This is a genomic window from Nocardia sp. NPDC051832 (assembly GCF_040681285.1).
Lineage (GTDB): Bacteria > Actinomycetota > Actinomycetes > Mycobacteriales > Mycobacteriaceae > Nocardia.
This window is the reverse complement of the sequence record NZ_JBFAYL010000001.1, coordinates 525,210-582,880: the sequence shown is the minus strand read 5'-3', so window position 1 is coordinate 582,880 and position 57,671 is coordinate 525,210. Positions and strand designations below refer to the sequence as shown.

Annotated in this window: 20 protein-coding genes (2 of these 20 cut by a window edge); 9 read left to right on the top strand and 11 right to left on the bottom strand. The window is 69.2% G+C overall.

The annotated features are described in order from the left end of the window. A protein-coding gene (locus AB0M14_RS02290; RefSeq protein WP_364987595.1) for a YdcF family protein crosses the window boundary here: on the top strand, positions 1-427 show its 3' portion. Its footprint begins 227 nt before the window's first position; 427 of the gene's 654 nt are visible here — the last part of the coding sequence; the start codon falls outside the window, past its left edge; it ends in the stop codon at positions 425-427. 219 nt (positions 428-646) lie between these two features. On the opposite strand, the gene AB0M14_RS02285 is transcribed toward AB0M14_RS02290, so the two are convergent. The 5 genes from AB0M14_RS02285 to AB0M14_RS02265 all read right to left on the bottom strand — a co-directional run bounded on the left by AB0M14_RS02285 (position 647) and on the right by AB0M14_RS02265 (position 3,546). Continuing rightward, positions 647-1,234 (bottom strand): hypothetical protein, encoded by a 588-nt coding sequence (locus AB0M14_RS02285; protein ID WP_364987592.1) that lies wholly within the window; start codon positions 1,232-1,234, stop codon positions 647-649. A 9-nt stretch (positions 1,235-1,243) separates the two neighbouring features. Next, on the bottom strand, positions 1,244-2,182 hold the full coding sequence (locus AB0M14_RS02280) for an alpha/beta hydrolase (RefSeq protein ID WP_364987588.1): 939 nt from the start codon (positions 2,180-2,182) through the stop codon (positions 1,244-1,246). A gap of 70 nt (positions 2,183-2,252) precedes the next feature. Then, positions 2,253-2,633: a multidrug efflux SMR transporter gene (locus tag AB0M14_RS02275; protein ID WP_364987585.1), complete on the bottom strand. Its 381-nt coding sequence runs from the start codon at positions 2,631-2,633 to the stop codon at positions 2,253-2,255. Positions 2,634-2,664: 31 nt separating this feature from the next. After that, positions 2,665-2,985 carry an SMR family transporter gene (locus AB0M14_RS02270; RefSeq protein ID WP_364987582.1) on the bottom strand — a complete coding sequence of 107 codons (321 nt, stop codon included), beginning with the start codon at positions 2,983-2,985 and terminating at the stop codon, positions 2,665-2,667. An 81-nt stretch (positions 2,986-3,066) separates the two neighbouring features. Next, the gene (locus AB0M14_RS02265; RefSeq protein ID WP_364987579.1) at positions 3,067-3,546 is read right to left on the bottom strand and encodes a MarR family transcriptional regulator; all 480 of its coding nucleotides are present in this window, start codon (positions 3,544-3,546) and stop codon (positions 3,067-3,069) included. A 151-nt stretch (positions 3,547-3,697) separates the two neighbouring features. Between AB0M14_RS02265 and AB0M14_RS02260 the strand changes: the two genes are divergently transcribed. Further along, the gene (locus AB0M14_RS02260; protein WP_364987576.1) at positions 3,698-4,831 is read left to right on the top strand and encodes a hypothetical protein; all 1,134 of its coding nucleotides are present in this window, start codon (positions 3,698-3,700) and stop codon (positions 4,829-4,831) included. 4 nt (positions 4,832-4,835) lie between these two features. Here the strand turns inward: AB0M14_RS02260 and AB0M14_RS02255 are convergent, their stop codons facing one another. From AB0M14_RS02255 to AB0M14_RS02245, 3 genes are all read right to left on the bottom strand, one after another. Next, positions 4,836-5,009, bottom strand: coding sequence for a hypothetical protein (locus AB0M14_RS02255; RefSeq protein WP_364987573.1), 174 nt, complete (start codon positions 5,007-5,009; stop codon positions 4,836-4,838). A 52-nt stretch (positions 5,010-5,061) separates the two neighbouring features. Beyond that, a complete protein-coding gene (locus tag AB0M14_RS02250) occupies positions 5,062-5,247 on the bottom strand; it encodes a hypothetical protein (RefSeq protein ID WP_364987570.1) in 186 nt (61 codons plus the stop codon). Positions 5,248-5,353: 106 nt separating this feature from the next. Next, the gene (locus AB0M14_RS02245; RefSeq protein WP_364987568.1) at positions 5,354-6,496 is read right to left on the bottom strand and encodes an acyl-CoA dehydrogenase family protein; all 1,143 of its coding nucleotides are present in this window, start codon (positions 6,494-6,496) and stop codon (positions 5,354-5,356) included. A gap of 199 nt (positions 6,497-6,695) precedes the next feature. Here AB0M14_RS02245 and AB0M14_RS02240 point away from each other — a divergent pair, with 199 nt between their 5' ends. Further along, positions 6,696-8,333 carry a long-chain fatty acid--CoA ligase gene (locus tag AB0M14_RS02240; RefSeq protein ID WP_364987563.1) on the top strand — a complete coding sequence of 546 codons (1,638 nt, stop codon included), beginning with the start codon at positions 6,696-6,698 and terminating at the stop codon, positions 8,331-8,333. Between the two features lie 70 nt (positions 8,334-8,403). Here the strand turns inward: AB0M14_RS02240 and AB0M14_RS02235 are convergent, their stop codons facing one another. Further along, the gene (locus tag AB0M14_RS02235; RefSeq protein WP_364987561.1) at positions 8,404-8,796 is read right to left on the bottom strand and encodes an SCO5389 family protein; all 393 of its coding nucleotides are present in this window, start codon (positions 8,794-8,796) and stop codon (positions 8,404-8,406) included. 84 nt (positions 8,797-8,880) lie between these two features. After that, positions 8,881-9,909 carry a nitronate monooxygenase gene (locus AB0M14_RS02230; RefSeq protein WP_364987557.1) on the bottom strand — a complete coding sequence of 343 codons (1,029 nt, stop codon included), beginning with the start codon at positions 9,907-9,909 and terminating at the stop codon, positions 8,881-8,883. Positions 9,910-10,152: 243 nt separating this feature from the next. On the opposite strand from AB0M14_RS02230, the gene AB0M14_RS02225 reads away from it, so the two are divergent. The 5 genes from AB0M14_RS02225 (at position 10,153) to AB0M14_RS02205 (ending at position 42,360) form a co-directional block, all read left to right on the top strand. Then, positions 10,153-10,977 carry a M23 family metallopeptidase gene (locus AB0M14_RS02225; protein WP_364987553.1) on the top strand — a complete coding sequence of 275 codons (825 nt, stop codon included), beginning with the start codon at positions 10,153-10,155 and terminating at the stop codon, positions 10,975-10,977. Between the two features lie 62 nt (positions 10,978-11,039). Further along, positions 11,040-12,023 carry a LuxR C-terminal-related transcriptional regulator gene (locus tag AB0M14_RS02220; RefSeq protein ID WP_364987550.1) on the top strand — a complete coding sequence of 328 codons (984 nt, stop codon included), beginning with the start codon at positions 11,040-11,042 and terminating at the stop codon, positions 12,021-12,023. A 198-nt stretch (positions 12,024-12,221) separates the two neighbouring features. After that, positions 12,222-19,520 (top strand): amino acid adenylation domain-containing protein, encoded by a 7,299-nt coding sequence (locus AB0M14_RS02215; protein ID WP_364987547.1) that lies wholly within the window; start codon positions 12,222-12,224, stop codon positions 19,518-19,520. A 242-nt stretch (positions 19,521-19,762) separates the two neighbouring features. Next, positions 19,763-41,767, top strand: coding sequence for a non-ribosomal peptide synthase/polyketide synthase (locus tag AB0M14_RS02210; protein WP_364987544.1), 22,005 nt, complete (start codon positions 19,763-19,765; stop codon positions 41,765-41,767). 95 nt (positions 41,768-41,862) lie between these two features. Beyond that, positions 41,863-42,360 carry a hypothetical protein gene (locus AB0M14_RS02205; protein WP_364987541.1) on the top strand — a complete coding sequence of 166 codons (498 nt, stop codon included), beginning with the start codon at positions 41,863-41,865 and terminating at the stop codon, positions 42,358-42,360. Between the two features lie 4 nt (positions 42,361-42,364). Here AB0M14_RS02205 and AB0M14_RS02200 read toward each other — a convergent pair whose 3' ends face one another. Further along, the gene (locus AB0M14_RS02200) at positions 42,365-43,003 is read right to left on the bottom strand and encodes a hypothetical protein (RefSeq protein WP_364987538.1); all 639 of its coding nucleotides are present in this window, start codon (positions 43,001-43,003) and stop codon (positions 42,365-42,367) included. 283 nt (positions 43,004-43,286) lie between these two features. Between AB0M14_RS02200 and AB0M14_RS02195 the strand changes: the two genes are divergently transcribed. After that, positions 43,287-57,671, top strand: the 5' portion of a protein-coding gene (locus AB0M14_RS02195; RefSeq protein ID WP_364987533.1) for an amino acid adenylation domain-containing protein. The gene runs 2,388 nt beyond the window's last position; only the first 14,385 of its 16,773 coding nucleotides appear in the window; the start codon lies at positions 43,287-43,289; the stop codon falls past the right edge of the window.

Below are 57,671 nucleotides of genomic sequence, written 5' to 3'. Positions count from 1 at the left end.
CGAAGCCGTGCACTTCCGCGAACGCGCCATCGAACTCGGGGTGCCAGAAGGTGTGATCCTGGTGGAACCGCGTGCCACCAATACCGGAGAGAACATCGACTTCACGCGCGCCCTGCTCCGGGACCGGGCCGTGCGATCGGTTCTTCTCATCTCACGCCCATACCAGGAGCGTCGAAGCTACGCCATCTGTCGCAAGCGGTGGCCGGCGGTTGAAGTCATCTGCGGCTCGCGATCGCTGACGTTGGACGACTACCTTCTGAGCATTGGCGACGTCAACCGGGTGATCAACATGCTTGTCGGTGACACGCAACGGATTTGGGTCTATGCGCAGAAGGGCTGGGCAATCGAACAGGATGTTCCCGCCGAGGTGCGCAAGGCATATTCCAAGTTGGTTGACGCTGGATTCACTAGCCGCGTTGTCTCCTGAGCTGGGTCGCGGTCAGCTAGGTCAGGCTCCGAGTACTGCGGTACCCTTGACAGTTCACGCCAATGTCGCCAACGATCCCCGCAATGGCCCTACCAAGCAAACGGATCAAGACTGCTTGTTTCGCAGGTTCAAATCTTGCCGGGGGCACCTCGTTTTTGCAGTTCACCTGGGTTGTGCGCTGCACAGTTCCACCGTGCCCGGCGCACGGAGGTTCTGTGATCAGTCGTGTGTGACGAGGATCCATTCGTTCGCTTCGGCGGCCTGGCGGTACAGGCGCGCATAGTCGTTGAGAAGGCTCAGGAAGAGAGCGCGGTCGCGTGGTGGTTTGTAGACATGGGCGGCCTGCATTGCCTCGATGTCGAAGAGGGCTGGGGCATCGTCGAGGATGTTCTCCACGTATTCGGCTACTGCTGCTGCTGTGTTCGGTCGGACCAGACGCAATGGAATGCCCACCGAGGAAACGGCTTTGCAAGGAAATTCTTCGGCGCCGAACACGCAGATCTCGGCCAAACCGTGCGGGTTTCTGTCGGTTTGCGCTCGGCGGTTCGGTGCCAGCATCCAGTAGGCGGCGTCCCACGCACGCGTGGACAAGGCTCGGTTCAGGAGGGCGGGGTGGGTGTTCACCAGGTCGCGTGCGATCGGAACGAGTTCGAGCCATAGTGGATCGTCGTGGTACGGGCCTTTTGTGATGTCGTCGGTGGCCATCGTTCGGAAGAAGCCCAGGGCCTCGGCTGTCTCGCGGTCGTTCATCGCGCGCTTGATCAATGGGTCGTAGGGAAGGGCCCGGTAGCTGGCGTCGATGGCCATCCGGCGAGCTTATCGACCAGCGGCGAGCGGTTCGGGTTTCGGGCTCAGGTGACCTTCGAGCCAGGTGTTGATGTCGTCGAGTGCGGCTTGTGCCATCGGGGTGGGGTGGCCGGTGAATCCGTGCGGCGCGTCTGGGTAGACGCGGAGTTCGATGTCGGTATTGGCGGCTGATAGGCGGGCGGCCATGGCGAGGTTGTCCTGTAGCAGGATGTCGGCTTCGCCGATGACCATGAGGATCGGGGGGAGGTTGGAGGGTTCGGCGTAGAGCGGGGAGAGGTCTGGGTTCGTGCGGTCCGGTGCGGTTCCGGCGTAGGCCTCGAGGAAGTATTCGTCGGCGATCAGGCGGCCGGCCGGTGTTTGTGCGCTCAGGTCATAGGTTCCGAATTGCAGTACGGCGCAGTTGAATGCGGTGGTCCCTCGGTTGCGCAGGCGCAGCAGCGTCGTCATCGCCAGGGTGGCGCCCGCCGAGAATCCGCCAACGGCGAGGTTCGCGGTGCCGAAACGAGGGCGGGCGTGCTCGGCGAGCCAGAGTGCGGCGGTCTCGCAATCGTCCGGAGCGGCGGGCCACGGATGTTCGGGGGCGAGTCGGTAGTCCACGCTGACGACCGCGATGCCGAGGGTGTCGGCGAGTTGGCGGTTGCGGACGTCGCCGGCGGCGGCCGAGCCCAGGTAGAAACCACCGCCGTGGATGTCCAAGAACACGCCCTTGGCTGCCCGGGCCGCGGGAGTGTGGATGCGCAGTGGAACGCTGCGTCCGGCGGCTTCGGCGAGTACTTCGACGGCCGGCGGCTGCGCCGGGACCGGCTTGGCGAGACTCGCTCTGGTTTCGCGAAGTTCCGCGAAACTGCTCGGACTTGTTCCGGCGGCACGCTTTTCATAGAACACGCGGGTCTCGTCGACAAGGAACCGGAGGCGAGGGTCGATCAGTGTGTCGAGTCCGAGACGCATGGGTACCCACCGTACATCGAAGAAGAAGCACCGCCGCGGAGTGAATTGCGCGGCGGTGCTTCGGGTTTGGTCAGGCCGGGTCGGGAGTGTCGGCGAGCTTGAGCCAGATGACGCCGCCGATGATTACCGCGAGCCAGAAGGTTTTGGCGAGGGTGAGGGTTTCGTCGAAGAAGACCGGGCCGAGGAGGGCGGCGCCTACCGCGCCGATGCCCGCCCAGACGGCGTAGCCGATGCCGACGTCGATCTTCTTGAGGGCGACGCTGAGGAAGTACAGGGTGAAGAGGAAGAAGACGAGAGCGACGGCGGACCAGAGGGGGTTGCTGAAGCCTTCGCTGCCGTTCACGCTCAGGGCATAGCCGATCTCGAAGCCGCCGGCTGCCAGTAGGGCCAGCCAGGAGGCGGTCTTGGGCTCGACGGTCGTGGGCACCAGGGGCTGTGTCGCGGTGGTCATGAGAGCTGTCCTTTTCGAAAGTGGTTGGGTGCTAGACGGTTCCGGCGAGGTTCAGGCCCACTACGCCGACGATGACGATGCTGATGCCCAGCAGTTTTTGCCAGGTCAGGCGCTGGGAGAGGAAGAGGGCGCCGAGGACGACGATGGTGACTCCGGCCAGGGCGGTCCACAGGGCGTAGCCGACGCCGACGTCGAAGGTCAGCAGGGCGAGGCTGAGGAAGAAGGTGGCGATCGCACCGCTGACGAGGGTGCCGATCGTCCAGCGGAGGTTGGTGAAGCCTTGGGCCTTGCCCGCGGCGATGCCGACGGCGACCTCGAAGAGAACCGCGATGCCCAGGTAGAGCCAGTTCATGATGATGTTTCCTCTCGATAGTAAATGCATGTACATGCAGATATATGGCCATGAAAGAACGGCGTTGTGCCGCCTTGTGATTCAGGGTGTGAGCAATGCCTGGATCGCCAGTAGGGCGGATCCGAGCTGCCTGGTGTCGGTTCCCGGGAAGTGTGTCGTGGCGTCGGTCAGGAGTTCGGTGATCCGATCCTCGTACGGGGTTCGCGCGCTGCGCACCAGTTCTTCGCCTTCGTCGGTGATGACCGCGTAGACGCCGCGTTTGTCGTCCGCGCAAAGATCGCGGCGCACATATCCTTTCGCCTCGAGCCGGCTCACCAGGCGCGTCGCCGAGCTTTGATTCAGTCCGACGCGCTGTGCGAGATCATTGACGCGCAGTTCCTTGTCGGAGGTCTGGCTCACGAAACTCAGCGCGCGGAACTCGGTCAGCCCGACGCGATACGTATCCGCAAGCCACCGATCGAGATTCGCGTCCACGGCCGAGGCGAACGCGGCCACCTTCGACCATGCGCCGCTGGCGTCACCCCGGGGTGCCCGCTTCGAATCAGTTGATTGCATGTACATGCATGTACCGTAGCAGACCCGCGGCACCGACATCGCTGCCGGTGTCGCAGATCACCCCTCGGGCTCACAGAATCACTTGGCCACCGGCCGTGACCGGATAATCTGGACAACTTTGGACGGGATTGGTCACAATGCGACCAGGGAGGTCCATATGGCCGATCCACTGGACGAATTGCGCACGCTCAAAACGCAACTGCGCGAACTTCGTTGGACCACACAGGCCGATTCCCTCAAGACGCTGGCGCGGGAATCCGCCCGCAGGCCCGGCGCGCGGGGCGGCATCAGCAAAGCCACCATCGGCAACGTCATCAATCCGGATAACTCGACGATGCCGCGGTGGGAGACCTACGAGATATTCATCGACACCTGCCTGCACCTCGTCGATCGGGCCGGCGCCGAGCCGCCGCCCGGCGGCGGGGATCGCCAGGTCTGGCGGCTGCGGTATATCCAGGTCCGAGATGCGCTGGGCGACAACGGCGAACCGCTGGATGAGGAGGCATCCGCGCCGCCGGTCGAGCCCGCTGTGGCTGAGCCGGATTCGGCCCGCGACCCACCGGGCCGGCGGCGGCGCTCGCCGGTATGGCTCACTGCCGCCGCGATTCTGGCGATGGGTGCCCTCGTCGTCTGGCAAGTAGCCGACAAAGATGGGCCCGCACCCGACGCACCGGCACCGGTATCGCCCTTGTCGTTCTGCGCGGAGTTGGGCGGCAAGAGGATCCTGGAAGACAGTTTCACCGACGCGACGAGCGGCTGGCCGGACCGCACGGGCCAATCCGAATACGTCGCCGGCTCATATCATTTGACCGCGGCGGCCGGTATTCAGATGGTCCACGCCAGCGCCCCTGTTCCGGTATTGGCGGATTCGTGCACCGAGGCTGTGGTGCGCATGGAATCCGGATTCGGGGGAGTCGCGCTGTGGTGCCGGGCCGAACCGGGTGACTTCGCACGCCGCTACTTCTTCGCCGTCAGCAGTACCGGGCACTGGAGCATCGCGATGGGGCAACCTCTGGAATCCCGAGTCGCCGTGCTCGCCTCCCGGGACAGCTTGCCCGGCCTGAACCTGGCACAGCCGACCCGGATCGGCGCGTCTTGCCGCAGCGCGGCCAACGGCGTCGATCTGGTGGTCAGCGTGAACGGGGAGGGCCTGCGGTACGTGGATCCCGATTCGCGCCTGACCACCGGGTCTGTCGGCGTGGTCGGGTGGTCGTGGCTGCTGGACCCAGGCGCCACCTCCAGCGCCGTGGTCGAGGAGATCGCAATCTGGGAGCTACCGGCCCTGAACTGAGGATTCAGGAGTAGTCACGAAAGGTCATGACAAAGCCGACCAGCGCGATGACCAGCAACGCCAGGTAGGCGAGGACGCGCAGCCAGGTGGTAGGCAGATCCCGCGCGAACAGGCCGCTGATCATGGCGAACAGCAGCATCAGGACGCCGTAGAGCACCGTGCGCTTGCGAGCTTCCATACCGCCTGTCTACCCCTCGGCGCGCGGGCGCGCATCGAGGGGTTCGCTCAGGTCAGTCGCTTTTCTGCGCCGATGCGACGCCGCCGGCCAGCGCGAGCAGGACGCCCGCGACGCCGAGACCGATGCCGAAGACGGGCTGCATGTCGTCGGCCCACGACAGGATGATGAACTCCATGTTCATCTGCTCCAGGATGAGCGAGCCGAAGCCCAGAATGGCAAGCCAGATACCGATTTGCACCACGTGATTCCCCAATGCCCCGCCGCGCGCCTGATGCGCGCGGTTCCAGTCCAGGACAATAGATCTCACGGTTTGCGGTGTCCACGCGAATTCCGCGGTCGGCGAACTACTTTCCGGCGAGGCCCCGGGCGATGACGAGGCGCTGGATCTGGTTGGTGCCTTCAAAGATCTGCATCACCTTGGCTTCGCGCATGTAGCGCTCGACGGGGAAGTCCTGGGTGTAGCCGTAACCGCCGAAGACCTGCACCGCGTCGGTGGTGACTTTCATGGCGGCGTCGGTGGCGATGAGCTTCGCGACGCTGGCCTGGCGGGAGTAGGGGAGACCGGCGTCGCGGCGGCGGGCGGCGTCCAAATATGTCGCGCGAGCGGAATCCACCGCGGCGGCCATGTCGGCGAGGACGAAGCCGAGTCCCTGGTGGTCGATGATGTGGCGGCCGAAGGCTTCGCGTTCCTTGGCGTAGGCGACGGCGTCGTCGAGCGCGCGCTGGGCCAGACCCGTTGCCACGGCGGCGATTCCGAGCCGCCCGGAGTCCAGGGCGCTGAACGCGATGGACAGGCCCTGGCCCTCGTCGCCGATCAGGCGTTCGGTGGGGAGCAGCGCGTCGTCGTACGCGGCGGTGGTGGTGGGGATGCCGCGCAGGCCCATCTTCTCCTCGGGCTTGCCGAAACTGAGACCGGCGGTGTCCTTGGGCACGAGGAAGCACGAGATGCCGCGCGAGCCCTCACCGGTGCGGGCGAACAGGGTGTAGAAGTCGGCGCGGCCGCCGTTGGTGATCCAGGCCTTGGAGCCGGTAATGCGGTAGCCGTCTTCGGTTTTCGTGGCGCGGCAGCGCAGGGCGGCGGCGTCGGAGCCGGCGTGCGGCTCGGAAAGGCTGTAGGCGCCGACGGTTTCGCCGGACAGCATGTCGTGCAGCCATTGCTGCTTCTGCTCGTCGGTGCCGAAGGTGAACAGCGGGTGGCAGGAGAGACTGTGCACGCTCACCGCCACCGCGACGGCGGCCCACCGGCTCGCCAGCTCCTCCAGAACTTGCAGATAAACCTCGTAGGGCTGACCGCCGCCGCCGAATTCCTCCGGGTACGGCAGGCTCAGCAGCCCCGCCGCGCCGAGCGCCGGAAACACCCCCTCGGGGAAGGTTCCGGTCTTCTCGCAGTCGACCACCCGCGGTTCCAGCACCTTGTCGGCGATGTCGCGGGTCAGGTCGATGAGGTCGCGCGCCTCTTGGGTGGGCAACATCCGATCAACTGACATGCCCCTGTTCTACCCGATCGGGTCCGGCGGCCGACCCGGCGGCGGGTGATATTCGGCCGCTATGACCAGCGGATACGTATTTGATGCTCCCCAGTTTCAGATTCCGGGCCGCTGAGATTCCGGCTTGACTAGTTTTGGGTAGCATCGCCGCATGTGATGTGGCTCTCGTTGGTCACAGGCAGGAAAAGAGGAGTACCCGATGTTCAGCACCATGCAGGACGAGCAGCTGTCGCTGGCCACACTGCTGAAATACGCGTCCACCTTCCAAGGCGACAGCACGGTGTCGACCTGGACCGGGACCGGCGTACGCACCATGACCTATCGCGAGGTGGGGGCCGACGCGGCCCGCTTGGCGAATGCGTTGCGCGGCATGGGGATCGGCGAGGGTGATCGGGTCGGCACCTTCATGTGGAACAACAACGAGCACCTGGTCGCCTATATCGGCGTGCCGGCGATGGGCGCGGTCCTGCACGCGCTCAATATCCGGCTGTTCCCGGAGCAGCTGGTCTATGTGGCCAACCACGCCGAGGATCAGGTCGTCATCGTGGACGGCACCCTGCTGCCGATGTTCGCCCAGTACCTGCCGAACCTGAAGACCGTCCGCCACGTCATCGTTGCCAACGGCGATGCCGCCGCGTTGCAGGCGCCCGAGGGCGTGCAGGTGCACTCCTACACCGAACTGCTTGCCGCGCAGCTGGATTCCTTCGAGTTCCCGGTGATCGACGAGCGTTCGGCCGCCGCCATGTGTTACACCTCGGGCACCACCGGCGACCCGAAGGGCGTCGTCTACTCGCACCGCTCCAACTGGCTGCACGCGATGCAGGTCTGCCAGCCCAGCAGCATGGGCTTCAGCGGGGCCGACAACGTGCTCGCGATCGTCCCGATGTTCCACGCCAATGCCTGGGGCCTGCCGTACGCGGCGCTGATGTCGGGCGCGAACGTCCTCATGCCGGACCGGTTCCTGCAGCCCGGACCGCTGCTGGAGATGATGGCCGCCGAGCGGCCCACCTTCGCCGCCGCGGTCCCGACCATCTGGGGCGGCGTGCTGGCCCAGCTCGCGGCCGCCCCGCAGGACATCGCGCATCTGCGCACCGTCGTGGTCGGCGGCTCGGCCGTCCCGCCGGCGATGATGCACGCCTTCGAGGAGCAGCACGGTGTGAAGGTCCTGCACGCCTGGGGCATGACGGAGACCTCGCCGCTCGGCTCGGTCTCGCACCCGCCGTTCGGCGTGAGCGGCGACGAGGAGTGGGCCTACCGCTACACCCAGGGCCGATTCCCCGCCACCGTCCAGGCCCGCCTGGTCGCCGACGACGGCAGCGTGGTCGCCAACGACGGAGAAGCGCTGGGCGAGTTGGAGGTTCGCGGTCCCTGGATCACCGGTTCCTACTACTCCCCGGACGGCGCGCAAGTCGACCCGGACAAGTTCGACGACGGCTGGCTACGCACCGGCGACGTCGGCAAGATCACCCCGAACGGCTACCTCACGCTGGTGGACCGCTCCAAGGACGTGATCAAGTCCGGCGGCGAGTGGATCTCCTCGGTCGACCTGGAGAACGCCGTCATGGGACACCCGGCGGTCGCCGAATCGGCCGTCATCGGCGTCCCGGACGAGAAGTGGGACGAACGCCCGCTCGTCGCCATCGTGCTCAAGGAAGGCGCGACGGCCAAGCCGGAGGAACTGCGCGACTTCCTCGCCGACAAGTTCGCGAAATGGCAGCTCCCGGAACGCTGGACTTTCATCGCCGAGGTGCCGAAGACCAGCGTCGGCAAGTTCGACAAGAAGCGGCTGCGCGCCCAGTACGCCGACGGCGAGTTGCAGGTGACCAAGCTGTCCTGATCGGACCACGGGTTCACACGAACCGGCCCGCCCGGCGGATTACGCCGGGCGGGCCGATTCGGTTGTGCGCTCAGCAGTTACGCAGTTCCGGGCTCTGATTGAGGAGCTGGGCCCGGGTGCTGATGAAGGTGCTGTAGGTGTCGCCGCCTACGGCCGCGAGCGGGAAAGCCGCTACGCGGTGGCAGTTCTGGAAGGCCAGCTTCACGTTGAAGTGGCGTTCCAGCCCGCCGCGGATGGCATCGGAGGCCATGGCGCGCAGCAGCTGGCCGCGGCTCACCTCATCCGGGGGCGGGATGAGATTGTCGGCGTATTCGGCTGTGCCGGAATGGAGGTCGGCGGCCACACGGCTGACTACTTCGTAGGCGTAGGGCAGTGAGGTCCGGACGCATTCGACGAAGTCGGCGTCGTCGATCTCGCCGCGTTCGGCGCGCTCGAGCAAGGCGGTGGGAACATCGAGGGACATGGGCGCTCTCCTCCGGGGGTGGGGTGGATGGCGGTTGCGATGCCCCTGAAGTCTATTCGAAAGTGGTTGTCAACAGCCCTGGATTCAGCGCGAAAGTGCCTTGGTCAGAGCGATTTTCGCTTCTTCGGCAAGTTTGCCCACCAGTTCGCCGGCCGGTAACTCGGGTGCCAGCGCGTGGGTCTGCCCGGCCCACAGGTTCACCTCGTCGGAGTTCCCGGCGCTGCGCGCGGCGGCTCGCAATGGTGCGGTCGCGTAATGGATCTCAGGGTACGCGGCGGGAGCGTCGGTGTGGTCCAGCATGAATCGGTTGCGGATGCCGCGGGCGCGACGCCCGGTGAATGCTCGGGTGAGCATGGTCGGGATATCGGAACCCAGTGCGCCCTTATGTATCGAATTGGTACCGGCTTCCGGGCAGCGCAGAAAGACCGTGCCCAACTGCGCGGCCCGCGCCCCGGCGGCCAGAACCCCCGCGAGACCGGCCCCGGTTGTGATACCGCCGGTCGCCACCAGCGGCAGATCGACAGCGGCGGTGAGCAACTGAAGCAGTGCCAGCAGTCCGAGCGGATCGGTGACGTCCTCGGCGACCCGGTCGACGAAGGTGGCGCGGTGCCCGCCGGCTTCGGCCCCTTGCGCGACAAGCACATCCGCGCCCGCGGCGGCCGCTGTCGACGCCTCGGCCACCGAGGTGACCGTCACCCACACCTCCGAGCCCGCCGCGTGCAGCCGGGCGACCTCGTCCGCGCCGAAGCAGCCGAAGGTGCAGGTGACTACCGAAACCGGCGCGGCGACAAGCAGATCGATCTTGGCGTCCCACGCGTCGCTGTCGTACTTCGGCGCGCCGACCTCGTGCCCGGCCGCCAGCGCCGCGACGTAGTCCGAGAATTCGGGCGGGGGAGTCGGTGCGCCGGGCGCGAAGAGATTCACCCCGAACGGCCGGTCGGTGAGCTGCCGGGTCCGCTCGATCCGGGCGGCGGTCTCCTCGACGCCGAGATACCCGGCGGCGAGCAGTCCGAGCCCGCCCGCCTCGGTCACCGCCGCGGTCAGCTCCGGCGTGGAAGGTCCGCCCGCCATGGGCGCGAGCACGATCGGCGTCTGTAACTCGTCGAGGATCACGGGACCCAGTTTGGCACTGCCGAGGTCACGGATAACGGTCGACTGTTACCGAGTTCTGGTCCCTTGACCTGCCCGCCACCTGCGTAAACATAAGAGAAGGTTGCGGAATGGTCACGACGGGGTAGAGTTCCCGTCACAACGGAAGCCGAAACGTTACAAATTTCGGAACCGGTTCCCCTGTAGGTCGGACGCTAGGACGAAGCTTTGTCGCAGCACCGGGTTGGCCCCAGTTCCATCACCGTCATGAGCCTTCTGGGCAACGAGGTTTCGGTATCGGAGCGCCCGACGCGGCATCGCGCCGAGTCGCCCTCGACCGAACGCGTCAAGCGCGTCGCCACCTTCGCGGTCGCCGCGGGCGCCCTGGTCGGCACCGCCACGCAGGTCGCGCCGGCGCTGGCCGCGCCGCTGTCGCCGCACCACGACACCGACGAAAAGGCCGCCGAGCCCATCACTTTCAAGGGCGCCGGCGAAATCTCGTCCACCCAGGCCAAGTTCGCCTCCCCGGTCGCCGATGTCGCGCCCGAGCCGGCCCCGGTCGCGGCTCAGGTCGCCGCCCCGGTCGCGCAGCCGTTCGGCATCCAGAACCTGCCGCCGGAGCTCGCGGGCCCGCTGGCCCAGGTCGAAGAGGTCCTCAAGGGCGTGACCCAGCAGGTGGCGCCCGCCACCGCGGTGCGCCCGGTCGCCGGCCAGATCAGCTCCGGCTACGGCGCCCGCTGGGGCACCATGCACTACGGCGTCGACTTCGCCGACCAGCTCGGCGCTCCGATCCACTCGGTCAGCAACGGCACCGTCATCGAGGCGGGCCCGGCTTCGGGCTTCGGCCTCTGGGTCCGGGTGCTGCAGGACGACGGCACCACCGCCGTCTACGGCCACGTCAACGACATGTTCGTGCACGAGGGCCAGCGCGTGAAGGCGGGCGACGTGATCGCCTCCGTCGGCAACCGCGGCCAGTCCACCGGCCCGCACCTGCACCTCGAGATCTGGGACCAGGGTGGCGCGAAAATCGATCCCCTGCCGTATCTGGCCGCCAAGGGCGTCCCGATGCAGTGGGGCCCGTCCAAGCACTGATCTTCGTTGCCCAGCTTGACATCTCACCTACATAACGGCAGGGCGCTGGTTAGGCTCCTGTCGTGACCGAGCTGGGCGATATCTTCGAACCGGGATCTCCACACGGGCGTACCTACGCCGTGCTGGTGCATCATCCGCGCTCCGGACTGACCGATATCGCCCGCTATCTGGACGTTTCGGAGGAGTCCGCGGCCGCCTCGCTGAAGGTGCTGTGCGAACTCCAGGCGGCGGTCCAGCTCGCCAACGGCGACGGCGTGCCGCTCTGGGACGCGCACGCGCCGGAATCGCTGTCGGAATCCGAGGCGCGGCGCCGCCAGCACGAGATCAGCCAGATGCACGCCGCCGCGGCGCGACTGAGCGAGACATTCCGTTCGGTGCGGCGCTCGCCGCGCAGCAACGGCGCCATCGTGCCGGTCTTCGAGCGCGTGGAGATGCTGGCCGACTTCGAGGAAATCCAGTCCGCCGCACGCACTTCGGTGAAGCTCATCGAACGCGGCCCCTACCTCAGCGATACCGAGCGCGAGCAGCGCCAGTTCCAGCTGAAGCGGACGCGGCTCAGCGAAGGCATCCGCTATCAGACGCTGTACCAGGACACCATCTATCAGGACGCGGAGCGACTACGCCACGCGCTGGCCACCAATGCCAGTGGGGCGCAGGCGCGCACCTTGCCGGAACCGCCGTTCAAGATGATCGTCGTCGACGACGAACGCGGCATCCTGGTCCTGCACGCCGACGAACGCAGACCGGACCCGATGGGGATCAGAGTCTCCGGGTCGCCCGCGCTGCGCCTGATGATCAAGACCTTCGACGTGCTGTGGTCGCTGGCCGCGCCGATCTCGGTGAATCCCTCCGCCGAAGAACTCGACGAACGCGACAAGGCCATCCTGACGCTCATGGGGCTGGGCGCCACCGACGACACCATCGCCCGCCGGCTCGGCATGTCCCGCCGCACCGTAGTACGCCGGACCGCGCGGCTGCTGGAGCGGCTGGGCGCCAGCACCCGGTTCCAGGCCGGGGTCCAGGCCACCCGGCGCGGCTGGCTATGAGAATTCTCCTCGTCACACAGCTGCAACATATGGCGGTCGCCGACCGATGTGCCGGAGGGCGACTGATCATTTTCGGTCGCCTTTTGCGGCCCGGGGAGCCCGATATGATTGCCCGGGGCTGAACAGGCACTGGCCGAGCGGCCTTGGAGAATGAACGGCCGTGCGGCCGAGCTAGACGCGAGAGGTGATTGCACCCGAATGGATACTGCCCGTCGTTCCGGCCGTGGTACCCGTCGCCGCAGGTCGGGCAGCCCTACCTTCGGTCAACTGCTGACCGCGGCCGTGGAGTCCGCGTCCGACGCGGTGGCCGTGCGGGCCGGGGCCGAGGAGTTCACCTATCGCCAGCTGGACGCGGATTCCTCACGGCTGGCCCGGGAACTGATCGAACGCGGTATCGGCCCCGGTGACGTGGTCGCCATCGGCATCGCGCGCGGCATCGAGTCGGTGCTCGCGGTGTGGGCCATCGCCAAGGCCGGCGCGGCGTACGTGCCGGTCGACCCGGCCTACCCGGCCGAGCGGATCGCGCACATCGTGGGCGACTCCGGCGCCACGATCGGCCTGACCACCTCCCAGCACCGGCGCAAGCTCGGTTCCGGCATCTACTGGATCGAACTGAACGACCCGGTGGTGGCGCAGCGGGTCCTGGACCGCCCGGAGCACCCGATTTCCTACGCCGACCGGGTCCGCCCGCTCGACGAGCGGCATCCGGCCTACGTCATCTACACCTCGGGTTCCACCGGCAAACCGAAGGGCGTCGTCGTCACGCACACCGGCCTGGCCGGGCTGGTCGCCGCCGAGGCCGAGCACTACCAGGTCACCGGCGATTCCCGGGTCCTGCACGTGTGCTCGCCGAACTTCGACGTCTCGGTGCTGGAAATGCTGCTTGCGTTCTCCACGGGCGCGACGCTGGTGGTCTCGCCGCCGACGGTGTTCGGCGGTTTCGAGCTGGCTGAGCTGCTCCGCCGGGAACAGGTCACGCACATGCTGATCACCCCGGGCGCGCTGGAGTCGGTGGATCCCGCCGACCTGCCCGACCTGCGGGTCGTGGTGGTCGCGGGCGACAAGTTCGGTCCCGAGCTGGTGGGCCGCTGGGCCACCGGGGACCGCGAGTTCTACAACGGGTACGGCCCGACCGAGGCCACCATCCTGGCGACGAGCACGCCGCCGATGCGCGGCGACGAGCCGGTCACCATCGGCAGCTCGATCCCGGGCGTGGGCGCGTTCGTGCTGGACGCCCGGCTGCGGCCGGTGCCCGCCGGGGTCATCGGGGAGCTATATCTCTCGGGCCCCGCGCTGGCGCAGGGCTACCTGGGGCGGCCCGGCCTGACCGCGGAGCGATTCGTAGCGAGCCCGTTCGGCTCGGACGCGGAGCTGCCCGGCGCCCGGCTGTACCGCACCGGTGACCTGGTGCGCCGCGCCGACAGCGGCATCATCGAATATCTGGGCCGGGTCGACTTCCAGATCAAGGTGCGCGGTTTCCGCGTGGAACTCGGCGAGATCGACAACGCGCTGGAGGCGCACCCCGCCATCGATTACGCGGCGACCCTGGGCAAGACGCTGCCCTCGGGACAGACCGCGCTGGTTTCCTACGTCCTGCCGCACACCGAGGTCGACACCGCCGAGCTGGCCGCCTATCTCGCGGAATCGCTGCCCGCGCACATGATTCCGGCCTCGATCATGGTGCTCGACGAGATTCCGTTGAACCCGGTCGGCAAGCTGGACCGCGCGGCGCTGCCCGAGCCGGTGTTCGCGACGCGTGAATTCCGTGCTCCCGCAAGCCCGGCCGAGCAGGTCGTCGCGGACGTCTTTGCGGCACTGCTCTTACCCGCCACACCCGTCGAGCAGTCCGAGGGCCCGCGCGTCGGCGCGGACGACGACTTCTTCGCCCTCGGCGGCAACTCGCTGCTGGCCGCGCAGGCCGCCGCCCGGATCGGCGCCGCGCTGGACGTGCGCGTGCCGGTGCAGCTGCTGTTCGAGGCGTCGACGGTGACGGCGCTGGCCGAGCGGGTGCTGCGGCAGGCGGCGACGCCCGCGGGCCGGGCGCTGCACGCGGTGCCGCGGCCCGAGCTGGTGCCGTTGTCCTACGCCCAGCAGCGCATGTGGTTCCTGAACCGCTTCGATCCGGCCAGCGCGGTCAACAACATCCCGGTCGCGGTCCGGTTGTCCGGGCGACTGGATGTGGTGGCCCTGCAGTCGGCGGTGCGGGATCTGGTGCAGCGGCACGAAGTGCTGCGCACGGTCTACCCGGAGGTGGACGGCGCGGGCGTGCAGTCGGTGCTGCCGATGACCGATCCGCTTGCGGTGCCGCCGCTTCCGACGCTGGACTCCACCCCCGAGCAGGTGGCGGAATTCGTCACCCGGGTCGCGATGACCAAGTTCGACGTGACCGCCAAGCCGCCGATCCGGGTGCAGCTGTTGCGGTTACGCGACGACGAGCACGTGCTGGTGTGCGTCATCCACCACATCGCCGGCGACGGTTTCTCGATGGGCCCGCTGACCCGGGACCTGATGACCGCCTACGTGGAGCGCGTCCGCGGCGGCCGCCCGGAATGGCCCGCGCTGGAGGTCCAGTACGCCGACTTCGCCCTCTGGCAGCGCGAAACCCTCGGCGCCGAGGACGATCCGGAATCGCTGCTGTCGCAGCAGATCGCGTACTGGCAGGGCCGGCTGGCGGCGCTGCCCGAGCAGCTGAACCTGCCCGCCGACCGGCCGCGCCCGCCCGCCGCCTCGAATCGCGGCGCCACCTTCCGCTCCACCGTGGACGCCGACCTGCACGCGGCCCTGCACCAGGTTGCCCAGCAACACAATTCGACGCTGTTCATGGTCGCGCACACCGCGCTCGCGGTGCTGCTGTCGCGCCTGTCGGGCACCCGCGACATCGTCATCGGCACGCCGGTGGCGGGCCGCGGTGAAGCCGCGCTCGACGACCTGATCGGCATGTTCGTCAATACGCTGGTTTTGCGCACCGAGATCGCGCCGGGCGTCAGCTTCCAGGAGCTGATCGGCCAGATCCGGCAGACCGATATCGAGGCCTTCGGTCACGCCGATGTGCCGTTCGAGCGCCTGGTGGAACTGCTGGATCCGGTGCGGTCCAACGCCCGGCATCCGCTGTTCCAGGTGCTGCTGGTGCTGCAGAACATGGAGCGGACCCAGCTGGAACTGCCCGAGCTGAGCGTGGCCGGCGCGGAGCTGAACGTGCCGCTGGCGAAGTTCGACCTACAGCTGGAACTGGTCGAGCAGCTCGCCGAAGACGGCACGCCGCAGGGCATTTCGATGGCCTTCAGCTACGCCACCGATCTGTTCGACGAGCCGACCGTCGAGGACTTCGCGGACCGTTTCCGCCGGATCCTCGCGGCGCTCACCACCGACGCCGATGCCGTGGTCGGCGATGTCGACCTGCTCGCGCCCGGCGAACGCGAACTGGTGCTGCGGGAGTGGAACACCCCGGGCGCGCAGGTGCCCGAGGTCACCCTGGTGGATCTCCTCGCGGCCCAGGCCCGCCGGCGTCCGGACGCGATCGCCGTCCGGTTCGGCGACACCGCGCTGACCTTCGGTGAGTTGCAGCGCCGGGCGAACCGGGTGGCGCGGGCGCTGATCGCGCGCGGCGCCGGACCGGAAAGCCTGGTCGCCGTGGCCCTGCCGCGTACCGAGGAACTGCCCATCGGTCTGCTCGCGGTGCTGATGACAGGTGCGGGTTACCTGCCGATCGATACCACCTATCCGGCGCAGCGCCTGGAGTTCATGCTCGCCGACGCCGCGCCCGCCTGCGTCCTCACCGCCGCCGATGTGGTGGGTGCTGTGCCCTCGGGTGACCTGCCCGTCGTGCTGCTGGAGCAGACCGGCGAACTGCCGGACGCCCCGATCACCGACCGGGACCGGCTCGCCCCGCTGCGCCCGGACAACCTGGCCTACGTCATCTACACCTCCGGATCGACCGGCGTGCCCAAGGGCGTCGGCGTCGCGCATCGCAACGTGGTCGAGCTGTTCGCCAACACCCAGCTGCTGTTCGACTTCGACGAAACCGATGTCTGGACGCTGTTTCACTCCTACGCCTTCGACTTCTCGGTGTGGGAACTGTGGTGCGCGCTGGCCAACGGCGGGACCGTCGTGGTGGTCGACTACCTGACCTCGCGGTCGCCGGAACTGTTCCGCGAGTTGCTGATCCGGGAACAGGTCACCGTGCTGAACCAGACGCCGTCGGCGTTCTACCAGCTGGCCGAAGCCGATCGCACCGCGCACTACAACGACGCCGCCAAGCTGTCGCTGCGCTACGTCGTCTTCGGCGGCGAGGCGCTGGATCTGCGTCAGCTCGAGCGCTGGTACGAGCGGCACGCGGTGGACGCGCCGTGGCTGGTGAACATGTACGGCATCACCGAGACCACGGTGCACGTGTCGTTCCTGGAACTGAACGAGCAGATGGTCGGCGACGCGGCGAGCGTCATCGGCCGGGCGCTGCCGGGCCTGGACGCCTACGTCATCGACGAGCGCCTGCACCCGGCGCCGGTCGGGGTCGCGGGGGAGATCAACGTCGCGGGCAAGCAGCTCTCGCGCGGCTACCTCGGCCGTCCCGGGCTGACCGCGACCCGCTTCGTCGCGAATCCCTACGGGGAGCCCGGTTCCCGGATGTACCGCACCGGAGACGTCGGCCGGTGGGTCGGCTTCGGTGGGCGGGCGAACCTGGAGTACGCGGGCCGCAGCGACCAGCAGGTGCAATTGCGCGGCTTCCGGATCGAACTCGGCGAGATCGAGTCGGCGCTGCTGCGCTGCCCGGGCGTGCGCCAGGCCGTGGTGCTGGTCGTCGCCGACGAGCACGCGGGCGAACGGCTCATCGGATATGCGGTGCCGGACACCGATGCTCAGCTCGACCCCATCGAATTGCGCACCGGGGCCGCCGAATTCCTGACCGCCTACATGGTGCCGGACGCGATCGTGGTGCTGAACGCGCTGCCGCTCACCCCGAACGGGAAGCTGGACCGCAAGGCCCTGCCCGCACCGGAATTCGTGAGCGCGGCCGCCTTCCGGGCGCCGTCCTCGCCGATCGAACTGGCCGTGGCGGAGGTCTTCACCGGTTTGCTCAACGGTGCGGAGGTCGGGCTGGACGACGACTTCTTCGCGCTGGGCGGCAACTCGTTGCTGGCGACCCGCGCGGTGGCCCGGATCAACGAGGCCCTGGACGCGAATCTCGCGGTCCGCGAACTGTTCGAGGCCTCGACCGTCGCGGCGCTCGCCGCCCGCGTCACCGTCGGCACCGGCGACCCGGCCCGGCCGCCGCTGGCCCGGGGCGAGCGGCCCGCCCGGATTCCGCTGTCGCTGGTGCAGCAGCGGATGTGGGTGCTCAACCAGCTCGACCAGGCCTCCCCGGCCTACAACATCCCGCTCGCGATCCGGCTCACCGGCGTGCTCGACGTGTCCGCGCTGCGCTACGCGGTCGCCGATGTGCTGGAGCGGCACGAGGCGCTGCGCACCCGCTACCCGGTCACCGGGCCGGGCGGGCTGCCGTATCAGGAGATCCTCTCCGTCGCCGAGGCGCTGCCGGGCGGGCTGGACGTGGCGACCACCACGAACCCGATCGCGCACATCACCGACATGATGTCGCGCGGGTTCGACGTCACCTCGGCGGTGCCGCTGCGCGCGGTGCTGCTGAACTCCGCCGACAATCCCGAGGAGCACCTGCTCGTCGTGGTGGTGCACCACATTTCGGCCGACGGCGTCTCGATGGCGCCGCTGGCCCGCGATCTGGCGACCGCCTACGTCTCCCGCGTCGAGGGCCGTTCCCCGGCCTGGGTGCCGCTGGAGGTGCAGTACGCCGACTTCGCGCTCTGGCAGCACGCCGCGATCGGCGCCGAGGACGACGAGACCTCGGTGGCGGCGAAGCAGCTTGCGTACTGGCGCAAGCGCCTGACCGGGCTGAACGGGGAGCTGGCGCTGCCGCTGGATCGCCCGCGTCCGGCGGTGCCGTCCATGCGCGGCGCGGCGACCGGGATCAGTGTGCCCGCCGCGGTGCACGAGGATCTGGTCCGCATTGCGCGCGAGCACAATTCGACGCTGTTCATGGTCGTGCACGCGGCGCTCGCGGTGCTGCTGGCGCGGATGTCGGGCAGCTCCGACATCGCCATCGGCACCGCCATCGCGGGCCGCGGCGAGCGGGCGCTCGACGACCTCGTCGGCATGTTCGTCAACACCTTGGCGCTGCGCACCACCGTCGACAGCAGCGCCAGTTTCGCCGATCTCGTCGAGCAGGCCCGCGAGACCGACCTGTCGGCTTTCGGCAACGCCGACGTGCCGTTCGAGCGGGTGGTCGAGGAAGTGGCCGCCGGTCGCACCGCGCACAATCCGCTGTTCCAGGTGGTGCTGTCGTTCGAGAGCACCGACGCGCCGACCCTGGAACTGCCCGGCCTGACCATCGCCGGGCTGGACGCCGGCGCCATCTCGGCCAAGTTCGATCTGCAGGTGATCGTCGATCCGCGCAGCTCGGGTGAGCTGAACGTGGTATTCAGCTACGCCACCGACATTTTCGACGAGTCGACCGCCCGGGCGTTCGCCCGGCGCTTCGAGCGGATCCTGGCCGCGGTGGCCGCCGATCCGCAGACCGTCGTCGGCGACATCGATATCCTGGACGCCGCGGAGCGCGACCGCGCGCAGGCCGGGCAGACCGCCCAGGCCGAGCCCGTGGAGAACACCAGCACCGCCGGCGCCGCGCTGACGCAGTCGCTGACGGCCGCGGTGGAGGACGACCCGGAGGGCCCCGCGCTGGTGTGGGGCGAACAGGCCGTCAGCTACCAGGAGCTGGACGCGCGCTCGTCGCAGCTGGCGCGGGTGCTGATCGATCGCGGCTGTGGCCCGGGCACGGGTGTCGCCGTGCGCCTGGACCGTGGCGTGGACGCGGTGGTGGCGAGCTGGGCCGTGCTCAAAGCCGGTGCGGCCCTGGTGGGTTCGGATCTGCCGGGCGGGCTGGAGGTCAAGGTCGGCCTCGGTTCGGGCCGCGAGGACCTGGACTGGCTGGCCCTGGACGACGCGGCCGTGCGCGCCGAGATCGCCAGGCAGTCGCCGCGCCCGGTCACCTACGCGAACCGGTTGCGCACCCTGCGCGGCAGCGATCCGGCGCTGATCGACGGCGCCGGCACGCTGACCTATGACGAGCTGGCGGCCGCGGCCGATCGGTTCACCAGCCGGGCCGAGCTGACCTTCGAATCCCGCACCTACGGCACCGGACGCCCGGGTTCGGCGGCCGGTCTGCTCGAAGTCGTGGCCGCGGGGTCGAACGGTGCGTCGGTCGTGGTCGCCGCCGGCGGCGATCTGACCGGAGTGCTCGCCGACGAATGGGTGACGCACGCGCTCACCGACCAGGCCGGTTTGGGCGGGGTCGACTTCGGCGAGCTGGAAGATTTGCGCACTGTGGTGCTGATCGACAGCGCCGGGCCCGCGGGCGCGGACTCGGTCGAAATAATTCCGCTGGCGGATTTGCTGGGTACCGGGGTGTGGAGCCGGATCGGCTGAGCTCAATGCCGGGTAAATGCTCACCTCGCGAGATACCGCTCGGTGCGTACGGCAAGGCAGAATGGCATCCGCTTCGCGCGCGGTATTGCGGTGGCAGTGAACGACAGTGGCTGGTGCGCCGGCGCTGAAAGAAACTGATGAGGAGTGGAGTTGATGGTGCAGGGCTGGCCGACGGGGACGGCGGCGGGCAGTGCCCGCGGGGCGGGTAGGCCCAGCCCAGTGGCCGGCGGGGGCGTGCGCTGATGTCGCGTCCGACCCGCACCCGGCCCGCCCGTCCGCAGCGCTCCCGAGTCAAAACCCTGCCGCAGCTGCTGGCCGCCGCCGTGGAGGCGAACCCGGCGGGGATCGCTGTGGTGTTCGCCGACGCGCAGACGTCGCTGGCGCAGTTGAGCTATGCCGAGCTAGACGAGCGCTCGACCCGGCTGGCCCGACTGCTCATCGCGCGCGGTATCGGGCCGGAGGATCTGGTCGCGGTGGGTGTGCCGCGGTCGATCGATTCGGTGGTCGCGGTGTGGGCGGTGGCCAAGACCGGTGCGGGTTTCGTGCCGGTGGATCCGAACTACCCGGCTGACCGGGTCGCGCACATGGTGTCGGATTCCGGTGCGGTGCTGGGCCTTACGGTCGAGTCCGTCGCCGAGGAATTACCGGGCGAGGTCGAGTGGGTCGTCCTCGACGACCCGGCGTTCCTGGTCCGGCTGGCGGAATACTCGCCGGAGCCGGTGACCTATGCCGATCGGGTGCGGATGGTGCGGGCCGAGCATCCGGCGTATGTCATCTACACCTCGGGGTCGACGGGTCTGCCCAAGGGCGTGGTGGTCACGCAGGCCGGTTTGTCGAGTTTCTGTGATGAGCAGCGGGACCGGTACCGGGTCGGCAACGATTCGCGGACATTGCATTTCGCGTCGCCGTCCTTCGACGCGTCGGTGCTGGAGTTGCTGCTGGCGGTCGGCGGCGCGGCGACGATGGTGGTGGTCGCGCCGAGTGTGTACGGCGGCGCGGAGCTGGCCGAGTTGCTGCGGCGCGAGCGGGTGACCCATGCCTTCATCACCCCGGCGGCGCTGGCGTCGGTGGATCCGGCCGGGCTGGACGAGTTCCGGGTGGTGGTGGCCGGTGGTGAGGCGTGCCCGCCGGAGCTGGTGCGGCGCTGGGGTCCGGGGCGGGAGTTCTTCAACGGGTACGGCCCGACCGAGACCACGATCATGGTCAACATCAGTTCGCCGATGGCACCGGGCGCGCCGGTGACGATCGGCGGGCCGATCCGGGCGATCACCGAATACGTCCTCGACGACCGGTTGACGCCGGTGCCCAACGGCGTGGTCGGTGAGTTGTATGTGACCGGTGCGCAGTTGGCTCGTGGCTATCATCAGCGGCCGTCGCTGACCGCGTCGCGGTTCGTAGCCAATCCGTTCGATCCGCAGGGTTCGCGGTTGTATCGCACCGGCGATTTGGTGCGCTGGACCGCTGATCACGAGCTGGAGTACCTGGGCCGCAACGACTTCCAGGTGAAGATCCGCGGTTTCCGGATCGAGCTCGGTGAGATCGACGCGGTGCTGGCCGGGCACGAGTCTGTCGATTTCGCGGTAACGGTCGGTCATGACCTGGACACGGGCGCGACGATTCTGGTGTCGTATGTGCATGCCGCGCCGGGTGCGGTCGCCGAGGCCGAGGTGCTGACCGAGCACGCCCAGGCGAGTCTGCCCGCGCACATGGTGCCGACCACCATCATGGTGCTCGACGAGATCCCGCTGACCCCGGTGGGCAAGCTGGACCGGGCCGCGTTGCCCGCGCCGGAGTTGCGGGTCAAGGAATTCCGGGCGCCGCAGACGTCGCTGGAGGAGATGGTCGCGGGTGTTTTCACCGAGCTGCTGGATCCACCGAACGCGATCGGCGCGGACGATGATTTCTTCGAGCTCGGCGGCAATTCGCTGATCGCCACGCAGGTGATCGCCCGTCTGGGTGCGGCGCTGGACACCCAGGTGCCCGCGCGGTTGTTGTTCGAAGCGCCCACGGTCGCGGCGCTGGCGGCGCGGCTGGAGGAGTCGAAGGGGTCGGGACGGCGGCTGGCGCTGACGGCGATGCCGCGCCCGGAGCGGATCCCGCTTTCGCCTGCCCAGCAACGGTATTGGTTCCTCAACCAGTTCGATCCGGCCGCGTCGGCAGTGGACAACATTCCGCTCGCGGTGCGCCTGTCCGGCGAATTGGACGTGGCCGCACTGGGTGCGGCGATCGGTGACGTCTTCATCCGGCACGAATCGCTGCGCACGGTGTACCCGGGTTCGCCCGAGGGCCCGTACCAGGTGGTGCATCCCGCGCCGAGCAAGCCGTTCACCCTGGCGCCGATCGAGGTCGATCCCGACGAGGTGGTCTCGCACATCGTCGAGCTGGCGCTGACGACTTTCGATGTGACCGTCGATGTTCCGGTGGCGGTGGCGCTGTTCCGGCTCGCGCCGGACGAGCACGTCATCGGGTTCGTGGTGCATCACGTCTCGGCCGACGGCTCGTCGATGGGCCCGCTGGCCCGCGACGTGATGGTCGCCTACACCGCGCGGGCGGCTGGAGCCGAACCGGAATGGGCGCCGCTGCCGGTGCAGTACGCCGACTACGCGCTGTGGCAGCGCGCGGTGCTCGGTTCCGAGCAGGACCCGGATTCGCTGGCGACCCGCCAGATCGATTACTGGAAGCAGACTTTGGCGGGGCTGCCGGATCAGCTGGAGCTGCCGGCCGACCGCCCGCGCCCGCCCGCGCGCTCGTTCCGCGGGCAGACGGTGCGCTTCCAGATCTCGCCGCGCCGGCATGCCCGACTACACGAGATCGCGCGCGCCGGTAACGCTTCGCTGTTCATGGTGTGCAACGCCGCGCTGGCGGTGCTGCTTTCGCGCCTGTCGGGCTCCGACGACATCGCGGTAGGCACCCCGATCGCGGGCCGTGGCGAACGGGAACTCGACGATCTGATCGGTATGTTCGTCAACACCTTGGTGTTCCGCACGCACGTGCGGCCCGAGGCTTCGTTCACCGAGCTGCTGGCCGAGGTGCGCGAGCGCAACCTCGCGGCCTACGCGAACGCGGACGTGCCGTTCGAGCGGCTCGTCGAGGTCCTGAATCCGGTGCGCTCGGCGGCGCGCAGCCCGCTGTTCCAGGTCGGCCTGTCCTTCCAGAACCTGTCGCAGACCACCTTCCAGCTGCCCGGATTGACTGTCAGCGGCGTCGATTTCGATACCTGGCTGGCCAAGACCGACCTGCATGTCACGCTCACCGACCGGTACGCCGAGGACGGCACACCCGCGGAGATCCGCGCCGAATTCGGTTACGCGACCGATCTGTTCGACGAGCGGACGGTGGAGTACTTCGCCGAGCGGTTCGTCCGGGTGCTGGACGCCGTGATCGCCGACCAAACCGCGCCGGTCGGCGCGATCGACCTGCTCGCGGCCGCGGAGAGCGACCGAATCCTGGAGTCGTGGAACGACACCGCGCATCCGGTGGACGCGAACACCACGCTGGTGTCGCTGCTCGACGCGACGGTCGCGGCGACCCCGGACGGGGTGGCGCTGGTCGGCGACGAGCCCGCGGGCCGGGTCGAACTGACCTACGCCGAGCTCGACGCGCGCGTGAACGCGCTCGCCCGGCAGTTGATCGCCGCCGGCGTCGGCCCGGAAGCCCTTGTCGGCCTGGCGATTCGGCGCTCCGTCGACCTGGTGGTCGCGATGTACGCGGTGGCCCGCGCCGGTGGCGCGTACGTGCCGCTGGATCCGGATCAGCCCGCCGAGCGGATCGACTACATCCTCGAGACCGCCGCGCCGGTCTGCGTCCTGACCAACGCCGACGCCGATTTCCGCACCGAGATCGCGCCCGTGCTGTCGCTGGACGCGCTGAATAGTTTTGATCCGGCGCCGATCACCGACGCCGATCGCCTGGCGCCGCTGCGCCCCGAGCACACCGCCTACGTCATCTTCACCTCCGGCTCCACCGGCCGCCCCAAGGGCGTGGCCGTCACGCACGCCGCCATCGCGAACCAATTGCAGTGGAAGATCCAGGAATTCGGCTTGAGCCCGAAGGACGGCGTGCTGCTGAAGACCGCGGCCACCTTCGATCTCTCGGTCTGGGAGTTCTGGTCCGCCGCCTGCTGCGGCGGCCGCCTGGTCATCGCCGTTCCCGATGGCCACAAGGACCCGGTCTATCTCAACGAACTGATCACCCGGGAATGGGTGACCACCCTGCACGTGGTCCCGTCCATGCTGGACGCGCTCGTCACCGCCGGCCTGCCGGAATGCGTGTGGCGCGTGCTCGCCATCGGTGAGGCGCTGCCCGGCGCGCTCGCGCAGCGCCTGCGCACCGACCGCCCGCTGATCGAGCTGTTCAACCTGTACGGCCCGACCGAGGCGGCGGTGTCGATCACCAGCCATCGCGTCACCGCCGACGATCAGGCCGCGGTGCCGATCGGGCGACCGGAATGGAACAGCCAGGTGTACGTGCTCGACGCGCGCCTGAATCCGGTCCCGGTGGGTGTCTCGGGTGAGCTCTACCTGGCGGGCGCGCAACTCGCGCGCGGCTACTTCGGTCGCCCGGATCTGACCTCGGATCGGTTCATGGCCAACCCGTTCGGCTCCGGGGACCGGATGTACCGCACCGGCGACCTGGTCGCCTGGAACCGCGCGGGCGAACTGGATTACCGGGGCCGCACCGACTTCCAGGTGAAGATCCGCGGTTTCCGGATCGAACTCGGCGAGATCGAGGCCGCGCTGCTGGCGCTGCCCGAGATCGCGCAGACCGCGGTGCTCGCGGTGGCCGATCCGCGCACCGGCGACCGCCTGGTCGCCTACCTGGTCGGCACGAATATCGATGTGGCACAGGTGAGCTCCGCCCTGAGCGCGGCGCTGCCGTCCTACATGGTGCCCTCGGCCTTCGTCGTGCTGGACGCGCTGCCGCTCAATGTCAACGGCAAGCTGGACCGGAAAGCGTTGCCCGCGCCCACCTTCCAGAAGGCGGTGTTCCGCGCCCCGATCACCCCGATCGAGCAGATCGTGGCCGCCACCTTCGCCGAGGTGCTGCAGGTCGACGGCGGCGACGAGCACCTGCGGATCGGCCTGGACGACGAATTCTTCGCGCTCGGCGGCAATTCGCTGCTCGCCACCCAGGTCGCCGCCCGCCTCGGCGCGGCGCTGAACGCCCGGGTGCCCGTGCGCCTGCTGTTCGAGGCGTCCACCGTGGCCGCGCTGGCCATCAAGGTGGAGCAGCACGCCGACACCGGCGCCCGCACGGCGCTCACCGCCGGTCCCCGGCCGCGCCGGATCCCGCTGTCGCTGGCCCAGCAGCGGATGTGGTTCCTGAACCAGTTCGATCCGGCCTCGGCGGCGAACAACATCCCGTTCGCGATCCGGTTGACCGGCGAGCTGGATCTGCGCGCGCTGCAATGCGCGCTGGCCGACCTCATCGAGCGGCACGAGACCCTGCGGACGGTGTATCCGGCCGTCGACGGCACCGGCTACCAGGTGATTCTGCCCGCGGCGCAGGTGGTTCCGCGGCTGGCGCTGGATCAGGTGGCCGAGGCGGAATTGCCGCGCTGGCTCAGTGCGATCCTGCTGTCCGGCTTCGACGTGGCCGAGCAGGTGCCGCTGCGCGTCGGCGTCGCCCAGGTCGCGCCCGGCGAGCACGTGCTCGCCATGGTGGTGCACCACATCGCCGCCGACGGTGCGTCTTTCGCGCCGCTGGCCCGCGACCTCATGATGGCCTACCTGGCCCGGCGCGAGGACTCCCGGCCGATCTGGTCGCCGCTGCGCGTCCAGTACGCCGACTACACACTGTGGCAGCGGGACCTGCTCGGCGACTCCGACGACCCGGAATCGCTGGCGGCCGCGCAGATCTCGTACTGGCGGGACGCGCTGGCCGGGATCCCGGATCGGCTCGACCTGCCCGCCGACCGCCCGCGCCCGCTGGTGGCTTCCGGCGCGGCGGGGGAGTACGGCTTCGAGGTGGACGCCTCGGTGCGCGCGGGGCTGAGCGCGCTCGCCCAGCGTTCCGGTACGTCCGAATTCATGGTCGTGCACGCGGCTTTCGCGCTGTTGCTGGCCCGGCTGTCCGGCACCGGCGACATCACCATCGGCACCCCGATCGCGGGGCGTGGCGAGCGCGAGCTCGACGATCTGATCGGCATGTTCGTCAACACCCTGGTGCTGCGCACCCGGGTCGATGCCGGCGCGTCCTTCCTGGATCTGCTGGCGGCCACGAAAGAGACCGATCTCGGGGCGTTCTCGCACGCGGAACTGCCCTTCGAACGACTGGTCGAGGTGCTGGACCCGGTGCGCTCGCAGGCGCATCACCCGCTGTTCCAGGTGGCGTTGTTCTTCCAGAACATGGACCAGGCCGAGCTGGAGCTGCCCGGGTTGACGGTGCGTACGCTCGAATTCGACGGCGCTGTCGCGAAATTCGATCTCCAGCTCACGATCGTGCCGCAGCAGGGCGAACAGCAGCTGGGCGGCATGGCCGCGGTGTTCACCTATGCCGCCGATCTGTTCGACGAGCCGACCATCGTGCGGTACGCGGAGCGGCTGGTGCGGATCCTCGCCGCCGTGGCCGCCGAGCCGGAGCGGCCGGTCGGCGCGATCGAGCTCCTGGACGACGCCGAGCGCGACCGGATCCTGCTGGAGTGGAACGACACTCGGCATCCGGTGGCGCCGGAGCTGCTGCTGGCGGGCTATCGCCGCGCGGTCGCCGCGCATCCGGAGGCGGTCGCGATCGCCTACGAGGGCGCTGAACTGACCTACCGCGAGTTCGACGAGCGGGTCAACCGCCTGGCCCGGCTGCTGATCTCGCGCGGTGTCGGCCCGGAAACGCTGGTGGGTCTGGCGATTCGGCGTTCGGTGGATTTGGTGGTCGCGATGTACGCGATCGTCACCGCCGGTGGCGCGTACGTGCCGCTGGATCCGGATCATCCGGCCGAGCGGATCGGGCACATCCTCGACACCGCGCGGCCGCTGGGCGTGCTGACCACGACCGACGCGGCGTCCTGCCTGCCGGCCGGGACCGAGGCGCTGGCCCTGGACACCCTCGAGCTGAGCAGCTACCCGGGTGCGGCGGTGCGCGCGGCGGAGCTGCTGCGGCCGCTGCGGCCCGAACACCCCGCGTACGTGATCTTCACCTCCGGTTCGACCGGCCGCCCGAAGGGGGTGGCGGTCTCGCACGCGGCGATCCACAACCAGATCACCTGGATGCTCGCCGAGTACCCGCTCGGCCCGGACGACGTGTACTTGCAGAAGACCGCGACCACCTTCGACGTGTCGCTGTGGGGCTTTTTCCTGCCGCTGCGCGCCGGGGCCAAGCTCGTCGTCGCGACGCCGGACGGTCATCGGGATCCGCAGTATGTCGCGGAAACCATTGCGGCCCAAGGCGTGACGGTCACCGACTTCGTGCCGTCGATGCTGACGGTGTTCGCCGCGCACACCCCGGCGGCCGCGGGGGCGTACCCCTCGCTGCGGTACGTCTTCGTCATCGGCGAGGCGTTGCCGCCGGAGACCGTGGCCGCCTGGCGGGCGGTCTCGGCCGCGCCGCTGCACAACCTCTACGGCCCGACCGAGGCCGCCGTCTCAGTCACCTATTGGCCCGCCGCGGAATCCGATACTCGTACTGTGCCGATCGGTGTCCCGCAATGGAACACCCAGGTGTATGTGCTGGATTCGCACCTGCAACCGGTGCCCGCCGGGGTGCCCGGCGAGCTGTATCTGGCCGGTGTGCAACTGGCCCGCGGCTATGTCCGCCGGCCCGATCTGTCCGCGGATCGCTTCGTGGCCAACCCCTTCGGCGACGGCGCCCGGATGTACCGCACCGGCGACCTGGTGCTGTGGCGGGACCACCCGGTCCGGCTGGAGTACCTCGGCCGCACCGACTTCCAGGTGAAGTTCCGTGGTCAGCGCATCGAGCTCGGCGAGATCGAAACCGCTTTGCTGGCACAGGATTCGGTGAGTCAGGCCGCCGCGCTGGTGCTGTCCTCGCCGCTGGGCGATCAGCTGGTCGCCTACGCCGTACCCGCGCCGGGCCGGGCGATCGAACAGCAGGAGCTGCTGGCCGCGATCGCGGAAACCCTGCCCGCCTACATGATTCCGGCGACCGTCGTGGCGCTGGACGAGTTCCCGCTGAACGCCAGCGGCAAGCTGGACCGCAAAGCGCTGCCGGAACCGGCGTTCGCGGCACGGGAATTCCGCGCCCTGGCCACCCCGGTCGAGGAGATCGTGGCGGAGGTCTTCGCGACCGTGCTCGGCCTGGATCAGGTCGGCGCGGACGACGACTTCTTCGAGCTCGGCGGCAATTCGCTGGTGGCGACCCGGGTGGCCGCGCAGCTCGGAGCCGCCCTGGACACCCGGGTGCCGGTGCGCGCGCTGTTCGAGGCGTCCACGGTGGCCGGCCTGGCCGCCAAGCTGGAAACGCGGACCGCACCGGCCGGTGCGGGTGCGGAGTTGGTGGCCGGCCCACGGCCGGAACGGATTCCGCTGTCGCTGGCACAGCAGCGGATGTGGTTCCTGAACCGCTTCGACAGTGCCTTGGCCGCCTACAACATGCCCGTCGCCATCCGGCTCACCGGCGCGCTGGACATCGGTGCGCTGGCCGAGGCGGTCGCGGATCTGGTTGCGCGGCACGAGATTCTGCGTACCGTGTACCCGCTGATCGACGACGCGGCGGTGCAACAGATCCGGCCCGTGTCCGAGGCCGCGGTCACGCTGACGCCGGTCGAGGTAACGGCGGACCGGCTGGCGGCCGAGATCCGCGCGATCGTCGGCGCCGGCTTCGACGTCACCCGCGAACTGCCGTTTCGGGTGCGACTGCTGCGGGTCAGCGGCTCCGAACACGTGCTGGTGTTCGTGGCGCATCACATCAGCGCCGACGGCTGGTCCATGGGCCCGCTGACCCGGGACCTGATGCTGGCCTACGTCTCCCGCAGCGGTGGCGCGGCGCCCGCGTGGTCGCCGCTCGCGGTGCAGTACGCCGACTACGCGCTGTGGCAGCGGGCCGCGCTCGGCGCCGAGGACGACCCGGCATCCCTTGCCGCCCAACAGCTGTCGTATTGGGCCGAGCAGCTCGGCGGCTTGCCGGACGAGCTGAACCTGCCGGCCGATCGCCCGCGTCCCGCGGCGCAGTCCTTCGCGGCGGGCAAGGCCGATCTCGCGGTCGGCGCGGAGGTGCATGCCGCGCTGGTGCGGCTGGCGCGCGAGCACAACTCGACGGTGTTCATGGTGGTGCACGCCGCGCTGGCGGCGCTGCTGAGCCGCCTGTCCGGCAGCGACGACCTGGCGATCGGCACGCCGGTCGCGGGTCGTGGTCAGGCCGCACTGGACGATCTGATCGGCATGTTCGTCAACACGCTGGTGTTGCGCAGCCGGGTCCGCCCGGAGGCGAGTTTCCTGGACCTGCTGGACGCCACCCGGGAAACCGATCTACAGGCGTTCTCGCACGCCGACATTCCGTTCGAGCGGCTGGTCGAAGTGCTGGAACCGGCGCGCTCGACCGGACGGCATCCGCTGTTCCAGGTGTCGCTGTCCTTCGACAACCTCGCCCCGCCCAGTTTCGAGCTGCCCGGATTGTCGCTGGCCGGCATCGATCTGGGCGACGGCACGGCGAAATTCGATCTGTCCCTGCTGATCGGTGAGCAGTACGACGCCGACGGGCAGCCCGCCGGTCTGGCGGGCGTCTTCACCTTCGCGCGCGACCTCTTCGACGACAGCACGATCCAGCGGTACGCCGATCGGTTCGTGCGCCTGCTCGGCGCGGTCGCGGCCGACCCCGAACTGGCGATCGTGGACCTGCCGCTGTTCACCGCGGCCGAACAGGCGCCGCTGACGCGGCCGGCCAGCAGCCGGATGCTGTTGCCGGGCAGTCTGCTTCCCGAGCTGCTGACCCGCGGCCTGCGGCACGGCGCGGACCGTACCGCGGTCCGCCATGACGGCGTCTCGGTCAGCTACCGCGAACTCGATGAGCACACTTCGCGGCTGGCGCGGGTGCTGATCGACAGCGGCGTCGGGCCGGAACAGCTTGTCGTGGTGGCGATGCCGCGCTCCTACGACACTGTCGCGGCGGCGCTCGCGGTGGCCAAGGCCGGTGGCGCGCACGTGCCGGTCGACCCGACCCACCCGGTGGACCGGGTGCGGTACCTGGCCACCGATTCCGGCGCGCTGCTGGGCATCACCACCGCCGAGTACGTGCGGCGGTTGCCCGGCGGCGTGCAGTGGCTGGTGCTCGACGATCCACAGATCGAGAGCCTGTGCGCGGGGCAGCCCGGGCATCCGGTGACCGACGCCGAACGGCTCTCGCCGTTGCGTCCGGAGCATCCGGCGTACGTCATCTACACCTCCGGGTCGACCGGCATGCCCAAGGGCGTCACGGTGACGCACGGCGGTCTGCGCGACCTCGTCGACTACTCCGGTGAGCTGTACCAGCTCGGCGCGGCGCACCGGGTGCTGCATGTGCGCACCCCGATCGCGGACCCGTCGGTGCTGGAATGGCTGAGCGCCTTCGCGCACGGCGCGACCCTGGTGCTGGCGCCCTCGACGGTGTTCGGCGGCGTCGAACTGAGCGATCTGCTGCGCGCCGAACAGGTGACGCATGTGCTGATCCCGCCGGGCGTGCTGGGAACCATGGATCCGAGCGGGCTGGACGACCTGCGGGTCATCCATGCCGGTGGCGATGTCACCACGCCGGAGCTGCTCGCTGGGTGGGCGCCGGGCCGCACCTACCTCAACGCCTACGGTCCGACCGAGACCACGATCGTCGCGACCTACGCGAATCTGGTCGCGGGGCAGCGGGTCACCATCGGGCAGCCGGTCTTCGGCATGTCGGCGTTCGTGCTCGACGCCCGGTTGCGCCCGGTGCCGCCGGGTGTCACGGGTGAGCTGTATCTGGCCGGCGGCGCGTTGGCTCGGGGCTATCGGAACCGATCCGCGCTGACCGCGGAGCGATTCGTCGCCAACCCGTGGGGTCCGGACGGCACGCGCATGTACCGCACCGGTGACCTGGTGCGCTGGCTGGACGGCGAGCTGGAGTTCCTGGGGCGCAGTGACTTCCAGGTGAAGATCCGCGGCTTCCGGGTCGAACTGGGCGAGATCGACGCCGTGCTGCGCCGGCACGAGGGCGTCGGCTTCGCGCTCACGCTGGGGCGCGCGGCCGAGACGGGTGACACCATCCTGGTGTCGTATGTGCGTGCCGCCGAGGGCTATTCGCTGGATCCGGGCTCGCTGAAAGAGTTCGTGGCCCGCGGTCTCGCGCCGTACATGGTGCCGGCCGCGATCGTCGTGCTCGACGAGATCCCGCTCACCGCGGCGGGCAAGGTGGACCGCAAGGCGCTGCCCGCGCCGGAACTCGCGCCGCGGGAGTACACCGCGCCGCGCACACCGCTGGAGGAGTCCGTCGCCGCGGTGATCGCTGAGGTCTTGCGCCTCGAGCAGGTCGGTCGCGACGACGACTTCTTCGAACTCGGCGGCAACTCGCTGATCTCGACGCAGGTCGCCGCGCGGCTGGGCGCGCTGATCGACGCGCACGTGCCCGCCCGGGTGATCTTCGAGGCCCCGGCGGTGGGCGCGCTGGCGACCCGGCTGGCCGAACTGGCCGGCGAGGGCCGCCGCGCGCTGGCGGCCGGTCCACGGCCGGAACGGATTCCGCTCTCGCTCGCGCAGCAGCGGATGTGGTTCCTGAACCGCTTCGACGCGCAGTCCGCGGCCTACAACGTGCCGATCGCGGTGCGGCTCACCGGATCCCTCGATGTCGGAGCGCTGCGGCTCGCGGTCGCCGACATCGTGGCCCGGCACGAGACGCTGCGCACCGTGTACCCGCAGACCGACAACGGTCCGGTGCAGGTGATCCTGCCGCCCGAGCAGGCGAGCCTGGAACTGGAACTGGGCACGGTCGCCGCCTGGGATGTCGAAAAGGCCGTAGTGGAAGTGCTTTCCACGGGATTCGACGTGACCAGCGCGCCGCCGGTGCGGGTGGCGCTGTTCGATATCGACGGTCTCGCGGGCGATTACGTCCTGGCCGTGGCCGTGCATCACATCAGTGGTGACGGCTGGTCGGTGGGTCCGCTGACCCGTGACCTGATGACCGCCTACGTCGCCCGCACCCAGGGTGCGGCGCCGGCGTGGACGCCACTGGCGGTGCAATACGCCGATTACAGCATCTGGCAGCGCGAACTGCTCGGCCGCGAGGACGATCCGGACTCGTTGTCGGCCAAGCAGATCGCCTTCTGGCGCGCAGCCCTGGCGGAGCTGCCGGATCAGCTGGAGCTGCCCGCGGACCGGCCGCGCCCGGCCGTGCAGTCCTTCGCCGGCGGCAAGGTCGACATCGCGATCGACGCCGACTTGCACCGTGCGCTCGCCGAGGTCGCCAAGCAGCAGGGCGCGACCCTGTTCATGACTGTGCACACCGCGCTGGCCGTCCTTCTGGCTCGGCTGTCGGGCACCGACGACATCGCCATCGGCACCCCCATGGCGGGCCGCGGCGAGGCCGCGCTCGACGATCTGATCGGCATGTTCGTCAACACCCTGGTGTTCCGCACCCGGGTGGACGCCGGGGCCGGATTCGCCGAACTGGTTGCCCGGCAACGGGAAATCGACATCCAGGTGCTCGCCCACGCGGACGTGCCGTTCGAGCGGCTGGTCGAGGTGCTGAACCCGGCCCGGTCCACCGCGCGGCATCCGCTGTTCCAGGTCGGCCTGTCCTTCCAGAACATCACCCGCACGGCACTCGAACTGCCCGGTCTCACCGTGGACCGGCTCGGTATGGACATGCAGTTGTCCCAGTTCGACCTGCACTGGGTGCTCGCCGACGCCTACGACGAGGACGGCGACCCCGCCGGACTCGGCGGCATCCTCACCTACGCCGGTGACCTGTTCGACGAAGCCACCGCCGCCGGGTTCGTGGACCGGTTCGTGCACCTGCTGCGCGCACTCGTCGCCGCGCCGCAAGCGCCGGTCGGCGACATCGACCTGCTGACGGCGGGGGAGCGGGCCGCGCTGGCCGCCCGCAACGCCACCGCGCACCAGGTGGATTCGGACGCGACCCTGACCTCGCTGCTCGACGCCACCGTCGCGGCGGCCCCCGGGGCGGTCGCGCTGGTCGACTCGGACGGCACCCAGGTCACCTACGCCGACCTCGACGCCAGGGTGAATCGTCTTGCCAGGCACCTGATCTCGCTGGGCGTGCGACCGGAATCGCGGGTGGCGCTGGCGATCCGGCGTTCGGTCGATCTGGTCGTCGCCATGTACGCGGTGGCCCGGGCCGGTGGCGCGTATGTGCCGGTCGATCCGGACCAGGCGGCCGAGCGCACGGACTACATCCTGGAGACCGCGGCGCCGGTCTGCGTGCTCACCAACGCCGACGCGAGCTTCACCACCCAGATCGCCCGGGTCGTGCGAATGGACGACTTCACCGCGCATCGCCTTACCTCCGAGGCGATTTCGACCCGGACCGCGGTGGACGAGACCGCGCCGATCACCGACGCCGACCGCCTCGCTCCGCTCCGCCCGGACCACACCGCCTACGTGATCTTCACCTCCGGCTCCACCGGCCGGCCGAAGGGCGTGGCGGTACCGCACAGCGCGATCGTCAACCAGTTGCTGTGGAAGACCGCCGAATTCGGCCTGTCCGCCGACGACGCCGTGCTGCTCAAGACCGCCGCGACCTTCGACCTCTCGGTCTGGGAATTCTGGTCGGCCGCGGTCTGCGGCGGCCGCCTGGTCATCGCGACGGCCGACGGCCATCGGGATCCCGCCTATCTCACCGAGCTCATGGCGCGGGAATCGGTCACCACCCTGCACGTGGTCCCGTCCATGCTCGACGCCCTGCTGAACGGCGAGTTGCCGTCCGCGCTGCGCCGCGTTCTCGCCATCGGCGAGGCACTGCCGGCCGCGGTAGCGCGCCGGTTCCGCACCGCGAAACCCGAAGCGGCGCTGTACAACCTGTACGGCCCCACCGAGGCGGCGGTCTCCATCACCAGTCACCTGGTGACCGACGCCGACCAGGTCTCCGTGCCGATCGGCGCACCGGAATGGAACAGCGCCGTCCACGTCCTGGACGCCCGCCTGCACCCGGTGCCCACCGGTGTCTCGGGCGAGCTGTACCTGGAGGGCGCTCAGCTGGCCCGCGGCTACTTCGGCCGTGCCGATCTGACCGCGGATCGCTTCGTGGCCAACCCGTTCCAGCCCGGCGCTCGCATGTACCGCACCGGCGATCTCGTCGCCTGGAACGCCGACGGCGAACTGGAATATCGCGGCCGCACCGACTTCCAGGTGAAGATCCGCGGTTTCCGCATCGAGCTGGGTGAGATCGAGGCCGCGCTGCTCGCTCAGCCGAACGTCGCCCAGGTCGCCGTGCTCGCCAAGTCCAATGCTCGTACCGGCGATCGCCTGGTCGCCTACGTCGTGCCGCGCGGCACCGATGCCCTGGGGCTCGGCGTCGACCGGGATAGCGCCCTGGCCCGGGTAGGCGTGGATGCCGAAGGTTTCGTACTCGACCGTGGCATCGGATCGGATGTCGCAGGTGAAGGCCGCGCGTCCCGTGCCGATCTTGATGTCGTGGAACTGAAGTCGGCTCTGGCTCAGGCGTTGCCGTCGTACATGGTGCCGTCGGCGTTCGTGGTTTTGGATGCGTTGCCGTTGAATGTGAACGGCAAGTTGGATCGGAAGGCGCTGCCGGAGCCGGAGTTCGAGGCGCAGGTGTTCCGTGCGCCGTCGACTCCGATCGAGGAGATCGTGGCTCAGGTGTTCGCCGATGTTCTCGGTGCCGAGCGTGTGGGTGCGGATGATGATTTCTTCGCGCTCGGCGGTAACTCCCTGCTGGCTACTCAGGTGGTCGCGAGAATCGGTGCGGCGCTGGATACCCGGGTTCCGGTGCGGACCTTGTTCGAGGCGTCGACGGTAAGTGGGCTCGCGATCAAGGCCGAGCAGCATGCCGGTGCGGGCGGGCGTAAAGCGCTCACCGCGGGTCCGCGTCCGGAGCATGTGCCGTTGTCGCTGGCGCAGCAGCGGATGTGGTTCCTGAACCGGTTCGATACCCAGTCGGCCGCCTACAACATCCCGGTCGCGATCCGGTTGAGCGGTGCCCTCGATGTTGCTGCTTTGCAACTGGCCTTCGCCGATATCGTTGCGCGCCACGAGATCCTGCGCACCCTCTACCCGCAGACCGAGAACGGGCCGGTGCAGGTCATCCTGCCGCCCGGCGAGTCGGGCGTTCCGCGGTTGGCGGTGCGCGCTGTCGACGCGAACGAGGTGGAATCCGCTGTCGGCGCGCTGATCTCGACGATCTTCGACGTGACCGCTGAGGTGCCGGTCCAGGCCGCGCTTTTCGAGATCGCCGACAGCGCTGACGAATATGTGCTCGCCATGGTCGTGCACCACATCTCCGGCGACGGTTCCTCTGCGGGCCCGCTGACCCGCGACCTGGTGACGGCCTATATCGCCCGCACCAATGGTGACGCCCCGAATTGGCCGCCACTGGCAGTGCAGTACGCCGACTACAGCATTTGGCAGCGCGAGCTGCTCGGCAGCGAAGACGACCCGGAATCGCTGTCCGCCCAGCAGGTCGCCTACTGGCGCGAAGCGCTGGCCGACCTTCCCGACCAGCTGGAACTGCCGACCGATCGGCCGCGTCCGGCGGTGCAGAGTTTCGCGGGCGGCAAGATCGACCTGCGAATCGATGCCGAACTGCATCAGGGTCTGGCTGACCTGGCCCGTGCTGAGGGCGCGACTCTGTTCATGGTTGTGCATACCGCGCTGGCGGTGTTGTTGGCTCGTTTGTCGGGTTCTGCGGACATCGCGATCGGGACTCCGATGGCGGGTCGTGGTGAGGCTGCGCTGGATGATTTGATCGGTATGTTCGTCAATACGTTGGTGTTCCGCACCCGTTATGACGCGAATACCGGTTTCGCGGACTTGTTGGCTCGTCAGCGTGAAACCGATATCCAGGCGTTCGCGAACGCTGATGTTCCGTTCGAGCGTTTGGTGGAGGTTCTCAACCCGGCCCGTTCCACGGCTCGGCATCCGTTGTTCCAGGTGGGTTTGTCGTTCCAGAACTTGGCCCAGTCCGCACTGGAGTTGCCGGGTTTGACGGTGGCGGGCCTGGACGCCGATCGTGAGTTGTCGCAGTTCGATCTGCATTTGATCGTCGGTGACAGCTACGACTGGCAGGGCGCAGCAGCTGGTTTGGGTGGTTTCTTCACCTATGCCACCGATTTGTTCGACCGGGCCACGGTGCAGGGTTTCGCGGATCGGTTCGTGCGTTTGCTGACCGCGATCGTGGCTGCTCCGGCCATGGCGGTCGGTGATCTGGAGCTGCTCGATCCCGCCGAGCATGCGGCGCTGCTGTCCCGGAATGCGACCGCCCACGATGTGGATTCCTCGGCGACGTTGGCGTCGTTGCTGGCAGCGACGGTCGCGGCGGATGCGAAGTCGACCGCGCTGGTGACCGATGACGGTTCCCAGGTGAGTTACGGCGAGCTGGACGCGCGGGTGAATCAGCTGGCGCGGCATCTGATTTCGTTGGGTGTGGGTCCGGAGTCGCGAGTCGCGCTGGCGTTGCGGCGTTCGGTGGACTTGGTGGTGGCGATGTATGCGGTCGCTACTGCCGGTGGTGTGTATGTGCCGGTGGATCCGGATCAGGGGGCGGAGCGCACCGAGTACATCCTCGACACCGCGGCCCCGGTGTGTGTCCTGACCAATGCGGACGCGGGGTTCGCGACGGATGTCGCGCCGGTGGTGCGGCTCGAGGATGTGGATCTGTCGGTCTACCCGACGACCCCGATCCTCGATCCCAGCGAAATCGCCGACTCGACCGTGGTTGTGGATGGCAGCGGCGCAGGCGACCGGTTCGGGCAGCGTCTGGCTCGGTTGCGTCCGGACAACACCGCGTATGTGATTTTCACGTCCGGGTCGACCGGTCGGCCGAAGGGTGTCGCGGTTTCGCATGCCGCGATCGCGAATCAGTTGTTGTGGAAGACCGCGGAGTTCGGGCTCGATGCCGCGGATGCGGTGTTGTTGAAGACGGCGGCGACCTTCGATTTGTCGGTGTGGGAGTTCTGGTCGGCTGCGGTGTGTGGTGGCCGGTTGGTGATCGCTGCGCCTGAGGGGCATCGTGATCCGGCGTATCTGAATGAGTTGATCGCGCGGGAGTGGGTGACCACCTTGCATGTGGTGCCCTCGATGCTGGATGCGTTGTTGGGTGCGGGGGATCTGCCGGATTCGTTGTGGCGGGTGCTGGCGATCGGTGAAGCGTTGCCCGCTGTGTTGGCGCAGCGGTTGCGGCGGGAGTTGCCGCGGGTGGAGTTGTTCAACCTGTACGGTCCGACCGAGGCCGCGGTGTCGATCACCACCCACCGGGTCGGCGATGCTGATCAACTCACGGTGCCGATCGGTGTGCCGCAGTGGAACAGTCAGGTGCTGGTGCTGGATGGGCGGTTGCGTCCGGTCCCGGCCGGGGTCTCCGGTGAGTTGTATTTGGCCGGTGCCCAGCTTGCGCGCGGCTATCACGGTCGCCCGGAGTTGACGGCGGATCGTTTCGTGGCCAACCCGTTCGAGATGGGTGCGCGCATGTATCGCACCGGTGATCTAGTGGCGTGGAACAGCAACGGTGAGCTGGACTATCGGGGTCGTAGCGACTTCCAGGTCAAGATCCGTGGGTTCCGTATCGAACTCGGCGAGATCGAATCGGCGCTGCTTGCCCTGCCCGAGGTCGCGCAAGCAGCGGTGATCGCCAAGTCCGATGCCCGGACCGGCGACCGCCTGGTTGCCTACCTGGTGCCTCGTCCCTCCGATGCGGCGGATCCCAGCGGTCTGGTCGGTACGGATGCGCACGGCGGTGTCGAGGCTCTCGGTGCTGCCGTACAGGCTTCGCGGCTTGCGGGACTGCGCGGGACGGCGGCCGAGGACGGGAATCTCGATGCGGCGCAGGTGAAGTCGGCTCTTGCCGCGGCGTTGCCTTCGTACCTGGTGCCGTCGGCCTTCGTGGTGTTGGACGCGCTGCCGTTGAACGTCAACGGGAAGCTGGATCGGAAGGCGTTGCCGGAGCCGGAGTTCGAGGCCCGCGCCTTCCGTGCGCCGGCGACTCCGATCGAGGAGATCGTGGCGCAGGTGTTCGCCGATGTCCTCGGCGCCGACCAGGTCGGCGCGGACGACGACTTCTTCGCCCTCGGCGGCAATTCGCTGCTGGCGACCCAGGTGGTCGCGAGAATCGGTGCGGCACTGGATGCTCGCGTCCCGGTGCGCACCCTGTTCGAAGCCTCCACCGTCGCGGGCTTGGCGACGAAGGCCGAGCAGCACGTCGGTAGCGGGCGTCAGGCGCTCACCGCGGGTCCGCGTCCGGAGAATGTTCCGTTGTCGCTGGCGCAACAGCGGATGTGGTTCCTGAACCAGTTCGACCCGGATTCCGCGGCTTACAACGTGCCGGGCGCGGTTCGCCTGATCGGCGCTCTCGATACCGCCGCGTTGCAGCAGGCGATTGCCGATGTGATCGCGCGGCACGAAACCTTGCGCACCATCTACCCGGAACGTGACGGGGCCGCCTATCAGGTGGTGCTGCCGGCCGATCGCGCGGTGCCGGACCTCACCCCGGAGCGGGTGCCCGCCGACGAGCTGGGCGCGCGGATCCTCGGACTGGTCAGCGCCGGTTTCGACGTGACCTCCCAGGTTCCGTTGCGCGCCAAGCTGTTCCAGGTCGCCGACGGTGAGTACGTGCTCACGTTCGTGGTGCATCACATCAGCGCCGACGGTTGGTCCATGGGCCCGCTGACCCGGGATGTGGTGGTGGCGTACGCGTCTCGGGCCGCGGGTGCGGCGCCGGGCTGGTCGCCGCTGCCGGTGCAGTACGCGGATTTCGCGCTCTGGCAGCGGGCGGTGCTCGGCGACGAGAACGACCCGGAGAGCGTGCTTTCCGCGCAGGCCGCGTACTGGCGGACCGCGCTGGCGGGGCTGCCGGACGAGCTGAACCTGCCCACGGATCGGCCGCGGCCGAAGCTGGCCACCTTCGCGGGCGGCCGGGTGCAGTTCCTGGTCGATGCCGAGCTGCACGGACGGCTGAAAGCGCTGGCGCGGGAGCGGAACGCGACCATGTTCATGCTGCTGCACACCGCGCTGGCGGTATTCCTGGCGCGCATGTCCGGCACCAGCGACATCGCCATCGGCACACCGGTGGCGGGTCGCGGCGAAGCCGAAATCGACGACGTCATCGGCATGTTCGTCAACACCCTGGTGTTGCGCACCCAGGTGCCGGGGGAGCGCGGCTTCGGCGAACTGCTGGACGCCACCAAGGAAGCCGACCTGCGGGCGTTCGCGCACGCTGACGTGCCGTTCGAGCGGCTGGTGGAACTGCTCAACCCGGAGCGGTCCACCGCCCGCAACCCGTTCTTCCAGGTCTCGCTGGCCTTGCAGAACCTGCCCGAGAACAGCTACGAACTGCCGGGCTTGCGGGTCGAGGCGGTCGAATCCGGCATGCTGTCCGAGCAATTCGATCTGTCGCTGACCATGCGGGAAACCGCCGCGGGCCTGCACACCATGGTCACCTACGCCCGTGACCTGTTCGACGAATCCACCATCGAGGTGTTCGGCGAGCGGTTCGTGCGGCTGCTGGAAGCGCTGGTGGACCAGCCCGAACTGCCGGTCGGTGACCTGCCGCTGCTCTCGGATGCCGAGCGCGCGTGGCTGACTCCGATCAGCGGCGCGCCGGCGACCGGCAGTGGTCTGCTGCCCGACCTGCTGATGCGCGGTCTGGAGTTCGGCCGGGATCGGGTGGCCGTGCGCTACCTGGGCATGTCGATCAGCTACGGCGCGCTCGACGACTACTCCACCCGCCTGGCGCGCGTGCTCATCGAGCACGGCGTCGGCCCGGAAAAGCTTGTCGCCCTGTCTTTCCCGCGATCGCTGGAGATGATCACCGCGATCTGGGCGGTGGCCAAGGCCGGTGGCGCGTTCGTGCCGGTCGATCCCGCCTACCCGGCGGACCGGATTCAGCACATGCTCACCGATTCCGGTGCGGTACTGGGACTTACCTCCGCCGCCCACGTCGCCGGCCTGCCCGATGCCGTGTCCTGGCTGGTACTCGACGATCCTGAGACCACGCAGCTGCTGCAAACCCGTTCGGCGGCACCGATTTCGGATGCCGATCGGCTGGCGGCGCTGGACCTTCGGCATCCGGCGTATCTGATCTACACCTCCGGTTCGACCGGCCTGCCCAAGGGCGTCACCGTCACCCACAGCGGTCTCGGCGGTTTCATCGGCTACCTCGCCACCGAGTCCTACCGGGTCGAGTCGCACCATCGGATGCTGCAGGTCACCTCGCCGAGCTTCGATCAGTCCGTGGAGGAATGGCTCACCGCCTTCTACACCGGCGCCACCCTCGTGGTGGTGCCGTCGACGATCATCGGCGGCGACGAGCTCGCCGAACTGATGCGCGCAGAGGCGGTTACGCACGCGGTGATGACCCCGGCGCTGCTGGGCACCGTCGATCCGGCGGGCATGGACCAGCTGGAAATGGTGGCCGTCGGCGGCGATGTCACCAACCCGGAACTGCTGGCACGCTGGCAGCCGGGCCGGACCTACATCAACGGCTACGGCCCCACCGAGATGACCATCGGCGCGGTGTACGGCCCGCAGCGCGCGGGCGCTCCGGTGACCATCGGCGCTCCGGTGCACGGGATTTCGGCGCTGATTCTGGACGCACGCTTGAATCCGGTGCCGCCCGGCGTGGTCGGTGAGCTGTATCTGGCCGGCGCCGCGATGGCCCGCGGCTACCACAACCGCCCGGAGTTGACCGCGGACCGGTTCGTGGCCTACCCGGGCGGCGCGGGCGAGCGCATGTACCGCACCGGCGACCTGGTTCGGCTCGTTCCCGGCGCCGCCCAAGGCGATTGGGAGTTCGACTATCTGGGCCGCACCGACTTCCAGGTCAAGATCCGCGGCTACCGCATCGAACTCGGCGAGATCGACGCCGTCCTCGGCAATCACGACGACGTCGACTACGTGACCACCCTGGGCCGGGAGAACGCCTCGGGCGCAACGGTTCTGGTCTCCTACGCGCTCCCGCTCCCCGGGCGTGCGATAGACCCGGCCGCACTGACCGCCTTCGCGGCCGCGCGCCTGCCCCAGCACATGGTCCCCGCCGCGATCGTCGTGCTCGACACGATCCCGCTGACCCCGGTCGGCAAGCTCGATCGCAAGGCCCTGCCGATGCCGGAGCTCGCCGAACGCCCCTACCGGGCGCCGGAAACCCCGCTCCAGCAGGCCGTCGCGGACGTCTTCGCCGACGTCCTCGGCGTACCGCGAGCCGGTCTGGACGACGATTTCTTCGCCCTCGGCGGCACCTCTTTGGTCGCTACCAAGGCGGTCAGTCGCCTGCGCACCGTTACCGGCGCGCAGATCCGGGTGCAGTGGTTCTTCACCGACTCCAGCGTCGACGCGCTGACCCGCCGCATCATGGCGGCCCTGGCCGAGGGCGTCGACTACACCGAGGACTCCGAAGCCGCGCTCGGCGTCATGCTGCCGATCCGCGCACAAGGCGCCCGGCCCGCGCTGTTCGCCATCCATCCGCTCTACGGCTTGTCGTGGTGCTACGCCGGTTTCGCGCAGTACCTGGATCGCCCGATCTACGGCGTGCAGTCCCCGGCGCTGTCGGAGCCCGAGTACCTGCCGTCCGCGCTGGACGACATGGTCAGCCGCTATGTGGCGGAAATCCGCCGCGTGCAGCCGGAGGGCCCGTACCACCTGCTCGGCTGGTCCATCGGCGGCGTGCTGGCGCACGCGGTCGCGGTCGCCTTGCAGAGCGCCGGCGCGGAGGTCGGTGCCCTGGTCATGCTGGACAGCCGGATCAGCGACGACGTGTCGGACCTGCGGTCCGATATCGCCGCGCTGTTCACCGAGATGGGCGTCACCGGTGCGGCTTTGGTGGTCGACGGCGACGCCGACGACCTCACCGACGAGGCGCTGGACGCCCTGCACGCCACCATCCCGGCCGAGCTGGCGGTCATCACCAGGGAGCGGCTGCGGAACATCTACCGCAGCGCGGTCCGCTCCGCCCGGCTGGAATCCGAAGCCCAATCCGGCGTCTACCGCGGCCGCTTGGACTTCTTCAGCGCCAACGGCAACGATCTGGCGGGCACCTGGACCAAGTATGTGGACGGCGAGATCATCGATCACCCGGTCGACGCCCCGCACGAACTGCTCACCTCGCCCGAGGTGCTGCGGACCATCGGCCCGAAGGTGGCAGACCTGCTCGACCTGCGCGATCGCGTCTGAGCAATCTCGATGCCACACCGGTGACGGTGCCGGACCGGCTGCGAACCGCATGGTTCGATTGCCGTTCCGGTGTGGACCGAGCAGGAGGGCGCGGCATGCACAATCTGAGCAAGGAGGAAAGCGGTCTCCTGCGAAACCACTTCCTCGACTCGGCCCGGGAGTTCCACCCCGTATGGGCCTCGCGCTCCGGTCGTTTCGTGCTTCCGGGGCCCGGGGTCGGCGCGCTCGGCAGCGACCCGGGCGCGGCGCACATCCTGAACGCGTTCTCCTGGGCCGGTTATGAACAGATCTACGGCCTGACCACCGAACGCCAGGGCAAGAACAAGGCCGACCAGGCCGTGCTGGCCAATCTGGAGGACATCGCCGCCTGGCCGTGGCCGGGTAAGACCGACGTCCTGCTGGCCGCCCCCGACCGGATGGCCGCGGTGCTGATCGCCGCCGACGACTTCGTCCTGGTCGGCGGCGACCGCGTCTTCGTCGAGACCGCCCTCGGGATGACCCTCGACCAGGCCCGCACGCACTTCCAGGCCTACGCCCGCGACCAGGCCGCTACCGCGCCGCACCTCCCCGACCTGGCCGAGCAGTACCGCTGAGCGACTACTTTTTGCGGACCTTGTCGACGGCCGCGACGAAGAACCTCTCGGCGGCGGCTTCGTCGAAGTTGGCGGTCTGGACGGCGGCGCGAACGGCCACGGTCTTGTTATCGACGATCGCCCAGCCCAGGTAGGCCTTGATGGTGAAGGCGCCGAAGCCGGGCACCGAGGAGACGGTAGTGGTGCGGTAGGCGACGGCGTCGACGCCGTCGATCGACGCTGGAGGTTTGCGGGGCTCCAGTGTCACCTGCGAGGAGAGGTGCTGGCGGTCCGGGCTGGTGCTCTTCACCTGGAGGTTGGGACATTTGTCGACGGCGGTACTGAAAACGGCGAGATCCACTTTGGTGGAGGACACGGCCTCGAAATAGACCGAGGGGGGTGTGCCGCCGGAGGCCGCCGCGAAGCTCGCGTGATCGGTCACCTTCTTGGCTTGCTCGGACATGTCCGCGATCCGGCCCTGGCAGTCCCCGGGGGTGACCGAATCGATGGCCTGCACCGACAAGACATCGGTCATGCGGTCGCGCACCTGGTCGTCGGGGATATCCATCTTCTTGTCGCCCGCGGGAAGATCGGAATCAGTCAGTACCAGCTTGTTATCGGAGCCGCCACCGATACTGGAGCACGCGGTCATCAGCAATCCCATGCAGATAAGCAATGACTTGCTAAAAGTCCGATTTTTCACCGACTCAGCATGCCAGTGGCAACCCCGTTTCCGGGGCAGCGACGCTCGCGCGGACATCTCGAGGAGTGAGCCTGTCCCGCCAATCTGGTAACGAGGGGCCCATATCTCTACGATGCTGTCCAGGTAGTCGCTGTGTGAAGGGGAGCACAAGATTCGACTGACAGCTGGATAGTAGATAGGTGAGCTGCTACATGGTTCGGGTCGCGTTGGGTTGCCGGTACGTATCGACAGGACTGGTGTGCGCATGACCCGGCCGACCAGGGCGCGGCCCGCGACGCGCAGTCAGCGATCGCGCGTCAAGACGCTGCCGCAGTTGCTCGGCGCCGCGGTGGAAGCCAATCCGGGTGGCGTGGCGGTGTGTTTCGCCGACGCCGACGGGACGTCCGCCCAGTTGTCCTACGCCGAACTGGATGCGCGTTCCACCCGTCTTGCGCGTTTGCTGATCGGTCGCGGAGTCGGTCCCGAGGATCTTGTCGCGGTGAGCGTGCCGCGGTCGGTGGATTCGATCGTGGCGGTCTGGGCGGTCGCCAAGACCGGCGCCGGTTTCGTGCCGGTGGACCCGAACTATCCGGCGGACCGGATCGAGCACATGGTCGCCGACTCCGGCGTCGTGCTCGGGCTGACGGTGCGGGCCAAGAGCGCCGGCCTGCCCGAGTGGGTGCGGTGGCTGGAACTCGATGGTCCCGAGCAGGTGCGCGCGCTGTCCGAGCACTCCGCGGAAACCATCACCTACGCCGATCGGGTGCGCCCGCTCAAGGCCGAGCACCCGGCGTACGTCATCTACACCTCTGGTTCGACGGGCCTGCCGAAGGGCGTCGTCGTCACCCATACCGGGCTCGGTGCGCTCTGCGACGAAGAACGCGCTCGCTACGGCGCGACCTCCGCCTCGCGGGTGCTGATGTTCGCCTCGCCCTCCTTCGACGCCTCCGTTTTCGAGATGCTCATGGCGGTCGGCGCCGCGGCCACCATGGTGGTCGCCGCACCCTCGGTCTACGGCGGACCGGACCTGGCCGCGTTGCTGCGGCGCGAAGCGGTCACACACGCGGTGATCACCCCGGCCGCGCTCGCCTCCGTCGACCCCGACGGGCTGGATGATCTGCGCATGGTGATGGTCGCGGGCGAGGCCTGCCCGCCGGATCTGGTGCGCCGCTGGGCGGCGCCCGAGCGCGAGTTCTTCAATGGTTACGGCCCCAGTGAGGCCACGATCATGACGAACTGCACCGGTCCGATGTCGCCGGACAAACCGGTGACCATCGGCGCGCCCACCCGGGGCGTCAGCGAGTACGTGCTGGACGAGCGGCTGGCCCCCGTGCCGAACAGCGTGGTCGGCGAATTGTATGTAGCGGGAGCGCAATTGGCGCGCGGCTACCTGGACAAGGCGGCGCTGACCGCCACCCGGTTCGTGGCGAATCCGTTCGACACCAACGGCCCCCGCCTGTACCGCACCGGCGACCTGGTGCGCTGGAACCCCGCCGGCGAGCTGGAGTACGTGGGCCGCAACGACTTCCAGGTGAAGATCCGCGGCTTCCGCATCGAACTCGGCGAGATCGACGCCGTGCTGGCGGCGCACATGGCGGTCGATTTCGCGGTGACGGTGGGACACCGGCTGGACACGGGCGCGACGATTCTCGCCGCCTACGCGCACGCCGCGGACGGCGAGCTGATCGATGCCGACGAGCTGCTCGCCTTCGCCGCGCGCCGGCTGCCCGAGCACATGGTGCCGACCACGCTCACGGTGCTCGACGAGATCCCGCTGACCCCGGTCGGCAAACTCGACCGCACCGCGCTACCGGCACCGCGTCTGCGCGCCAAGGAATTCCGCGCGCCCGAGGGCCGCCGGGAGCTCCTGGTCGCCGAGATCTTCGCCGACCTGCTGGCCACCGAAGACCCGGTCGGCGCGGACGACGACTTCTTCGCCCTCGGCGGCAACTCGCTCATCGCGACCCGGGTGATCGCCCGCCTCGGTGCGGCTTTGGACGCGCAGATCCCCGGCCGCCTGCTCTTCGACGCCCGCACCGTCGCCGGGCTCGCCGAACGCCTGCGCGAGTTCGAGGGCTCCGGCGGCCACCGCGCCCTCGAACCGATGCCGCGTCCGGAGCGGATCCCGCTCTCGCTGGCGCAGCAGCGCATGTGGTTCCTCAATCGGTTCGACCCGGACTCGGCCGCCAACAACATCCCGTTTGCCATCCGGCTCTCCGGTGATCTCCAGGTAGAAGCCTTGCAGGCAGCGGTCGCGGACCTGATCGACCGGCACGAATCGCTGCGCACCGTCTATCCGGCCGTCGACGGCGCCGGGTACCAGTCGATCCAGCCCACCCTGTGGGTGCTGCCCGACCTGACCCCGCAGCCCGTCGCCGAAGACGAATTGCAGGAGTGGCTGCTCGGCTATGCCCTGACCGGGTTCGACGTCACCACCGAGGTGCCGTTGCGGATGGGCTTGGCGCGGTTCACCGCCGAGGAGCACGTGCTCATCGCGGTGGTGCACCATATCGCCGCCGACGGCGCGTCGGTCGCGCCGATGGTGCGCGATCTCATGACCGCCTACGCCACCCGGGTCTCGGGCGCGGCCCCCAGTTGGACGCCGCTGCCGGTGCAGTATGCCGACTATACGCTGTGGCAGCGCGAGATCCTGGGCGACGAGCACGATCCGGAGTCCGTCGCCGCCGGCCAGATCGCTTACTGGCGAACGGCTTTGGCGGGCCTGCCGGAACGTATCGACCTCCCCGCGGATCGGCCGCGACCCGCGGTGGCCACCGGCCGCGGCGCGGTCTTCGGATTCGAGATCCCCGCCGAGACCCATCAGCGACTCGAGGACCTGGGCAACGAGACCGGCGCCTCCCTGTTCATGGTGGTGCACGCGGCGCTCGCGACTTTGCTGGCGCGCCTGTCGAATACCGACGACATCGCCATCGGCACCCCGGTCGCCGGTCGTGGCGAACACGCCCTCGACGACCTCATCGGCATGTTCGTGAACACGCTGGTGCTGCGCACCCGGATCGATCGCGGCGCGACCTTCCTGGAGCTGCTGGAGGTCGCGAAAGAGACGGACCTGGCGGCATTTTCGCACGCCGAGCTCCCGTTCGAGCGGCTGGTGGAGCTCCTCGACCCGGTCCGTTCGCAGGCGCACCACCCGCTGTTCCAGGTCGCGCTGTTCTTCCAGAATATGGAGCGCGCGACCCTGGAACTGCCTGGATTGTCCGCGGACGTAGTCGATTTCGACGGCGCGATCGCGAAGTTCGACTTACAACTGACCCTGGTGCCGCACGTGCGCGACGGTGCGCCCAGCGGCTTGTCGGCGCTGTTCACCTATGCCATCGACCTGTACGACGAGCCGACGGTCGCGGAGTTCGCCGACCGGCTGACCCGCCTGCTCGCCCTGGTCGCGGCGGACCCGCAGCGCCCCGTCGGCGCGCTCGAGGTGCTGGAGCCCGCCGAGCGCAACAGAATCCTGCTGGGCTGGAACAACACTTATCGCGAGATCCCGGCGGAACTGCTGCTGGACGGTTACCGGCGCGCGGTGACCGCGCATCCGCAGGCCGTCGCGCTCGAATACGAGGGCGCTCGGCTGACCTATCGCGAGTTCGACGAGCGGGTGAACCGGCTGGCGCGCCTGCTGATCGAACGAGGCGTCGGCTCGGAATCCCTGGTGGGCTTGGCGATCCGGCGCTCGCTGGATCTGGTCGTCGGCATGTACGCGGTCCTCACCGCCGGCGGCGCCTATGTGCCGCTGGATCCGGACCATCCCGCCGAGCGCATCGGCCACATCCTCGATACCGCGCAACCAGTTTGCGTGCTGAGTACCAGCAGCGCCGCCGCGGCGCTGCCCGCCGAGATCCCGGCGGTGCTGCTCGACACCGTGGACCTGACTCCCTTCGACGCCGAACCTGTTCGCCCCGAAGAACTTCAGCGCCCGGTCCGCCCGGAGCACCTGGCCTACGTCATCTTCACCTCGGGCTCGACCGGCCGCCCCAAGGGCGTCGCGATCTCGCACGCGGCGATCCACAATCAGATCACCTGGATGCTGGTCGCCTACCCGCTCGGCCCGGACGACGTGTACCTGCAGAAGACCGCGACCACCTTCGACGTGTCGCTGTGGGGCTTCTTCATGCCGCTGCGCGTGGGCGCGAAACTTCTGGTGGCGAAGCCCGACGGCCACCGCGATCCGCAATATGTCGCGGAAACCCTGGTCGCCCAGCAGGTCACGGCCACCGACTTCGTGCCGTCGATGCTGACCGTCTTCGCCTCGCACACCGCGGAATTCGCCGCGGACGGCTCCCGCCGCTCCCCGAACCGCCGCGAGGATTCGCCGCAGCGCTACTGGGACGCCTATCCCGCGCTGCGCCATGTGTTCGTGATCGGTGAAGCCCTGCCCCCCGAGACGGTGGCCGCCTGGCGCACGGTGTCGGGCGCGCCGCTGCACAACCTCTACGGCCCGACCGAAGCCGCTGTCTCGGTGACCTATTGGCCCGCCTCGGTCACCGATGTGCGGACCGTGCCGATCGGTGTCCCGCAGTGGAACACCCAGGTGTACGTGCTGGATTCGCGCTTGCAGCCGGTTCCGGCCGGTGTGCCGGGCGAGTTGTATCTAGCCGGTGCGCAGCTGGCCCGCGGCTACGTGCGCAGACCTGATCTTTCCTCGGATCGCTTCGTGGCCAACCCCTTCGGCGCCGGCGAGCGCATGTATCGCACCGGTGACCTGGTGCTGTGGCGTGATGCCCCGCACCGGCTGGAGTACATCGGGCGCACCGACTTCCAGGTGAAGTTTCGCGGCCAGCGCATCGAGCTCGGCGAGATCGAAACCGCGCTGCTGGCACAGCATTCGGTCAGCCAGGCGGTCGTGATCGTCGCCACCGGCCCCACCGGCGACCAGCTCGCGGGCTATATCGTCGCGACGCCGGGCGCGCGGCCCGACGTGCTCGAGCTACGCGCCGCGCTGGCCGAGGCGCTACCGCCGTACATGGTGCCCGCGACGATCATGCGCCTACCCGAGCTCCCGCTGAACACCTCCGGCAAGCTCGACCGGAAAGCCTTGCCCGCACCGGTTTTCGAGACCACTGCCTTCGCCGCGCCCGCCACCCCGCTGGAAGCGGCCGTCGCCGAGGTGTTCGCCGAGGTGCTCGGCCCGGAGTCCCCGCGCATCGGCCGTGATGACGACTTCTTCGCGCTCGGCGGCAATTCGCTCAGCGCCACCCGCGTCGCCGCTCGTCTCGGCGCGGCCCTCGACACCCGCCTGCCGGTCAAGCTCATCTTCGAAGCGTCCACCGTTTCCGGGCTGGCCGCCCGCATCGAAATCTCGGACGACGGCCGCCTGCCCCTGGTCGCGGGCCCGCGCCCGGATCCGATTCCGCTCTCGCTGGCCCAGCAGCGCATGTGGTTCCTGAACCAGTTCGATACCGCCGCGGCCGCGTACAACCTGCCGGTGGCCGTGCAGCTGTCCGGAAACCTCGACGTCGAGGCGCTGGCCGCCGCGGCCGCCGATATCGTCACCCGCCACGAAACCCTGCGCACCGTCTACCCGCAATCGGCCGACGGCCCCACCCAGGTGATCCTGGCCCCGGCCGACGCGGCCCCGGATCTGTCGCCGATCGTGGTCCCGGAAGAGGAGCTCTACGAGCGCGTTTCGGAACTGGCGGGGGCCGGCTTCGACGTCGCCGCCGAGGTTCCGGTGCGGATGTCGCTGTTCCAGGTCGCGGACCGCCCGGAAGAGTTCGTCCTGCTGGTGGTGGTGCATCACATCGCCGCCGACGGCTGGTCGCTCGGCCCGCTGACCCGCGACGTGATGGCTGCCTATGCCGCCAGATCGCAAGGCTCCGAACCGAATTGGGCGCCACTGCCGGTGCAGTACGCCGACTACGCGCTGTGGCAGCGCGCCCTGCTCGGCGACGCCGGTGACCCGCAGTCCATCGCCGCCGCGCAACTCGGCTTCTGGCAGACGACGCTGGCGGAACTGCCCGAGGAATCGACGCTGCCGCTGGACCGGCCGCGCCCGGCCACCCAGTCCTATCAGGGTGGCGCGGTGAGCTTCCGGGTGGACGCGCAGACCCATCGCGGCCTGCGCGACCTGGCGCGGGGCGCGAACGCCACCGTGTTCATGGTGGTGCACACCGCCCTGGCCGTGCTGCTGGCCCGCATGGCCGGTCGCAACGACGTCGCCATCGGCACGCCGGTCGCCGGTCGTGGCGCGGCCGAACTCGACGACGTGATCGGGATGTTCGTCAACACCGTGGTGCTGCGCAGCCACCTGGACCCGGCCGAGCCGTTCGCCGACCTGCTGGTTCGTCAGCGCGAAGCCGACCTGGCCGCGTTCGCGCACGGCGACATCCCGTTCGAGCAGCTCGTCGACGTGCTCGCCCCGGTCCGTTCCACCGGCCGCACCCCGCTGTTCCAGGTGGCGCTGTCCTTCCTGAACCTGCCCGCGGGCGATTTCGAACTGCCCGGCCTCAGTATTCGCGGGCTGGACGCGCCCGTCGACATCGAGCGCTTCGACATGCAGCTGAACATCGCCGAGGGCGCGGCCGGCGGCACCGAGGGCATGCACGGTTCCCTCACCTATGCGCTGGACATCTTCGACGTGTCCACCGTGCGCGCGTTCGCCGAACGGTTCGTGCGGCTGCTGCGCGAGATCGTCGCCGACCCGGCCACGGCGGTCGGCGATCTGCGGCTGCTGTCGGAGGCCGAGGGCGGCCGGCTCACCCGGATGGCCGGTCCGGCGGTCACCGCGTCGGGCACGCTGCCCGATATTCTCGCCGCCGCGGCGGCCCGGGAACCCGAGCGGACGGCCGTGCTGTGCGGCGCGGAAGCCCTGACCTACGCCGAATTGGACGCGCGCTCTTCGCGTCTGGCCCGCGAGCTGATCTCGCGCGGCGCCGGACCGGGTGACTTGGTGGCTGTCGGCGTGCCGCGCTCGATCGAGTCGGTGCTGGCCTTCTGGGCGGTGGCGAAGACCGGGGCCGGTTTCGTGCCGGTGGACCCGAACTATCCAGCCGAGCGTATTCAGCACATGCTCACCGATTCCGGTGCGGCCCTGGGGCTTACGGTGGAGTCCGTTCGCGACAGCCTGCTGGACACGGTCGAATGGCTGGTGCTCGACGAGCTCGAGGTCGACCAGCACAGCGCGGCACCGGTTTCCGATGACGAGCGGGTCCGGCCGCTGCGCGCGGAGAACGTCTCCTATCTGGTGTACACCTCCGGCTCGACCGGGGTGCCCAAGGGCGTCGCCGTCACCCACACGGGCCTGGCCGGCTACAGCGCCGAACAGCGCGAAAGATTTGCTGTCACACCGGAATCCCGCACCCTGCACGCCGCGACCCCGAGCTTCGACGGCGCGGTGCTGGAACTGCTGCTCGCCACCGGCGCGGCCGGCACCATGGTCATCGTCCCGACCGACGTTTTCGGCGGCGCGGATCTGGCCGAACTGTTGCGCGCGCAGCGGGTTACCCACATGTTCATCACCGTGGCGGCGCTGGCCTCGATCGACCCGGCCGGGCTGACCGATCTGCGCGCGGTGTTCACCGGCGGTGAGACCTGGTCGCCGGATCTGGTGCGCCGCTGGGCCGTCGACGGCCGCCAGTTCCACAATGCCTACGGCCCCACCGAAACCACGATCATCGTGAACTTCAGCGAGCCGCTGACGCCCGGCGTGGACCTGACCATCGGCGCGCCGATCCGCGGCATCACCGAATGGGTGCTGGACGAGCGTTTGCATCCGGTGCCGGCCGGTGTCGTCGGCGAGCTCTACATCGCCGGCGACCAGCTGGCCAACGGCTACCACCGCAGACCCGGGCTCACCGCGGGCCGGTTCGTCGCCTGCCCGTGGCTGCCCGGGGTGCGGATGTATCGGACCGGCGACGTGGTCCGCTGGACGGCCAGGGGCGAGATCGAGTTCGTGGGGCGCAACGACTTCCAGGTGAAGGTGCGCGGTTTCCGCATCGAACTGGGTGAGATCGACGCCGTCCTCGCCGATCACCCCACCGTGGATTTCGCGGTGACCGTGGGACGCAAGTCGGCGGGCGGGACGATCATGCTGGTGTCCTACGTGCACGCCGCGGCCGGGCAGACCGTCGAGGTGGCCGAGCTGACCGGCTACGCGCAGCAGCGCATGCCCGCGCACATGGTGCCGACCTCGATCATGGTGCTCGACGAGATCCCGCTCACCCCGGTCGGCAAGCTCGATCGAAAGGCGTTGCCGGAGCCGGTCTTCGAGACCTCGCTGTACCGCGCGCCGGTCTCCGTTCCGCAGCAGGCGGTCGCCGAGGTGTACGCCGAGGTGCTCGGGCTGGAGCAGGTCGGCGTGGATGACGACTTCTTCGCGCTCGGCGGCAACTCGCTCAGCGCCACCCGGGTCACCGCCCGGCTGGCGACGGCGCTGGACATCCAGGTGCCGGTGCGCCTGCTGTTCGAGGCGTCGACGGTCGAAGCCCTGGCCGCTCGCCTGGAGTCCGGGGACGAATCCGGTTCCGGCAAGCCCGCATTGGTGGCCGGTCCGCGCCCGGAGCGGATTCCGCTGTCGCTGGCGCAGCAGCGGATGTGGTTCCTCAATCAGTTCGACACCGCCTCGGCCGCCTACAACATTCCGGTCGCCGTCCGCTTGACCGGTGCGCTCGACCTCGCGGCGCTCAAGCAAGCGCTGGTCGACGTGGTGACGCGGCACGAGATCCTGCGCACCTTCTACCCGCAGACCGACAGCGGCCCGATCCAGGCGATTCAGCCCGCGGCGGCGGCGGTGCCGTCCTTCGCGCCGGTGGAGGTGCCCGCGGCCGGGCTGATCGAGCGCGTCACCGCCCTGGTCGACACCGGCTTCGACGTTGCCATCGAGGTGCCGCTGCGCGTCGCCCTGCTGCGCGTCGACGGCAACGCCGAGGACCACGTAATCGTGTTCGTCGTGCACCACATCGCCGGGGACGGCTGGTCCATGGGCCCGCTGACCCGTGACTTCATGGGCGCCTACGCCGCGCGCGCGCAGCGCGGGACGGCCGGCGGCGCGGCGGGTGACCTCGGCGCGCCGCCGAGCTGGGCGCCGCTGCCGGTGCAGTACGCCGACTTCAGCATCTGGCAGCGGGCGGTGCTCGGGTCCGAGGACGTCCCGGAATCGCTGGCCACCAAGCAGATCGAGTTCTGGCGGCGCGAATTGGCCGGACTGCCCGAGGAATCCACGGTGGCGGGTGACCGCGCCCGCCCCGGCACCCCCAGCTTTCACGGCGGCGCCATCGATTTCGTCGTCGACGCCGCGGTGCGCGACGCGCTCGCCGAGCTGGCCCGCCGGCAGAACGCCACGCTGTTCATGGTGGTGCACACCGCGCTCGCGGTGCTGCTGTCCCGGCTCTCCAGTGCCGACGACGTGGCCATCGGCACCCCGGTCGCTGGTCGTGGCGATGCCGCGATCGACGACCTGATCGGCATGTTCGTCAATACCGTGGTGCTGCGCAGCGGCATCGAGCCGGGGGAGTCCTTCGCCGGCCTCCTGGCCCGGCAACGGGAACGGGATCTGGCGGCGTTCGCGCACGCCGACATCCCGTTCGAGCGCCTGGTCGACGTGCTCGATCCCGAGCGGTCCACCGCCCGCACTCCGCTGTTCCAGGTGATGCTGGCCTTCCAGAACCTGCCCGGCGGTAGTTTCGAAATGCCCGGCTTGACCGCCGGCACCGTCGATTTCGATCCCCAGGTGGAGAAGTTCGACCTGTCGGTGACCGTGCACGAGGGCCCCGAGGGCCTGGCCTGCCGGTTGTCGTACGCCACCGACCTGTACGACGCCGCGACCGCCACCGCGATCGCGGCCCGCTGGCAACGGGTGCTCGCGGCGATCGCCGCCGACCCGGCGATCGCGGTCGGCGCCATCGAGGTGCTCGACGGCGACGAACGCGCGGACCTGATCTCGCGGACCGGACCGCCCGCGATCCCCGCACGCACCCTGCCCGAACTGCTGGCCGAGGCCGCGGCGCTGAATCCGTTCGCGCCCGCCGTCGTCGCCGGGAACACCACCCTGGCCTATGGCGAACTCGACGAACGCTCGAACCGGCTGGCCCGCTTGCTGATCACGGCCGGCCTCGGCGCCGAGGACCTGGTCGCCGTCGCGATTCCGCGCTCGGCGGATTCGGTGTTCGCCACCTGGGCGGTGTCCAAGACCGGCGCCGCCTTCGTGCCGGTGGACCCGACCTACCCCGCCGACCGCATCGCGCACATGGTCACCGATTCCGGTTCGGCCCTGGGCATTACGGTCGCCGCGGTGCGCGACGACCTACCCGACTCGGTGCGCTGGCTGGTCCTGGAGGACCTCGAGACCGACCACCTGGACCGCGGCCCGATCACCGACGCCGACCGGGTCCGGCCGCTGCGCCCGGCGCATCCGGCCTATGTCATCTACACCTCCGGCTCCACCGGCGTGCCGAAGGGCGTGCTGGTCACCCATGCCGGCCTGGCCAACTTCAGCGTCGAGCAGCTGGAGCGCTACGACCTCGATTCCGATTCGCGGGCACTGCATTTCGCCTCCCCGAGCTTCGATGCCTCGGTCCTGGAGTTCCTGCTCGCCATCGTGCGCGGCGGCGCCCTGGTGGTGGCCCCGCCGCGCATGTACGGCGGCGAGGAACTCTACGACCTGATCCGGGACGAACGCGTCACGCACGCGTTCATCACCCCGTCCGCGCTGGCCACCTTCGATCCGGCAGGACTGGACAGCTTCCGCGTGGTGGTCGCCGGCGGTGAGGCCTGCCCGCCCGAGCTGGTCGCGAAATGGGCGGCCGCACTGCCGGATTGCGCGTTCCACAATGGTTACGGTCCGACCGAGACCACCATCATGACCAACATCAGCGCGCCGCTGACCCCGGGCGAGACGGTCACCATCGGCGGGCCGATCCGCGGCATGCAGTCGCTGATCCTGGACGCTGGACTGCGCCCGGTGCCGCTGGGCGTCGCGGGTGAGCTGTACCTGTCGGGCATCCAGCTGGCGCGCGGCTACCACGCCCGTCCCGGGCTGAGCGCCGAAAGGTTCGTGGCGAACCCGTATGTCGCGGGCGAGCGCATGTACCGCACCGGTGACGTGGTGCGCTGGCGCCCGACCGGCGAGGTCGAGTACGTCGGCCGCTCCGACTTCCAGGTGAAGATCCGCGGCTTCCGCATCGAACTCGGCGAGATCGACGCCGCCCTGGCGTCGTTCGAGACCGTCGACTTCGCGGTCACCGTCGGCCACAAGAACGCGACAGGCGCCGCCACGCTGGTGTCGTATGTCGTTGCCGCGCCGGGTCGTTCGATCGATGTGGCCGCGCTGACCGCGCATGTCGAGGAGCGCCTGCCCGCCTACATGGTGCCGTCCTCGATCATGGTGCTGGACGCGGTGCCGCTCACCCCGGTCGGGAAGCTGGACCGGAAGGCGTTGCCGGAACCGGTCTTCGCGACGACGGTGTCCCGCGAGCCGATCGGCGCTATCGAAGCGCGCCTGGCGGAGCTGTTCGCGCAGGTGCTCGGCCTGGACGCGGTCGGCGTGACGGACTCGTTCTTCGCCGTCGGCGGCGACAGCATCCTGTCCATCCAGCTGGTCTCGCGCGCCAAGGCCGCGGGCATCGTCTTCACCCCGCGCGACGTCTTCGAGCAGCGCACCGTGGCCGGACTGGCACAGGTGGCCGCGACCGCGGCCGAAGCGGTTGTGCTGGAAGAACTCCCGGGCGGCGGCGTCGGCCCGGTGCCGCTCACGCCGGTGCTCGCCGAGTACCTCCGGCACGGCGCGTTCGACCGCTTCTTCCAGTCGATGATGCTGGGCCTGCCCGAGGACATCGACGAAGCCGGACTGGTGGAAACCATCGCCGCCGTGGTCGATCACCACGACGTGCTGCGCTCCCGGGTGCGGCATGTGCACGGGCAGTGGACCTTCGAGACGCTGGCGCCGGGCGCGCTGAAGATGGCCGAGCTCATCACCCGCACCGACGTGCCCGCCGGTGTCAGCGACGAGGACCTGCGCTGGATCGCGCGCGAGGCGATGGAAGCCACTGTCGCCGAACTGGATCCGGGTGCGGCGAAGATGATCGCGTTCACCTGGCTGCACCGCCCCGACGCCCGCGACCTGCTGGCCGTGGCCGCGCACCACTACGCGATCGACGGCGTCTCCTGGCGCATCGTCATCCCGGACCTGGCCGTCGCCTGGTCGCAGCGCGCGGCGGGGGAGCCGGTCAGCCTGCCCGCCAACGGCACCTCCTTCCGGCGCTGGGCGCACGGGCTGGCCGATCTCGCCGCCACCCGCGGGCACGAGCTCGACTTCTGGAAAACCGTGCTGGCGATGCCGGATCCGCTGCTCGGCAGCCGGGCGCTGGACCCGGCGACCGACCTGCAGACCACGGTCCAGCGCGTGCAGATCCAGGTGCCCGCCGACATCGCCGAGACGGTGCTGACCAAGGTGCCCGCGCTCTACCGCGGCGGCGTCAACGATGGCCTGCTGACCGCGCTCGCGCTGGCGGTCTACGCCTGGCGCGCCCGCCGCGGCGTGCGGGCCCAGTCCACGCTGGTGAAACTCGAAGGCCACGGCCGTGAGGAAGAGGTGCTGCCCGGCAGCGATCTGACGCGCACCATCGGCTGGTTCACCAACGTCTACCCGGTAGCCCTCGATCTCAGCGCGGTCGACATCGACGCCGCGTTCGACGGCGGCGAAGCCACCGGTGACGCGGTGAAGGCCATCAAGGAGCAACTGCTCGCGGTGCCGGACAAAGGCATCGGCTACGGCCTGCTCCGGCACCTGGACCCCGAGACCGCCGGGGCGCTGCCGGAACACCTGGGCCAGATCAGCTTCAACTACCTCGGCCGCGTCTCCGCCGGCGGCGTTCCGGAAGGGCTCACCGCGCTCGGCTGGATGCCGACCGGGGAAGCGGGACACCATAATCCGGACCAGGACGAGGCCATGCCCGCCGGCGCGGTGGTCGACATCAACGCCATCGTCAACGACGGTGCGGACGGACCGCGGATGGACGTGACGTTCCTGTACGCGTCCGAGATCATCGGCGAAGCCCAGGTGCGGGAGCTGGCCCAGGACTGGCTGTCCGCGCTGGAGGCGCTCGCCTGGCACGCCGAGCACCCGGCTTCCGGCGGCCTGACCCCGTCGGATGTGTCGCTGGTGCGCGTCACCCAGGCTGAGATCGACGCCTGGCAGCGCGCGTATCCCACGCTCTCCGACGTGCTTCCGCTCTCGCCGCTGCAAGCGGGTCTGCTGTTCCTCACCGAACTCGGCGCGGGTGCCGAGAACCGGCAGGGTGACGACTACATCATTCAGTTCACGCTGGAACTGACCGGCAGCATCTACATCGACCGCATGCAGCGCGCCGCCCAAGGCGTGCTGGATCGGCACGCCAACCTGCGCACCGCGTTCGTCACCGCCGCCGACGGCGCGCCCGTGCAGCTGGTGCTGGACCACGTGGAGGTCCCGTGGCAGGCCATCGACGGCGTGCCCGACGAGCAGCTGGCCGATGTGCTGGCCGCCGAACAACAGCGCCGCTTCGACACCGCGACCGCGCCCATGGTGCGGTTCGCCATGCACCGCACCCTGTCCGGCCGCAGCTTCCTGACCCTGACCACGCACCACATCCTGGTCGACGGCTGGTCCATGCCGCTGTTGATGAAGGACCTGCTCGCGCTGTACGCGACCCGCGGCGACGCGACGGTGCTGCCGCGCGTGCGGCCCTACCGGGACTACCTGGCCTGGCTCGCGCGCCAGGATCCCGCGGCCTCGCTCGCGGCCTGGACCAAGGCGCTGGCCGGACTCGAGCCGACGCCGCTCGCCCCCGCGCTGCCCGCCGCGCCGGTGCCGGGCGAAGGCGTGGGCTCTACGAAATTCGAACTGTCGCAAGCGGAGACGGCCGCGCTGTCCGCCTTCGCCACCACGTCCGGCGTCACCGTCAACACGGTCGTTCAGGCCGCGTGGGGCCTGGTCATCGCGGGCTGCACCGACCGGGACGAGGCCGTGTTCGGCGCGGCCGTCTCCGGCCGCCCGCCGCAGCTCGACGGTGTCGACGAGATGGTCGGCCTGTTCGTCAATACGCTGCCGGTGCGGGTGCGCTTCGATCCGCGCTGGACGGTGCGGGATCTGGTGAGCCGCTTGCAAGCCGAGCAGGCCGCGTTGCTGGACCATCACTATGTCGGTCTCGCCGACATCCAGCGCGGCATCGGCGCGGACAACCTGTTCGACTCGCTGCTGGCCTTCGAGTCCTACCCGGTCGACACCGAGGGCCTGGCCGCGGCCAGCAGCATCGACGGCATGAACGTCACCGACCTCAAGGCGGTGAACTTCACGCACTACCCGCTCACCGTCCTGATCAACCTCGACGCCCAACTGCACGTCGAGGTGCTGCATCAGCGCTCCATGCTGAACAACGCCGTCGCCGGCGCGGTGGCCGAGCGGCTGCGCATGCTGATCACCGGCTTCGTCGCGGCGCCGCAGCGCACCCTGGCCGAGACCACGCTGCTGCTCAGCGCCGAGAGCCGAATCCTGGCTTCGCTCAACCACACCGAAGCGCCGGTGCTGGCCGCCGACGCGACCCTGGTGTCGTTGTTCCACGAGCAGGTCATCCGTACGCCGCACGCGCCGGCGGTCACCTTCGGCGCGGAGACCCTCAGCTACTCCGAACTGCGCTACCGCGCGAGAACACTGGCGGGCGCG

Excerpts from the sequence above, each read along its gene's own strand:
- AB0M14_RS02200 (WP_364987538.1), bottom strand. The coding sequence starts at position 43,003 with ATGGGATTGCTGATGACCGCGTGCTCCAGTATCGGTGGCGGCTCCGAT.
- AB0M14_RS02255 (WP_364987573.1), bottom strand. The coding sequence starts at position 5,009 with ATGGAAGCTCGCAAGCGCACGGTGCTCTACGGCGTCCTGATGCTGCTG.
- AB0M14_RS02265 (WP_364987579.1), bottom strand. The coding sequence starts at position 3,546 with ATGTACATGCAATCAACTGATTCGAAGCGGGCACCCCGGGGTGACGCC.
- AB0M14_RS02285 (WP_364987592.1), bottom strand. The coding sequence starts at position 1,234 with ATGGCCATCGACGCCAGCTACCGGGCCCTTCCCTACGACCCATTGATC.
- AB0M14_RS02215 (WP_364987547.1), top strand. The coding sequence starts at position 12,222 with ATGGATACTGCCCGTCGTTCCGGCCGTGGTACCCGTCGCCGCAGGTCG.
- AB0M14_RS02260 (WP_364987576.1), top strand. The coding sequence starts at position 3,698 with ATGGCCGATCCACTGGACGAATTGCGCACGCTCAAAACGCAACTGCGC.
- AB0M14_RS02280 (WP_364987588.1), bottom strand. The coding sequence starts at position 2,182 with ATGCGTCTCGGACTCGACACACTGATCGACCCTCGCCTCCGGTTCCTT.
- AB0M14_RS02270 (WP_364987582.1), bottom strand. The coding sequence starts at position 2,985 with ATGAACTGGCTCTACCTGGGCATCGCGGTTCTCTTCGAGGTCGCCGTC.
- AB0M14_RS02235 (WP_364987561.1), bottom strand. The coding sequence starts at position 8,796 with ATGTCCCTCGATGTTCCCACCGCCTTGCTCGAGCGCGCCGAACGCGGC.
- AB0M14_RS02275 (WP_364987585.1), bottom strand. The coding sequence starts at position 2,633 with ATGACCACCGCGACACAGCCCCTGGTGCCCACGACCGTCGAGCCCAAG.
- AB0M14_RS02205 (WP_364987541.1), top strand. The coding sequence starts at position 41,863 with ATGCACAATCTGAGCAAGGAGGAAAGCGGTCTCCTGCGAAACCACTTC.
- AB0M14_RS02210 (WP_364987544.1), top strand. The coding sequence starts at position 19,763 with ATGTCGCGTCCGACCCGCACCCGGCCCGCCCGTCCGCAGCGCTCCCGA.
- AB0M14_RS02245 (WP_364987568.1), bottom strand. The coding sequence starts at position 6,496 with ATGTCAGTTGATCGGATGTTGCCCACCCAAGAGGCGCGCGACCTCATC.
- AB0M14_RS02240 (WP_364987563.1), top strand. The coding sequence starts at position 6,696 with ATGTTCAGCACCATGCAGGACGAGCAGCTGTCGCTGGCCACACTGCTG.
- AB0M14_RS02225 (WP_364987553.1), top strand. The coding sequence starts at position 10,153 with ATGAGCCTTCTGGGCAACGAGGTTTCGGTATCGGAGCGCCCGACGCGG.